Here is a 55004-nt window from a genome sequence, read left to right as displayed (position 1 = left end):
TACCCAATTGAACGACCGGTCTTCACGACCCAATCCCTGAGAATGTGACCATGAGCGATAACCCGAGCATCACGCTGCCCGCTGTCGACGCGATGCGCGCCTACTGGGCCGTGATCTCGCCACTCATAGGCGGAACCATGGCGATGCGGGCGGCGGGGAAGGTCCTGCTGCCGCAGTACCCAGCCGAAGACGACGAGGCCTACAAAGAGCGCCTGCGCCTCTCGACCCTGCTGCCGGCGTACTCCGAGACCGTGGGCAACATGACCTCCCGCGTGTTCGCCGAGCCGCTGCAGGTGGGTGACGATGTGCCAGAGGCCATTGTCGAGATGACCAAGGACATCGACCACGCCGGCAATGACCTGAACTCCTGGGCGGTCGGGTTCTTCACTGAGGGGCTGAGCCACGGCCTGTGCCATGCCTTCGTCGACCACCCGCCAGCGGGCGAGCTGAAGACCCAGGCAGACGAGCAGGCCGCTGGCGTGCGCCCCTATGTGGTGATGGTGAGGCCTGAGCAGGTACTGGGCTGGCGCTCCAAGGGCGGCGTGCTGACCATGGTCCGCTACATCGAGGTGGTCGAGGAGGAAGATGGCGAGTTCGGCGCGAAATGCGTCGAGCAGATTCGCGTGCTGGAGCCTGGCTCTTGGCGAACCTATCGCAGGTCGGCCAAGGCCGCACGGGGCAAGCAGGCCGCAGCCGGCGGTACCTGGGAGCTGCACGAGGAAGGCACCAACAGCCTGACCGCGATCCCATGGGTCACTTTCTACACGGGCCGGACCGGCTTCATGACGGCCAAGCCGCCGCTGATTGAGCTGGCGCACCTGAACGTGAAGCACTGGCAGAGCCAGAGCGACCAGGACAACATTCTTCACGTGATCCGCGTCCCGATCCTGGTTCGCATCGGCATCCAGACCCAGTACGACAACCAGGGGAAGGTGATCCCGCCAGAGTTCAAGGTTGGCACCGGCCAACTGACCGATCTGCCCAAGGACGGTGACCTCAAGTACGTTGAGCACACCGGCAAGGCCGTCGAGTCGGGCCGCACCGCGCTGCAGGACCTGATCAACGAGATGCGCATGGCCGGGGCCAAGCTGCTGACGCCGGACAAGACGGCCACCAAGACCGCGACACAGGCGGAGGAGGAGGCGGCACAGGAGCTGTCCCCACTGGCGCGCATGGCGAACCACTTCGCCGACTGCTTGGCGCAACTGCTCCAGTTCATGGCCGATTATCGCGGCCTGGGTGACGGCGGAACCGTCGAGATGCGCGGTAACTTCGATGTCGACTACATACCGGAGGTGTCGCTGCCGACGCTGGTCTCCATGGCTAATGCTGGCATGATCAGCAAGGAGACGCTGTTCACCGAGATGCAGCGCCGCGGTGTGATCAGCGACGAATATGATTGGGAAGAAGAACTGGCGAAGATTGAGGCCCAGGGCCCGGCCCTCGGAATGCTGTGATGAAGACGGCCAACGAGAAGCTGCTGAACGAGCTGATTGGGCATGAGGTCGACCTATCCAGGCTGAGCAACAGCCAGGTTGTGACGATCATCAAGATCCTCAACAGCAAGGACGCTGACCTGCGCGCCGCGCTGATCGAGGCCATCGACAATCTCGGCACCGACTTGTCGGCCGCAGCTGTCGATATCGCCCTGGCGGCGGTGCTGAGGATCAACCGGCAGACCCTCGTCGAGATCCGCCTAGCCATGGACCAGATGACCGATGAACTGGTCAGCTACGAGCTGGCGTTCCATCAGAGCACGCTTCGCGCCGTTCTCCCGGCCCTGGTACAGGAGGCATACCCAGTCGCTTCCCCTGCGTTCAGCGCGGTGAAGGCGATCGCCCAGGCCCGACCGTTCCAAGGGCGCCTGCTGAGGGAGTGGATGACTGGCATCGAATCCAGCCGCGCTGCCGCAGTGCGCGATGCCGTGCGCTCGGGCGTGGTCGAGGGGCGTACCACTGCCGAGATCGTCCGCACGGTCATGGGCAGCCGGGCTCAGCAATACGCCGACGGTGCCCTCCAGAAGGCCAGGCGCGACGTCGAGGCGGTAGTGCGGTCTGCGGTTTCCCATACCGCCGAAACGGCCAGCGATGCAGCGTATGAGGCGAACAGCGACATCATCAGCCACGTTGAGTGGCTCAGTACGCTGGACAACCACACGTCGAGCGACTGCCGGATCCGCGACCGGCTGCCCTACACCCTGGGCACCTACAAGCCCATTGGCCACACGATCCCGTGGCTGGCCGGGCCCGGGCGCATTCACTTCTGCTGCCGATCCTCGAAGGTTCCGGTGCTCAAGAGCGCCAAGGCCCTGGGATTTGGCGACGGTGCAACGCGGGCGAGCATGGACGGCCAGGTGCCGGAGTCGACCACCTACGCCGAATGGCTGAGCAAGCAGTCAGCAGCGCGCCAGGACGAGATCCTCGGGCTCGAACGTGGCCGGCTGATGCGTGAGGGTGGGCTGAAGCTCAGTGCGTTCTACAACGACAAGGGAAAGCTACTCACGCTTGCGCAACTGCAGGAGCGGCTCAAGTAACACCGCGCCACGAATCCATCACCTGCGATTTCGTGGCGCGCAACTTCAAGGCCTCGCCTCGTGCGGGGCTTTTTTCTGCCTGCGGTTCGGATGGACGGGGCGCAACTGGGGCCGGATGGCTCATCAACTGGCCGGATGGCCCAGAGAGACGAGATGAAACTCAAAACCGTTGAAGTGGATGGCAAGCAGTACGCCGTGATCGAGGATGGCAAGCCGGTCTACGTCGAGGACGATGGCAAGGAGGTCGCCTTCGATGCCGTGGGCACCCGCAACACCATCACCCGGCTGAATGCCGAGGCCAAGTCGCACCGTGAGCGCGCCGACGGCTTCGAGAAGACCGCAAAGGCGTTCGAAGGCATCGAGGATGCCGCAGCCGCCAAGAAAGCACTGGAAATCGTCGCCAACCTCGACGCCAAGAAGCTGGTGGATGCCGGCGAGATCGAGAAGGTGAAGGGCGAAATCAGCAAGGCCTTCCAAGCCCAGCTGGATGAAGCCAACGGCAAGGCGCAGACGCTCGAGCAGCAACTGTATGCCGAGAAGATCGGCGGCAGCTTCGCGCGCTCCCAGTTCATCGCCGAGAAGATGGCAGTTCCCGCTGACATGGTCCAGGCCGCCTTCGGCAGCAACTTCAAGATCGAGGAAGGCAAGGTCGTCGCCTACGACGCCCAGGGCCAGAAGATCTTCAGTCGTTCCCGCCCGGGTGAACTGGCCGACTTCAACGAAGCACTCGAAACCCTCGTCTCGCAGTACCCCCATCGCGACCACATCCTGAAGAGCTCCGGCGCCAATGGCGGCGGCGCCCCGAACGGCGGTGGCCAGCACAAAACCACGAAGGGCAACTTCGGTGGCACCAAGGCTGAGCGCCTGGAAGCCATCAAGGGCCTGACTGCAAGCGAATAAGGAGGCCCAATGGCCCTTTCGAACATGAAGGTGTTCAACGAATACCTCAAGCGCACCACCATCGAGACCCTGGCTCAGGATGTCGAGAAGTTCAACGCATCCTCGGCCGGCGCCATCCGCCTCACCACCCAAGGCATCGACGGCGACTTCCTGCAGGAATCGTTCTGGGCCGGCCTGCACGGTGCCCAACGTCGTGTCGACCGCTACGCTACCAACGGCACCCAGGCATCCACGCCGCTGGCCCAGAAGCAGTACGACTCGGTGAAGATCGCCGGCGGCTTCGGCCCGATCCTGTGGGAGCCTTCCCAGCTCTCCTGGATCCAGAAGAACCCGGAAGAAGCGCTGGAAGTGATCAGCCGCAACCTGTCCGAAGCCATCATGGCTGACCAGCTGAACACCGCCATCTCGGCCCTGGCCGGCGCCATCGGTAACCAGCCGAGCGCTACCAACGACGTTTCGGCGACCGCTGGCGTGACCTACGTCGCGATCAACAACGCTCACGCCCTGTTCGGTGACGCCTCGCAGCGCCTGGTGGCCCAGGTCATGACCGGCGCCATGTATCACAAGCTGGTCGGCCAGAACCTCGCCAACGCCGAGCGCCTGTTCCAGTTCTCCGGTGTGCAGGTGGTCGACATCCTTGGCAAGGCAGTGATCATCACCGACGCCCCGGCGCTGTACGAGGCCGGCACGCCGAACAAGCAGAAGGTGCTCAGCCTGGCCGACGGCGCCGCGGTGGTGATGGATGGCTCCGACCTGATCACCAACATCGAGACCTCCAATGGCAAGGAGCGCATTGAGACCACCATGCAGGCCGACTACACCTTCGGCCTGGGCCTCAAGGGGTTCACGTGGGATGTGGCGAACGGCGGGAAATCCCCAACCAATGCTGAGTTGTCGACTGGCACGAACTGGGGCCTCGTGGCAAATAGCATCAAGGCAAGCGCTGGTGTAATCACCATTGGCGATGCGACTAAGTAAGCATGTAAAATGACCCTGCCAGGACAGCCCATTGCAAGGGGTTTTCAGCGCCAACACGCTGGATTACTGGCACCTATTGAGGCCGTGTTGGAGGCTGCATGCTTACTCAAGAACAGCTGTTCGAGAATCTGCACTACAACCCTGAAACAGGGGTGTTCACGAGGCTGGTAACGACATCCAATCGGAGTGTTGCTGGCAGCATTGCTGGTGGATATGGAGCTAACGGATATTTCCGTGTTTCGCTTCTCGGTAAACGATACTTCGCGCACAGGCTGGCCTGGTTCTACATGACTGGAGAATGGCCTGACGAAATAGATCATGTGAATTGCATTAGGGATGACAATCGCTTCTGCAATCTGCGAGTAGCCAGCCGAAAGCAGAACAGCACGAACATGCTGTTGAAGCCAAGCAATACCAGCGGATTCAAGAATGTAAGCTTCGACAAAGCGAAAGGTAAGTGGATCGCTCGCGTGAGGCTCAATGGGAAAAGGAAGAACCTTGGCTTGTTCGAGAGTCCGGAGGACGCCTACCAGGCATGGCAAAGGTGCGCAGAGCCTCATGATCGAGAGTTCTTCAACCCTGGATGACAAGCAAATTACAAGAACCGGCTAAGGCCGGTTTTTTCATTTCTGGAGACCGATATGCCTGAGAAGATCGTTTACGAGCAACACCCGGTCAGCGCCGAGCGCAAAGCCGAACTGCGTCAGAAGGGCTACAAGATCATCGATGCCCGTTTCGCGCCCGATGGCTACGAGCACCCTGAGCCCCTGAAGGAGGCCAAGGGCTCGAAGACTGGTAAGTCCGCTGCCGAGAAGAAGGCCGCCGAAGAAGCCGAGCTGAAGGCAAAGCTGCAGGCCGCCTTGAACGAAAAGGGCGTGCAATTCAGCCCTGAAGCCAGCGCGGAAGATCTGCAGAAGCTGCTGGACGAGGCCAAGTAATGACCATCTACATCACCGTCGAGCAGGTAGACGCCCTGCTTGGGCCGACCTGGGCGCCCGACGACCAGAAGGCACGGGCGGTGCTGATGGCCAACACCTGGCTCACCAATCTCGGCCTGCCTGAGCTCGACCCGGTACCGGACGACATCATCCAGGCCGGCGCAGAGATCGCCCGAGAGGCTGCGACTGGCAACATCTATGGCCGCAAGGAGACCGGTGTGTTGGCCAAGTCGGTTAACGCTGACGGTGTATCCAGCAGTAAAACCTACTCGGAATCCTCTCGCACTATCAGCGCCGGCGAGTCCTTCGCTTTGGCGCTGCTCGCGCACTACCTACGTAAAAGCGGCCAGACCAAGGTCGTGAGGGGTTGAAATGGGACTTCGGGATGAACTGCAGGCCGACCTTGCCCTGGCCTTCGATACGGATCTGGCCGACGCGGTAGCCGCCGTTGATGGCAGCAGATCGGTGCCGGGGGCGTATGACCCCGAAAAGGGCGGGAGCACACCGGCGACAACGCTGTACTACACCGGGCGCGGTGTCTTCGGTCGGTACCAGGACCGTGAGATCGACGGCACGCGGATCCTGGCGTCCGACGTGCGCCTGAAGGTGCTGCAGAACGAACTGCACTTGAAGGATGGCGAAGCGGTCACGGAAGAACCTGTCGCGCCCGCGATCGATGACCGCATCAGCGGCTACCGGATCATGAACGTAGCGCAGGATCCGGCCAAAGCCGCCTGGACCATTCAGTTGAGGAAGTGACCATGGCTCGCGGCTCGCACATGACCAGCCGCTACGGCGGACTGGACGGCAGCTTTTCAGCGCAGCTTGAACAGTTCGCTGAAGCGGCCAAGGAGGCGATGGACCTGACCTTCAGAGAGGTCGTAATCATGGTTGGCCGGAGGCTGGTGACCATGTCGCCGGTTGGTAACCCTGACCTCTGGAAAGTGAACATCGAGGCTCAGGGCAGCGCAGCGGAGCAGATAGCGGCCTACAACGCGAAGGCGGCGGCCATCAATGCTGGCATTACCTCCGACCAGGCCAACTACACCAAGAGCGGAAGCCTGAAGGGAGGCCTGCGGCTTCGCAAGCCACTGACCAAGCGCGAGCAGCGTGAAAACTTCGGGTTTGGCGTTCGCAAGGTTGGCCAGGGCTACGTGGGTGGCCGATTCCGCAGCAACTGGCAGCTCACCACCGGCGTTCCCGCTGCTGGCGAAATCGAAGACATCGAGAGCGCCGGTGAGACGTTGGACAGGCTTTTTCTGGCTGCCAGTGATCTCTCCGCTGGAGAGGTCGCCTATATCGTCAACAACCTGCCGTATGCCATCCCCTTGGAGTACGGACACAGTTCACAGGCGCCAGGCGGCATGGTGCGCGTCACCGTAGCCGACTTCCAGCGCATCGTCGAAGAAGCCATCAGGATCCATCGATCATGAGCCAAGCACGTGCCCGACAGGCCATCGAGATCAAGCTGATGGCCTGGGCCACGGCGCGCCCTATTCGGGTCGCAAACTTCGAGCAAGGATTCGAGGCCGGGCCAGACGAAACCTATCTGCAAGCATTCCAACTGCCGGCGGGCACTACCTGCCGATACCTGGGCGGCGAAGCCTACGAGTACACCGGCGTCTACCAGGTGAGCATCGTCTGCCCGGCGGGCCAGCCTCTGGAAACCGCTGAAGCCCTGGTGCACGAGCTTTCGAGCCTCTTCCGCGTGGATTCGGTGCTCAGCCGCAACGGTTTCGAGGGCTTGGTCACCGAGCCAATTGACCAGGGCCCCACCATACCCGAGTCGGCGACTTACACGGTCCCGGCCAGCTTCACTTACCGCGGAGTCGCGGACCAACCGCCCGCTGGGGCATAACCAACCGCCGTCCGGCGGGCTTTCAAGAGGAACCACACCATGGCCGCACGCTTCCCGCTGCCGAACGGCGCTATCGTTGAGATCGCCGCGACCCTGGGGGCCGCCGTCCCCTTCACCGCAATCACCAACGCTGCGCCGCCAGTGCTGAGTGCAGTAGGCCACGACCTCACCGCGCAGGATATCGTGCTAATCGACTCCGGCTGGGCCAAGCTCACCGACCGCGCCGCGCGCGTGGTGAACCCCCTGACCGACAGCTTCGGCCTGGGCAGCATCAGCACCTCCAATGCCGAGATCTACACTCCAGGCGCTGGCCTGGGCTCGGTGATCCCGGTCACCGACTGGGTGCAGATCTCGAAAGTTACCGGCTTCACCCCCTCGGGCGGTGAGCAGCAGTTCGCCACCGTCGGCTACCTCGAGGACGATGACGACCGCCAATTCCCGACCAACCGCAACCCGCTGAGCCTGGCCATCGTGGTCGAGGACCAGCCGGCCGCTGCCTACGTGGGCGCTGTCGAAGGCTTCGACGAGTCCAAGGAGCTGACCGTGGTCCGCCTGAAGCTGCGCAACGGCGATCAGATCCTGTACCCGGGTTACGTCAGCATCACCACCACTCCGACCATGGAGCGGAACAACATCATGACCCGTACCATCAGCGTCGGCCTGTCCGGTCGTCCGCTGCGCTACCTGGCCGTGTAAGGAGCCACCATGCCGAAGATCAAGATCGCGCAGAACCCGACGTTCACCGCCGTGGTGCAGGTTCCGCGCATTGGCACCGAGCCGGCGCCGGTGGAGTTCCAGTTCCGCTACATGGATCGTGTGGCCCTGTCCGCAATGTTCGACCGTTGGAACAAAGCGCGCGACGCCTGGGCTGAGAAGGTCCAGAAGGGTGGGGCAACCTTGGAGGAGGTCACCACCGGTGAAATCGCCCTGCAGTCCGAACAGTTGGGCGAGATCGTCACGGGCTGGGATCTGGAGGACGAGTTCAGCGCCGAGGCCATCACCGACTTGGTGCGCACCTGCACCGGCGCTCCGAAGGCGGTGATCGATGCCTACCAGGCCGCCTACAGCCCGGCTCGCCTGGGAAACTGAGGGCGGCGGCCCGGGCCTGCTACGAGCGCGGCCCGTCCGCCGAGCAACTGGCGGCGCTGGGGCTGAACCTCGATGACATTGAGGAAGAGGTGGTAGAGGTCTGGTCAGATGCATGGCCAGCCTTCCGCCTGTTCGATGCCTTGGGCACACAGTGGCGGGTGGCTTCAGGCGGCCCGTCCGGCCTGGACTACACCGCCATCCCCGCAACTGCCTCAATGCTTGGCATCAATCGCCGCGACCTAACCGACATTTTCCCCGATCTCCGCGTCATGGAGGTTGAGGCCTTGGCCGTCATGGCCGAATCGATGGAGTAGATCATGACCACCATTGCCTCTCTCGGTCTACAGATCGACTCCGGTGATGCCGTCGAGGCCAAGGACAACCTCGACCAACTGACGGACGCCGGCAAGCGCAGCGAGGAATCGGCTGGGAAAACCGGGCGCGCCTGGGAGACTGCCCTGGGCAGCCTTCAGGGTGACACCCGGCAGATCGTGCAGGAGCTTCAGGCGCTCAACGCCAAGCAGACCGAGTTAGCACAACAGATGGCCACCGTGGGGCGCGCCGTCACCAACGCCTCCACTGCGTTCAGCAGCGCTGCAGCGAACATGGGGGCATTTCGGGCCGAGGCCGCACAGGCGGGCAAGGTGCAGGAGGCGCTCACCAGCGCCACGGATGCCGGCGCCCAGGCTGGTCGGCGAGCTGCCGAATCCGCCGACGAGCAGCAAGCAAGGATCCTGGCGGTGGCCAAGGCCTCGCTGGAGGCTAGCCAGTACGTGCAGTCGCTCAACCGGGCGACCGAGCACAGTGCCGAGGTCACCGCCCAGGCGAACGCCGTTCTATCGGACAGTGCTAGCCGCCAGGCATCCATCAACAGCCGTGCTCAAGCCCTCATCGCCACGGAAGAGCGACAGGCGGAGGCGGCGAAGAAGGCCGCCGGCGCTCACCGGGAAGAAGGCCAGGCGCTCGAAGAACTGCTGGGCAAGATCGACCCGACCATCGCGGCCATGAGCCGGCTGGACCAGATGGAGCAGAAGCTGAAGGGCTTCCGCACCAGCGGCGCGCTCGATGCGGAGACCTTCGGCGAGTACCAGGCGAAGATCGACCAGGCGCGTGCGGCCTTGGGCGGTGCCGATACCGCGCTAAACAAGACAGGCATGACGGCCAAGGCAACGGCTGCGGCATTGCGCGGCGTGCCGGCGCAGTTCACTGACATTGTGGTGTCCCTCCAGGGCGGCCAGGCACCGCTCACTGTGCTCTTGCAGCAGGGCGGGCAGCTCAAGGACATGTTCGGGGGCGTGGGCCCGGCCGTGAAGGCCCTGGGCGGCTACATCATGGGCCTGGTGAACCCGTTCACTGTCGCCGCAGCTGCCGTTGGCGTGCTGGGCTATGCCTACTACAAGGGCAGTGAAGAGGCAGTAGGCTTCCAGAAGGCCTTGATCACCACCGGCAACGTGGCAGGCACTACTGCTGACCGGTTGTCTGGGATGGCTGCTCAGGTATCGGCCACGGTGGGGACCACCGGCGCCGCTGCTGAGGTGCTGACTCAGCTGGCCGGTAGCGGAAAGGTTGCCGCCGGAAGCTTTGTCGAGATCACCGAGGCTGCGCTTGAATGGCGGGATGCTACAGGCCGCGCAGTGGAGGAGACCGTCGCAGAGTTTGTAAAGATCGGCAAGGACCCGGTCGCAGCGGCCAAGGAACTGAACGAGCAATACAACTTCCTCACTGCTTCCACCTACTCGCAGATCGTTGCGCTTAAGGAGCAGGGCGACACCATCGGGGCCGCCAAGCTGCTCACCGACACCTACGTCGATACCATCAAGAACCGCAGCAAAGAGGTCACCGAGAACCTGTCGATCTGGGAGCGTGGATGGAAGTCGCTGAAAGGCGAGGTAGCTGCCACTGTCGACGCCCTCAATGATGTTGGCCGGGATCAGGACATCGCGAGCCGGATCGTTGATATGCAGCGCCAGGTCGCCGCAGCGCAGAGCGCTGTGAATGCCGACGCTGACGACATCGATGCCCAGAAGAAGCTCACCAACGCCAGCCTTGAGCTGAAGGGGTTGATCCAGCAGCGCGACACTATGGCAGCAATTGCCAGTGCCCGCGCTTTGGATGCGCAACAGCAGCAGGCGGCAATTGTCGCGATGGGCAAAGTCGACGCGCTGGAAAAATCGGCATGGACGAACGCCGAGAAGCGTGCCGAAAAGATCAAGGAATACAGGAAGTCGCTCGATGACATCAGGGAAAAAAATCCCAATGATGAGCGGCTGAAGCCGGAGCGAATCGCGCGGGTCGAAGCCGACATCGCCAAGCAGTTCAAGGATCCGGCCGGCCGCACAGGGTCAGTTGACCTCTCCGGTTTCAACGACCAGAAGAACGCGCTGAGCGCTATTCTGGCTGAGTACAAGAACCACCAGAAGGAACTGGACGCGGCGCAGAAGGCTGGGCTGATATCCCAGGAGTCGTACGCAGCCCAACGGGCCGCAATCATCGAGCAGCAGAAGGCTGAAGTCGTAAATGCTTACGAGGCCGAGATCAAGGCGTTGGAGGAAGCCAAGGGTCGAAGCAGCACCAGCGCTCAGCAGCGAATCCAGCTCGACCAGAAGATCGCCGATGCCCGCGCTGCCATGGTCAAGGCTCAGAAGGACGCCGACACAGAACTGGCGGTGCTGGCGACCAACGAACAGGGTCGGCTGGCCAAGCAGGCCAGGGCAGTGCAGACCTACACCGACGCCCTTGACCAGCAGGTCCTGGCGCTGAGGTTGCAGGGCCAGCGCTCGGCCGATGGCCTTGGGCTCGGTGATCGGCAGCGCGGCCTGCAGGATCAGCAGAACGGCATCACCGACCGGATGAACCAGCAGCGCCTGGACCTGGCCAATCAGTACGGCGACGGCTCCCGCGGCATGACCCTCGATGAGTACAACCAGAAGCTGGCAGCCCTGAGCAAGACCGAGAAGGACCTGCAGGAAACCACCATCGCCAACTACGACCAAATGACGGTCGCGCAGGGCGATTGGCGCAAAGGTGCATCCTCCGCTTTCCAGAACTACCTGGACCAAGCCCGTGATGTCGCTGGGCAGACGAAGTCGCTATTCACCGGCGCCTTTACCAGCATGGAAGATGCGGTCGTGAACTTCGCTATGACCGGCAAGTTCTCGTTCTCGGACTTCACCAAGTCGATCCTTGCGGACATGGCGCGGATTGCCACTCGGCAGGCGGCCTCCGGTTTGCTATCCAGCATCGCCGGCACTGCGCTGGGTGCATGGTTCGGTGGTGGCGCGGGCGCTGCCTCGTCCGGAGCTTCGGGGGCGGCCAGCGCAGCGGGCTCGAGCGGTTTTGACTACGGCTTGGGCAGTGCGTCATCGGGCATGACCTACACCCCGACGTTCTCGGATGGCGGCTTCACAGGTGAGGGTGGCAAGTACGACCCTGCCGGTATCGTCCATGCGGGTGAGTTCGTGCTTCGTCGTGAGGTTGTGAGCCAGCCTGGCATGCTCGGCTATCTCGAAATGCTCAACACCCGAGGCTATGCCGACGGCGGCTTGGTCACACCGCTTGTAGTTCCTCGGCAGGTATCCGGTCAGGCTGCGAGTGGAGCATCCATCCAGGTCAGCGCGGCTGTCAGCGTCAGCACTCAGGATCAGAGCGGGCAGGGCATGGAGCTCGACCAGGCACTGCTTCAGCAGAACATGCATAAGCAGATTCAGGCTGCTGCTGAAAAGGCAGTGGCCGATTCCTGGCGCCCCGGAGGCCTGAGTTACCGCAACGTAAATAGGAGAGGCTGATGGCAATCGAAACGTTTCGTTGGGCCACCCAGCGGGGCGAGACGCCTGACATCTTGTACCGTGTGAGGGAGTCCCGTTTCGGCGACGGCTACCGCCAGGTGGTCGGTGATGGCCCCAACAACAAGGAAGACAGCTATCCGGTGACCATCACCGGCGGAAAGGCCAGGACCAAGGATGTCATGGACTTCTTCGACCGTCACGCCGGCGCAAAGGCGTTCCTCTGGACCACGCCACTGGGTGAGCTAGGCCTATTCACCTGCAAAGACCCGAAGCCAACCCCGTTGGGCGGCGACCAGTTCAAGGTCGCTGCCACCTTCGAGCGGGCTTTTCACCCGTAAGGAACATCCATGTCACTGACACACGATACCCAGTTGCTCGAGCCGGGAAGCGAAGTGCTGTTGTTCGAACTCGACGGCTCGGATTGGGGAGCCGACATCCTCCGGTTCCACGGGCACGCGATTCCGCACACGCCGGAAGAACTGGAGGCTGCTGGCGCAGATGCTGACCAGCTCCCTGCCAAGTCGATCTGGTGGCAGGGCCAAGAATATGGCGCCTGGCCGATGCAGATCGAGGGGATCAGTGCCAACTCGGACGGTACCGCGGTGCGTCCGAATCTCTCGGTAGGCAACGTTAACGGTCGTATTACCGCCTTGTGCCTCGCCTTCGATGACCTTCTGGAGTTCAAGCTGACCATTCGGCACACGCTGAAGCGGTACCTAGACGCAGAAAACTTCCCTCAAGGTAATCCTGAGGCCGATCCGACCGAGGAGAGCATCGAGGTCTGGTTTCTTGATCAGAAGGTCTCCGAGAACGGGGGCGTGGTGGCCTGGGAGTTGGCCAGCCCCGGCGACGTCGGTGGTGAGACCATTGGCCGGCAGATGACTCAGCTTTGCCACTGGGCCATGACCAACGGATACCGCGGCCCTGACTGTGGTTACACCGGGCCCTACTACGACATGGACGGCAACCCGACCGATGACCCCGCGAAGGACCAGTGCAACGGCTGTCTCGACAGCGGCTGTATCGTCCGCCATGGCACCGGTAACCCCATACCCTTCGGCGGCTTTCCTGCCGTGTCCCTGATTGCCAGGAGCTGATCATGCGGAAGCACATCCTTGCCGCCGTGCAGCAGCACGCCGCGGCAGAGTACCCGCGCGAGTGCTGTGGGCTGCTGCTGGCGGTCGGGCGCAAGCAGGTCTACTTCCCGTGCACCAACACGGCTACCGAGCCGACCGAGGAGTTCCGGATTGCCCCGGAGCAGTACGCCGAGGCGGAAGACCGGGGCCAGGTGATCGGCATCGTTCACTCGCACCCGGACGCGACCAGTCGGCCGTCGCCGCGCGACCTGGCCATGTGCGAGGCCACCGGTCTGCCTTGGCACATCCTGTCGTGGCCGGAGGGCGACCTGCGCACTATTACGCCGACTGGCGAGACAGCGCTGCTGGGGCGGCCATTCGTGCACGGCGCATGGGATTGCTGGCAGATCTGCGCAGACTGGTATGCGCGGGAATGGGGGCTGGAGTTCCCGGCCTACGCGCGGGAAGAGGGGTGGTGGGAGAGAGCGGAAGGCCCGAGCCTCTATGAGCAGGCTTACGAGACTGCCGGCTTCCATCAGGTCAACCAGCCGCAGCGCGGCGACCTGGTCGTCATGGCCGTGGGGCGCACCGCGCACCCGAACCATGCCGGTATCTACCTCGGTGCAGATCCGGCTCTGCCCGGCGAGCGGACCGAGGTGTTCGGTCTAGGACCTTTCCTGTTGCACCACCTGTACGGCAGGCCATCAGAAATCATCGTGTTCGGCGGGCCGTGGCTCGACCGGACGCGCCTTTTGTTGCGTCATCGAGACGCGAAATGAAGCGGCCAGGCCGCAGGGGGAGCTATGAGTACCAAAGGAAATAGTGAGAGCACACCTCATTCAATCGCTTATATTCGTTCTGCGAGTTGGAAGGCTGGCGCAAGCGGCTGGGAGCTAGCGCCAGATGGATCGATCACTATTAATGGTAACCCGATCAAGCAAGCCCGTTCTGTTTGAGCCATTCAACGGCTTGAGTTTGGTCGTTCGCCAGGAAGCGGAGAGGGCGCTCATACGCCTCCTTCGCCACTGCACCCTGTATGCTTGACGGTGCCTCGCGAATGAACTTCTCCGCCAGCGCTTTCAGGGCGTCGTTGTTGAAATTTGGAGAAGCTTTCAGCGCCAGTGCGATGGCATTCAATGCCATGAAAAGGCCAAGCTCCGCTGGCGTTGTTGTCACTTCAATGCTCACGTAGACCTCCTAGGTCATGATGCCCCAGTCCATGGGCTTTCCGGCAACGGACCGGGGCGGTTCGTTGGGAGGCACAACGCTACTACGTGCAGGACCATGCCATGTACTGGCTTTCCGTCCAGGGTGGATGGGTGGACAGGAAGTGGCTGTACTGGATGCTTTCACAGTCTACCTTTCCAAGCCTCGAGAGATATGCTGATGGCATATTGATCTGAATAGGCTTGGTCATGGATAGCTTCGACATCATTGATGGTAAGCGCGTGCCTGGTACGAAGATCACCTCTGATGAGGTGCTGCTGGGTTCTCACCATGGGAGCATTTCCGTCATCGGCTGCACGTTTGTGATCGCTGGTAGCCATCACGGCTCGTTATCTGTCTCGGGTAACGGCAGGGTGATCGTGGAGGGGCAGCACCATGGCTCAACTTCTCTGTCGGAGGGCAGCCGCCTTGAGGTGGTGGGCAGTAGCCACGGCTCAACAAGCATTGCTGCAGGGTCAATTCTGACTGTTGAGCCTTTCGGGAAGCTAGCTGGCTCTATGCACAACAACGGTCGACTGGTTATCCGTGGAGCATTTGGCGGGGCATACAGCGGGCGCGGAGAGCGCGTTGTCGAGGGTGATGGCTACATTAAGCAGCCTCGAATCGAAGGCGGTGTGCACTACTACGAGTGGTGAGGTGGACAGGCCAGCCCCGCGCTGGCCTTTTTACTTCTGGTGGGCAAGAAAAAGCCCGCAGAGGCGGGCTTCTCAAAACTCAAACTTACTTCTTCTGTTCTTCGCGCTCCTCGCGGAGAAGCCGAACCTGTTCAGCCAATTCACCGATGATGCGGAACATTTCCTTGGGCGCCGGCCCAGAGTACAAGGTCCTTTCGGTGCCATCCTCTGAGACCGAGATGCCATGCAGCGGCCTATCCACGTTTGTCAGCGGGCTGAAGCTAGCCTCCAGGCGAGCAACCAGCTCCGCGTTCACGGATCGTCGGTTTTCATCGGATGCCGCCTTCAGCTGCTCATAGAGCGGATACGGGAGGCGAAATTGGGAGCGGTATATATCGTCAGTCATGTCACTATGTTGACACTACGAAGGCTGGTTCGTATAGTGACGGTGAGTCACTAAGGAGGCACTATGGAGACACTATCTAGAACTCAAGTACGCTTTCCGGGAGATCTGATGGTTTGGGTCAAGCAGCAGGCAAAAGAGCAAGGTCGCTCCATGAATGCCCAGCTGGTCGAAATCATCAAACAAGCCAAAGGAGAGGTCAGACCCAATGAGCGCAAATGAAAAAGCCCCGATCGTTGCAGCGATCAGGGCTTCGAGAAACGAGATCAACTTCGGAGAAGAAATCGTCATGGGCGATAATAGCACAGCTGCATCCAGTGTCATCCCGTTCCGCTCGGCAAAGCTCCTGCTTATCGAGCAAGATGGGCAACCTCATGTCGCAATGAAGCCCGTAGTGGAAGGCATGGGGTTGGCCTGGGCCGCACAGACAGTAAAGCTCAACAGTAACAAGGGCCGTTGGGGTGTTTCGATCATCGAAATACCCTCTGCAAGCGGCATTCAGCAATACCTGTGCATCCCATTGAAGAAGCTTTTCGGATGGCTGATGACGCTGCACCCGAGCAAGGTTCGGGAAGACATTCGCAAGGAAATCCTGGCCTATCAAAACGAGTGCGACGAAGTGCTGTGGTCGTACTGGAATGACGGCGTTGCCGTTCGCCAACATGACCGCAATGCGATGACCGTCATCAACGAACTGATCGGCATGAGTGAGCTGAGCGTCATCAAGGGCCTCATCAGGGATAAGGCCAAAGCGATCGCAGCGGACAAGCGTCAAAGCTTCGCACTGACCATGCACAACCGTCTGCACACTCGTTTCAACGTGCCGCGCACCGAGTTGATTCCGGCCAGCCAGTTCGAAGCCGCCTGCAACTTCATCGCGGCTTACAACGTGCTGGAGGGTGATTTCATCGCAAAGGAGCCGCCGCAACTCCAACTGCCCTTGAGCATCCACTATCCAATTGAGGCCCTGGCAGCGATCCGCGAAGGAATGCTGACTGTCCGCAACGAAAAACAGGCTTGGCTGGATGTGACGCTCGACGATATCCGCGATACGCGAGATGGCACGACGCCGCTGGAGAGCCTGCTTTGGGATCTTGAAAAGGCTGGCTTCGACATTCGCGGCGCCTGGTGGGAACTTCGTACCTACCGCAATAAGCTGCGGGAGATCACCTCGTTTGTGAAAGGCCTTGGCCGGGTGATGGAAGAGCCTCAGCGTTACGCGGTGGATGCGCCGAAAGGGAGGGTTGCAGCATGAGCGCGCTGATGATCGCTGGAATCGAGATTCACCAAGATCAGGAGGGCCGTTTCAGTTTGAACGACTTCCATCGAGCCGCCGGCGGAGAGGATCGGCTCAGCCCTAACCGATGGACCCGTACCGATGGTTACTCCGGATTGATCAATGTGCTAACGCCAGAAATGGCGTTTGCTCCAACGCAGGTGAAGCGCGGCGGGTCCTCCCCGGGAACCTATGCTTGCAAGGAGCTGGTTTACAGCTATGCGATGTGGATCAGCCCAGAGTTCCATATTCGGGTTGTTCGTACGTTCGACTCTGTAGTCTCTCAGGCGTCGAACGACCCGGTGATTCCTATAGAGCGGCGCCTCCCGGCTGCTGCCGACAGTTTTGATGCCTCTTTGAGGATCATCCACAGCCTGGGCCTTGAGGGAAACCAGGCCAAGCTCGCAGCCAATCGGATGGTCAAGGAGACCATTGGCGTGGATGTGATGGAACTGGCCGGCGTGAAGCGCCTGGTCAACGAAGCCCAGGAACTGAACTACACGCCGACCGAGCTTGGCGCGAAGTTCGGCATGAGCGCGGCCAGCATGAACAAACTACTGGCGCAGTGCGGGCTCCAGCATCACGTCACCTACAAGCCAGGCAAGAAGCGCTGGGAGGTCACGCCGGATGGCAAGGAGTACGCCGTCATCACCGATACCGGCAAGCAACACAGCGACGGCAAACCGGTCCAGCAGATCCTGTGGAAGGAGTCGGTTGCTAAGCCGCTCAAGCGCCTGGCTGAGAAGCTTCAGGCTGAAATGCCGGAGGTCGTCGCGCACGGTCTGTCGCGGTAATCATCTGATCGAAGCCGAACCCTGCCTGCGCGGGGTTTTGGTGCTGGCACTGATGATGTTAGATTGCCCTCGCCTACATGGAGGGTTAAGGAATGCGTAATTCGTTGGCGGTCGGGTCAATTCTCGCAATGTCGTTAGTGTCGACGGTATCTTTTGCTGCGAGACCTTCGCAGGAGACGTTGGAGTTCTGTGGTGGAATATCTAAGCTGGCTAACTCGGTTATGACATCTCGTCAAAATGGTGTGGCGATGTCGAAACTGATGCAAGCTAAGTCTTCGGACGAAGCTACGAATGATTTGGGGGCCTTGATGATTGAGCAGGCGTACGACTCGCCCGCTTATGGCTCTCCTGAGTACAAGGAGAAGGCAGCTACAGATTTTGAGAACAGTTGGTTTTCCAACTGTTTGAAAGCCCGCAGCGCTGCCAAAAGCTAGGGGGTAGTTGCATGCCAACTTATGTGAAATCAGCAATTACTATTGTCGTTCTGACGCTGCTGGCGGGGTGTACGACTTCGCCTATTTCGGCAGGCAAGGCCAAAGCGGTGCCCAGTGACCGCATCACCTATCTATCGCCTGATAATGCGAGTTCCTCCATAACTGTCACCCGAGACACGGGGTGGATCGCCGGCGGTGGCTGCTATGTCGGAGTCTTGATTGATGGCAAGCTCGCCGCTCGACTCGCAACCGGTGAGACTGTGACCTTCCGAGTTACCGAGGGTCGGCACATTCTGGGCATGTCAGGCGACCCCATGGGAAAGGGCCTTTGTGGGCTGGAGATCGGCCAATCCATCAAGGAATCGTCTGCTGACCTTAAACAAGGAGAGGCGCAGAGGTTCAGGATATCCGGCGACACAAGTAGCGGTCTCGACCTACGACCCACGTCACTTTGAAGTAATCCATACCGCCTTAGGGCGGTTTTTTGTTTCTGGAGATTCTTAAATGTCAGCAGCGCTTGGAGTAATGCCAGCCCCAACGGTAATCGTTCTTTGTGGTTTTCTCAGGCGCTTGTTTGGGAAGGAGCACAGACTCTTCCTCGACAGGGGTTCCGTCCGTGAGGCCGTTAAGGCTATGGATGTTAACCATCCAGGTTTCGCAAGAGAGCTTGCGAGAGCAAATGAGCGAGGGTTACGGTTCGCCGTTTTCAAAAACGGTAGGAATATTGGCGAGGACGAGATCGACCGTAAAGGCGCAACTGAATTGCGGTTCGTGCCGATTGTACATGGCAGCAAGCGCGCCGGATTGCTACAGACAATCATCGGAGCTGTTCTGATCGTGCTGAGCCCTTTCACGAACGGTGCGACTTTGGCCCCAGGTATCGCCTTAACCGCAGGCGGCGTCATCCAGATGCTCAGCCCCCAAGCCAAGGGCCTCTCCCAAAGTGCCGCCCCGGAGAACCTGCCGAGCTACGCCTTCGGCAGCGCGAAGAACACCACCGCCAGTGGAAACCCGGTTCCGATCTGTATCGGCAAGCGCCGGTGGGGCGGGGCGATCATTTCGGCCTCCATCTACGCCGAAGACAAAACCTGACACGAATGCTCTGAACCAACCGCCTCCGGGCGGTTTTTTATTGCCTGGAGGAAACATGGGCGCAGCACTTTCCCCCGATATTACCGGCGCCAAAGGCGGCGAAAGCAAGCCGAAAACCCCGGTAGAGGCACCCGACAGCCTGCGGTCCACCAACATCGCCAAGATCCTGATTGCGGTGGGTGAGGGTGAGTTCGAGGGCACGCCGACGGACCGGGATATCTACCTGGACAACACCCCGATCATGGATGCCAGCGGCAACGTCAATTTCCCCGGGGTGAAGTGGGAGTGGCGTCGCGGATCCGTGGAGCAGGACTACATCCAGGGTATCCCTGCGATCGAAAGCGAGACGACCACCAACGTCGAACTGCGCAGCGACAACCCGTTCGTGCGCTCGCTGAGCAACACCCAGCTCTCCGCCGTGCGCCTGCGATTCTCTTGGCCGCGTCTTGCCAGCCAAGACAATGCCGGCAACACCAACGGTTACCGTATCGACTACGCGATTGACGTGGCCACCGACGGCGGTCCCTATGTTGAGGCCCAGCCTGGCGCTGTGGCCGGCAAGACCACCAACGGTTACCAGCGCTCTGTGCGTGTTGACCTGCCGGCGGCGACCTCGGGCTGGCTGCTTCGCGTTCGCCGCCTCACGCCGAACAGCGGCAGCGACCGCGTCGCAGACACGATGATGATCGCCGGCTACACCGAGATCATCGACCAGAAGCTGCGCTATCCGAACACGGCGCTGCTCTACATCGAGTTCGATGCCCAGCAGTTCCAGAACATCCCGTCCGTCACTGTCGATTGCAAAGCACGGCGCTGGCCGGTGCCGAGCAACTACGATCCTGAGACCCGGACCTACACGGGGATCTGGGACGGCACGTTCAAGCAGGCCTGGACCAATAATCCGGTATGGGCGACCTACGGGATCTGCGTAGAAGACCGTTTCGGCCTGGGCAAGCGCATCCAGTCTTGGATGGTGGACAAGTGGGAGATGTACCGCATCGCCCAGTATTGCGACCAGTTGGTGCCCGACGGCGTCGGCGGCATGGAGCCTCGCTACCTCTGCGATCTGAACCTGCAGGGCAAGGCCGAGGCCTGGACGCTGTTGCGCGACCTGTCCGCAATCTACCGCGGGATGGTGTACTGGGCCCAGGGCGCACTGTTCTTGCACGCTGACATGCCCCGGGCGCAGGACATCGACTATGTCTTCACGCGCGCGAACGTCATCGACGGTGACTTCGTGTACGGCGGCGCCGAGCGCGGCACGCACTACAGTCGTGCCCTGGTCAGCTACGACAACCCGGCGAACAACTACGACACCGACGTCATTCCTGTTACCGACCTGGCGCTGCAGCGCCGGTACCGGGATCGGCCAATCGAGCTATCCGCGATCGGCTGCACCCGGGCCAGCGAGGCCCAGCGCCGCGGGAAGTGGGCGCTGCTGAGCAACAACCAGGACCGCACCGTCACCTTCAAGACCGGGATGGAAGGCGCGAACGTGCTGCCGGGGTACGTCATTCCGGTTGCCGACGAGCTCGTCGCCGGAAGGCCGAACGGCGGCAGGATCTCGGCCGTCGCCGGGCGCACCGTGACGCTCGACCGCGATACGCCCATCAAGCCCGGCGACCGGCTGATCGTGAACCTGCCAAATGGCACGGCCCAGGGCCGCACCGTCGAGGCCGTGGCGGGTCGCGCCGTAACGGTGACTGTTGCATACGCGCTCCAGCCCGAGCCGCAGCTTCAGTGGGCGATCGACTACGAGGATCTGGCCGTCCAGCTGTTCCGTGTGTTGAAGCGCACCCGCACCACGGAAGGCGAGTACGAGTTCACTGCGCTGGAGTTCAACCCCAGCAAGTTCGCTGCTATCGACACCGGCGCGAAGCTGGACGAGCGCCCAATCAGCGTCATTCCAGTGACCACTGTGCCACCACCGGCGAGCGTGAGCCTGTCGTCCGGCTACGCGGTTGACCAGGGTATCGCTGTCAGCACCATGACGATCGCCTGGCCCGCGGTCGAGGGCGCCGTCGCGTACGACGTTGAGTGGCGCAAGGACAACGGGAACTGGATCCGCCTGCAGCGCACCGGCACCACCAGCGTGGACGTGGTCGGGATCTACGCAGGCGCATACCTGGCCCGAGTACGTTCTGTGAGCGGCTTCGACATCACTTCGACCTGGCGCAGCTCTGTTCTAACCGATCTCAAGGGCAAGGAAGGCCTGCCACCGGCAGTGGCGTTCCTGCAAACCACTCCTCTGGTCTATGGCACTCGCCTGGCCTGGGGCTTCCCCGCCGGCGCCGAGGACACGCAGCGGACAGAGATCTGGCAGAGCCAGACTACGAGCCGTGACGACGCGATCAAGCTGGGCGACTACGCATATCCGCAAGCTGAGCATGAGCTGCACGGCCTAGTTCCAGGCGCGTCCTTCTTCTACTGGGCGCGCTTGATCGACCGCTCCGGCAACATTGGCCCGTGGTATCCCGCCGGGGTTGGCGTCAACGGCCAGTCCAGTAGCAACCAAGCTGAATACGAGGAGTATTTCCGGGGCCAGATCGGCGCGAGCGCGCTGTACCAGTCGCTGCGCGAGGAGATCGAAAAGATCTCTGGCGACGGGCCTGGCTCGGTCAATGAACGCTTGGAGGAGGCGAAGCAAGAGCTCTACGAGCGAATCGACGAACTGACCGATGCGCTGGCGTACGACGAGTCCAAGGCCTACGCCATCGGCGACGTTGTGCGCGTTGGGCCGCGGCTGTTCCAGGCCCGTGCGGCGGTACCTGCCGGCGCCGCTCCGCCGGACCCTGCCTACTGGGTGGATGTTGGCTCTATCGCCGAGACGGTTGACGCCATGGCGCTGCAGATTCAAACCCACACCGCCGCTATCGAGGAACTCGACGGCCGGGTCACCGCATCAGCTAGCCAGTTGACTGCTCTACAGGCCGCATGGCGTGACGACACCGGGGAGGGCGACCTGAACGACGCACTCGACGGCTGGCAGAGCAAGGCTCGGTTCGCAGACGAAGTCCGCACGCGGGCGTCGCAGAACGAAGCTGTTGTCGCACGCCTGACGTCGCTCGATGCCGAGGTCGCCGGGAACAAGGCTGGCATCACCTCGCTCGAGCAAGTTGTTGCGACGAACGAGCAGGCGAGTGCAAGCCGTATCGATCAGTTGAAAACCGAGGTTGATGGCAACACGTCGCATATCCAGCAGGTCAGCGAGTCGCTTTCCAACACTGACAAAGCTGTTGCATCGCTCGCGACATCAGTCGAGGCAGTGTACACCGCTGGACGCGATGACAGCGGGGAGGGCGACTTGAACGGCGCACTCGACGCTTGGCAGACAAAAGCCAAATTCGCGACCGAGGTGCGCACGCTCGCCAGTGCAGACGAAGCCTTGGCGAGGAAGTCCGAGACCCTGGAAGCATCGCTCGGCGACACTCGATCGTCAGTGCAGCAGGTCAGTGAAGCCGTGGTCGGCTTGGATGGCCGGGTGCGCGCGCAGACAACCATCAAGGCGCAAACCATCGTTGGCGGTCGGAAGGTGATGGCTGGCTTGTCGGTCGGCGTCGATGGCGATACGTCTGAGATCCTGGCTTTCGCTCAGCGCTTCGCGATCGTCGATGAATCCAGTGGGCAGATGGTGTTGCCGTTCGTTGTGCAGGGCGGCCAGGTCTTCATCAACACAGCGATCATCAATACAGCGTTCATTCAGCAGATCGTGGCCGGCATGTCGATCGTGTCAGAGTCGAAGGATTCGCAAGGAATGCCGTTGCTTGAGTTGAACTTCAAAACCGGCAGGGTCGTGATACGGGGGCAGGATGCCAACGGCTCGACGTTGATCACCAACGGCCAAGTCAACACCTACTACAACAGCGGTAATCCGGCAACGAAGATGGGGATCGGTATATGAGTACCGGTTTTCTTGCTTTCGCGGAGAGCGGCCAGGTCGTGACCGACATGACGGTCCTGATCAGTCAGATGCAGGGAAGCATCGTGACCGCTGCGGCAAATGGAAGCGCCACGTTGCCGCCGGTACCGGCAGGCCGACAGCGGTTCTACATGGTCGTGCCGCTGGTCGATCTGAATCGGGAGAAAGGCAAGCGGCCAGGCGTAAGCATTTCGGGAAACACCATGTCATGGGCGTATTCCTACAGCACAAGTGGCTGGGGCTACTTTTCGGCTAACTGTCGCATCTACTACGGGTACTACTGATGCCTGGAAAGTTTGTTGCATATAGACAGCAGGACCAGCAGCTATTGTTTGATACGGATCTGATTTCATATGGGCTGAGAAAGAGCGGATACTTACAGTTCGTCGGCAATTGGCCGCAAAAGTATCTACGCAGTGCAAACCTCGACCCAAATAACGGTGCCAATTGGGCGGATGACACTGCTCCTCGGGAGCCCATATATGGAATCTCGCTAAGCAAGTGGTCTTCACCCATAGCGTTCCTTGTGGGGGACGGCAGTCCGTGCGGGGAGATGCTGGTTGATGGGCAAAAGACATTGCTTTTCGTTGGGGCTTCAACTTCAACGAAAGCGTATGTCTTCGACTTGATGTCTGATGACGGGCCAATCAATGGGTTGAAGTGCTTCAAGGAGAACCCATGGGAGCTCACGTTCAACTCCGCCCAGGCGCCGTTGAACATCATTGCCTCTGTAGAGGCTCCTCCGCCCGGCGCGATATTTGCCAACGATGTCAGATACACCGCATATGCCGGCGGCTACAACCAGATGATCGGAAATAACGGTGGCGCAACGTACAACCAGATGAAGTCGTGCGTAGATGTGCCGGTCACTGGTGGCGAGCTAGCGGCGTCGATCACATTCACCAGGTCTGCTTTATGCAACGGCTCCGCAGCTGGGTACGGCGGCTTAGAGTATGGGTGCCAAGAGGGTGCCGGCGGCTACGTAGGCGGGGTCCGATTTATCTTCACTGTTGCGGCGGCAACAACAAGAACATCGGTCGGTAGCTCACCGATAAACTATTGGCGCGCTGTTCCTGCGCTCCTTCCTCGCGCACTTGTTATCAGGACATCCGGTCTTCCCTTTCCATTGAACTAAGGAACTTCTATGCCTTGGTATAAAACAGGCACAGTTGCAATTGCTTCTGGCCAAACCACCGTAACTGGTACTAATACTAACTTCTCCGCGAATAGCCGAGTTGGCGACGCGTTCCTGGGGCCAGATGGCCGCTGGTATGAGGTTGTGAATATTGCCAGTGATTTGGTGCTTTCGATTCTGCCGGCCTACCAGGGAGCGACAGTCACGGCTGGAAGCTATGCGCTGGCCCCAATGGAGGGATACGTTAAAGAGTCCGCAGACCGGCTACGCCAGATCGTCGATCAATGGGGCGCGACGCTTGCCGGCCTTGGAGATGTTGCAAGCCAGGATATCGTCCCTGTTGCGATGGGGGGGACCGGCGGAGCAACGGCCGCCGCAGGTCGGGCAGGTCTCGGCCTCAAGAGCGCTGCCGTGGCTGATGTTATCGGTACAGTCGCCGCCGGCGCGATTATCGAGCGCGGAGAAAACTCCAGCGGCAGCTACACGAAGTATCTCGACGGCTCGCTGACGTGCTGGAGCACGCGGCGCGTACCGAAGACCATGAACGCCGCGTCCGGCTCGCTGTTCTTCAGTGCTATCGAAGCAGCGCTCCCTTACCCAGCGCCGTTCTCGGCAATACCCACGATCAGTATCACTGCAACCGGTGAGTTCGAGTGTTTTACTGTGCCTGCGGGCCTTTCAAATCAGTCGAGCTGGCCAGGCGTCTACATCGCAAGCCAGATCTCGAGGTCGACGACAGCGACAATCGATATTTGCTATGTGGCTCAAGGGAGGTGGAAATAATGCGCATCAAGTTCAGTCCTCAGCGGCGTGATGATCAGTTGAGCGTGACCCGAGCCGGCGACGCCCTGACCATCAACGGAGTGAAGTTCGACCTCGCCAATCTGCCGGCCGGCGCAACGCTGCCTGCAGGCGCCGCCGACTGCCCATGGATCTTCGGCGACATCGAAAAAACTGCTGAGGGCGTGCATGTGACGATACTCCTTCCACACGCCGCCGACGCTCCCGAGTCGGCTCGCTTCCCGCGTGACATCGTAAACCCGCCCGACGGCCAAATTCTTCTGCCCGGCACTACAGCTCAGGTGTACGCATCTTCGGTGCCGGGTGTGATTGACTGGTCGCGCATGGTCACCGCAGAGATGAAGGCAGAGGCAGAAGCTGCGCGCCACCTGGCCGCCATAGTCGCCGACAGCGCATCGCGCCGCGCGGCGGCAGACAGCGCGATCGCTCCGCTCCAGGACGCTGTTGATCTCGACGAAGCCACTGAGGCCGAAGCTGCGCTATTGAAAGAGTGGAAGCGCTACCGCGTCGCGCTCAACCGGCTGCCTGAACAGCCCGGGTACCCGGACAGCATCGACTGGCCCGTGCCGCCGGCCTGATCCGCACAGAACCCAACGACCGCCGCCTGGCGGTATTTTTTTGCCTGGAGAAAACCATGCGTACATCGCAACGCGGCTTGAACTTGATCAAGTCATTCGAGGGCCTGCGCCTGCAGGCGTACCAAGACTCGGTCGGCGTCTGGACGATCGGCTACGGCGCGACCCGGGGCGTGAAGCCCGGCATGACGATCACCAAGGACCAGGCCGAGCGGATGCTGCTGAACGACGTCCAGCGCTTCGAGCCGGAAGTGCAGCGCCTGGTCACTGCAAAACTGAACCAGAACCAGTGGGATGCCCTGGTCTGCTTCACCTACAACCTGGGTGCGGCAAACCTGGAGTCTTCGACGCTCCGGCGCCTGTTGAACGCGGGGGACTATGCAGGCGCGGCCGATCAGTTCCCGCGTTGGAACAAGGCTGGCGGCAAGGTTCTCGCGGGTCTGGTACGTCGCCGCGCCGCGGAGCGCGATCTGTTCCTGGGGGCGGCATGAGTGCTTGGGCGCTGCGCCTGACCGCCGCCGGCCTACTGATCCTTCTCGGCATGGCCGTCGGCAGCTGGGCCACAACCGGCCACTTCCGCCCGCTGCTCGACGCCGAGCAGGAGCAGGCGACCACTTGCAAATCTGCCCGGGACAACCTCGCCGGCCTGGCTGCGGAGCAGGGCAAGGCCCTGGGCGACCTGGCCCTGGCCGCAAACGAACGTCAGGCTGCCGCCGAACAGGCAGTGAGAGAAGCCAAGGTCAGTGCGGAACTCGACTACGCCGCGGCGAACCGGCTGCAGCAAGAGAGCATCGGGGGCGAGCAGTGTGCCGCCGCTTCCTCGATCATCGACAAGGAGCTGGGCTTATGAGGCTGGTCGGCAACTGGCGCTCCTGCAGGAGCGAAATGGGCGTCTTTCAGGCTGCAAGCCAGGTAATCCGTGGCCTTGCCTGTGGGAGCGGGATGGTGGGTGTCCTGGCTATAGCCGGGTGCGCAAGCCGCACTGAGCCGCAGGTGCAGTACGTGCGCGTCGAGGTGCCGGTACAGGTACCGTGTCGGGCGCCAGAGGTGGCGGTGCCGGTATGGGCTGCTGCCGGTTTACGCAAGGCCGACAACCTTGAGGTGAAGGTTAGGGCGCTGCTGGCGGAGCGCAGGCAGCGGATCGGCTACGAGAGGCAGCTGAAGGCGGCCGTCTCGGCATGCCGGTAGAAGCATAGCCCGCCGGGCGGTACTGGCGTCGCTCTGTGGTCGAATGGTGAAATACTGTACCCATATACAGTATTGGTGCGCCATGCAATTCCTCATTGTTCGTCGCCGCCATCTAGGCGCCGCGCTTTCCCCGGCCGAATTGAAAAGGGCCAAGCCTCTTCTCGCTGATGTGCATATACATGAGTGCCAAAGCCAGGCGCTTGGTCGCTGCAGCGTCGAGGCCTGGATTCATTGTTCATCGCCAGGGAATGACGAAATACCTCGCCTCCTGGATGCCAGGGTGAACGGCATGGCGCAGCTCGGGCTGAACATCAGCGGCCTGGAGGAAGTAGATGGCGTCCTATACGCGCAGTCATGGTGGTGCAGGCTGCCATGACCGAGCTTCCTGCTGCCTGGGTTGCAGAGCTGATGGACAGGTTTGAACTGATCACGGATCCGGACGGGCGAGCCGCGACACTTGCCGCAATGGCTATAGCCGCCCACCGACGGCGCGAGATCACGGACTGGCAGTTGGCGGATATGCTCGAACTTGCAGAGGCCGGGCGCCTGTGGGCGCTGGTGGAGCATGAAGAAGCTGAGTGGGTTGGGTTGTTCGATGGGAGAGGGTGAGGCCATCCAGGACGGATGGCTGATCGGCGGGATACCGAAAGGGGGGTGTGAAAATAATGTGTTGCACGTTTCGAAACATGTGACACAATGCGGCACGTTTTGAACAGGTGTGACGGTTGCGGGCGTCCTAACCTATTGATTTAGCTGGCTTTCAGGTTGACCAGCATGATTTAGGTTCCAGCGGCGCAAGCTGTAAGAGTTCGAGTCTCTTCGTCCGCACCATTCAAGCTTTTCCCGTCGCACGAAGCGGGAAGGCCGGCAACACGCGCTGAGAAGCGCATGCAATATGGTGGGCGTAGCTCAGTTGGTAGAGCGCAGGATTGTGATTCCTGTGGTCGAGGGTTCGATTCCCTTCGTCCACCCCATATTTTGAAAGGCGCCTGGTGAATAACCAGGCGCCTTTTTCGTTTTCATTCGGCGGGTTGTGTGTCTTGGATGCGATGTGCTAATGCCCTGCCGTTGAAGTCGTGTTCAGTGGGTGCTCGCGTTCAGTTCTGCTTGCTGGTGGGCGGGGTTGGTCGGTGTCGGTGAGGTGCTGTCGCAAGCGACATCGCTGATATCGCGTGAAAGCGAGCCTTTGAAGATCGGCGTTTCCTCATCATCCGGTCGGGCGCTGGCCAGGTCCTGAAGTGATGTTGCGGAACCCATGAAGCGAACAGTGCGCGTGACACAATTGAATTGACGTGCGGAGTAACTGGTTCCGCTGATGCCTGTACGCTGGGTGATCACCGAGAGTCTTTCCGGTGCGCCGCTGATTTCGACGATGGCGTACTGTGCGCCTGGGTCGAACGAGGCATGAAGAGGGATGGCGAGGGCTAGTGAGCAGTGAAAGGGCCAGGCGCTGACGATCAGGAGTTTTTTCAACACAGGTACGTCCTTGCAGTTTCGCTCTTCATGCCTGAGTGGCGTTAATGTAAATGAAACGCGTTGGCTAGGTGCGGGGCGCTAGGTTAGCGGTGCCGAACACAGCTTTGCAAACGAAGTTCCATGCCGCTCGTAGGATAATTCCTTTTTTGCTGACGGAATTGTTCGCAGCGGCTCAGTCAATATCAGACGCCGGATGGCTGGCAACGTTCCAGTGAAAGCTGATAAGTTTCAGTGGCTTGATCCGATGCCAGTGCCCTGGCGAACAGGTAATGAAAAATGATTGCTAAAGAATCCCGCCAGGCGGTTGCGCTGGAGCGTTTCGCCCAGGCCAACCCGCAGTTGCTGTCGGAAATTGCCGTGTTGAGCGATGTCGAGCAGCGGCAGCAGATCCAGTGGGCGTTCGAGGATGAGGCGCAGGAGCAGGGTATCGAACCCTGGGAGTTGACGCTGCGACTTGTCGCGGAGTCGCCCGAGGAGCTGCAGGTCATGCGCCTGGAGGTTCATCGCGAGGTGGCCGAGGCACTGGGCATGAGCTGGGAAGAGTACTGCGACTTCAACGAGATCGACGGTCTCTCCGGTTGATGGCGGATGGCTTGTCGATTGCTTTTTCGGGTGTGCGACGGCTCTGTCTCGCAGGTTGCAGTGCTGCGCTGGCGCCGCCCGGGCTTTTATGAAAAATATTGAGAGCCGATGCTGTCCGTCTCCGGGTCGAACAGGGTGACTTCTGGTGTTTGAGCTACTAGAATGCTTGCCCTTGATTCTGGAGTCGGGTATCGCCGGCTAACGTCTGTGCAACGAGGAATATTCATGCAAGTTTCTGTTGAAAATACTTCCGCTCTCGAGCGTCGTATGACCATCGCCGTTCCGGCAGAGCGCGTCGAGACCGAAGTCAACAAGCGTCTGCAACAGACTGCCCGTCGCGCCAAGGTTCCAGGCTTCCGTCCTGGCAAGGTGCCTATGAGCGTGATCCGTCAGCGTTACGAAGACGCTGCCCGTCAGGAAGCGTTCGGTGATCTGGTCCAGGCTTCCTTCTACGAAGCCGTCGTCGAGCAGAAGCTGAACCCGGCCGGCGCGCCTGCCGTCGAGCCAAAGTCGTTCGAAAAAGGCAAGGACCTGGAATACGTCGCCATCTTCGAAGTGTTCCCCGAGTTCACCGTTTCCGGTTTCGAATCGATCGCCGTCGAGCGCCTGAGCGCTGAAGTCAGCGACGCCGACCTGGATAACATGCTGGAAGTGCTGCGCAAGCAGAACACCCGTTTCGAGGTCGCTGATCGCGCTGCCCAGAACGAAGACCAGTTGAACATCGATTTCGTTGGCAAGATCGACGGCGAAGCCTTCGCTGGCGGTTCTGCCAAGGGCACCCAGCTGGTCCTGGGCTCCGGTCGCATGATCCCTGGCTTTGAAGAAGGCCTGGTCGGCGCCAAGGCGGGTGAAGAGCGTGTCCTGACCCTGACCTTCCCCGAGGACTACCAGAACCTGGACCTGGCCGGCAAGGCTGCCGAGTTCACCGTTACCGTCAACAGCGTTTCCGAGCCGAAACTGCCTGAGCTGAACGAAGAGTTCTTCGCCCAGTTCGGCATCAAGGAAACCGGCATTGACGGCTTCCGCACCGAAGTTCGCAAGAACATGGAGCGCGAGCTGCGCCAGGCGATCAAGACCAAGGTCAAGAACCAGGTAATGGACGGCCTGCTGGCTGCCAACCCGATCGAAGTGCCGAAAGCCCTGCTGGAAAACGAAGTGAACCGTCTGCGCGTCCAGGCCGTTCAGCAATTCGGCGGCAACATCAAGCCTGAGCAACTGCCGGCCGAGCTGTTCGAAGAGCAAGCCAAGCGCCGCGTCGTGCTGGGCCTGATCGTCGCCGAGGTGGTCAAGCAGAACGAGCTGAAGCCTGACGAAGCCCGTGTTCGCGAACTGATCCAGGAAATGGCTTCGGCCTACCAGGAACCAGAACAGGTCGTGGCCTGGTACTACAAGAACGACCAGCAACTGAACGAAGTTCGCTCGGTTGTGCTGGAAGAGCAAGTTGTAGATACTGTCCTGCAGAAAGCGACTGTGACCGACAAATCGGTCTCGTACGAAGAAGCCGTCAAACCAGCACAGGCACCTGCCGCCGCTGAGTGATTTCCTCTCTTCGTAGGAAAACCCCACAAGCCAGCCTTCGCGCTGGCTTGTGCGTATTCAAGCCATGACTATTTGGGAGTGAGTGCAGGACATGTCCCGCAATTCTTATATTCAGCAGAGCTCTGACATCCAGGCCGCCGGTGGCCTGGTCCCGATGGTTATCGAGCAGTCCGCCCGTGGCGAACGCGCCTACGACATCTACTCGCGCCTGTTGAAGGAGCGCGTGATCTTCCTGGTCGGGCCGGTAGAAGACTACATGGCCAACCTGGTAGTGGCGCAACTGCTGTTCCTTGAAGCGGAAAACCCGGACAAGGATATCCATCTGTACATCAACTCCCCGGGCGGTTCGGTAACTGCCGGCATGTCGATCTACGACACCATGCAGTTCATCAAGCCGGACGTTTCCACCATCTGCATCGGCCAGGCCTGCAGCATGGGTGCGTTCCTGCTCGCTGCCGGTGCCGCTGGCAAGCGTCACTGCCTGCCCAATTCGCGGGTGATGATTCACCAGCCGTTGGGCGGCTTCCAGGGCCAGGCAACCGATATCGAGATCCATGCCCAGGAGATCCTCAACATCAAGTCGCGCCTGAACGAGCTGCTGGCACACCATACTGGCCAGGATCTCGAAACCATCAAGCGCGATACCGAACGTGACAACTTCATGAGCGCCCAGCGCGCGGCCGAGTACGGCCTGATCGACTCGGTATACGACAAGCGGCAACTGGCGTCCTGATCCTGGGTGCCAGAGCGGGCAGACGCGGAAAGCGCCTGCCTGCGGACTTGAAAAAGCCCGCAATTGCCTTCATCTTGTGTTGCAAGCCTACCGGATTGGATCGATCGAATGACTGACACCCGTAACGGCGAGGACAACGGCAAATTGCTCTATTGCTCCTTCTGCGGCAAAAGCCAGCATGAAGTGCGCAAGTTGATTGCCGGCCCCTCGGTATTTATCTGCGACGAGTGCGTCGACCTGTGCAATGACATCATCCGTGAGGAGGTGCAGGAAGCCCAGGCCGAGAGCAGCGCGCATAAATTGCCTTCGCCGAAAGAAATCAGCGCCATCCTTGACCAATATGTCATTGGCCAGGAGCGCGCGAAAAAGGTTCTGGCCGTAGCGGTGTACAACCACTACAAGCGCCTGAATCAACGCGACAAGAAAGGCGACGAAGTCGAACTTGGCAAGAGCAACATCCTGCTGATCGGGCCTACCGGCTCGGGCAAGACGCTGCTCGCCGAAACCCTCGCTCGCCTGCTCAACGTACCGTTCACCATTGCCGACGCCACGACGTTGACCGAAGCCGGCTACGTGGGCGAAGACGTCGAGAACATCATTCAGAAGCTGCTGCAGAAGTGCGACTACGATGTCGAGAAGGCCCAGATGGGCATTGTCTACATCGACGAAATCGACAAGATTTCGCGCAAGTCGGACAACCCGTCGATCACTCGCGATGTTTCGGGCGAAGGCGTGCAGCAGGCGCTGTTGAAGCTGATCGAGGGCACCGTTGCCTCGGTACCGCCGCAAGGTGGCCGCAAGCATCCCCAGCAGGAGTTCCTGCAGGTCGATACACGCAACATCCTGTTCATCTGTGGCGGTGCGTTCTCCGGCCTGGAGAAAGTCATCCAGCAGCGTTCCACCCGCGGCGGCATCGGCTTTGGCGCCGAAGTCCGGAGCAAGGAGGAGGGCAAGAAGGTTGGCGAATCGCTGCGTGAGGTCGAGCCGGACGATCTGGTCAAGTTTGGCCTGATTCCCGAGTTCGTCGGGCGCCTGCCGGTTCTGGCGACCCTCGACGAACTGGATGAAGCTGCGTTGATGCAGATCCTCACCGAGCCGAAGAATGCCTTGACCAAGCAATATGGCAAGCTGTTCGAAATGGAAGGCGTGGACCTGGAGTTCCGCAGTGATGCGCTGAAGTCCGTGGCCCGCAAGGCCCTCGAGCGCAAGACTGGCGCCCGTGGCCTGCGTTCCATCCTCGAAGGCATCCTGCTCGACACCATGTATGAAATTCCTTCGCAGAAGGATGTCAGCAAGGTGGTGATCGACGAGAGCGTCATCGATGGCACTTCCCAGCCGCTGCTCATCTACGAGAACAGCGAGCCGCCAGCCAAGGCGGCACCAGACGCCTGAGTCTTGGGCAGCGAAACCAGCAAGGGGCCTACGGGCCCCTTTGCTTTTCCTGTCGCAGAGCTTGTTTTTTTCCGGGGCTGCCCCCACATTAAGTCCAAGCTCAAATTTCCATCGGATTACGGCCACAGGGCCGCTGTAGAGGCGAAATCATGAAGACAACCCTCGACTTGCCTCTTTTGCCATTGCGCGATGTCGTTGTTTACCCGCACATGGTCATCCCGCTGTTCGTGGGGCGTGAAAAGTCCATCGAAGCCCTCGAAGCTGCGATGACCGGTGAGAAGCAAATCCTTTTGCTGGCTCAGAAGAATCCCGCTGACGACGATCCAGGCGAAGACGCCCTGTATCGGGTCGGCACCATCGCTACCGTCCTCCAGTTGCTGAAATTGCCCGATGGCACCGTCAAGGTGCTGGTCGAAGGAGAGCAGCGCGGTGCGGTCGAGCGCTTCGTCGAGGTCGAAGGCCACATTCGGGCCGAAGTCGCCCTGATCGAGGAAACCGAAGCGGCTGATCGCGAGTCCGAAGTGTTCGTGCGCAGCCTGCTGTCCCAGTTCGAGCAATACGTGCAATTGGGCAAGAAGGTGCCTGCCGAGGTCCTGTCGTCCCTCAACAGCATCGATGAGCCTGGGCGCCTGGTGGATACCATGGCTGCGCACATGGCCCTGAAGATCGAGCAGAAGCAGGAAATCCTCGAGATCATCGATCTGGCCGCACGCGTCGAGCATGTACTGGCCCTGCTGGATGCGGAAATCGACCTGCTGCAGGTCGAGAAGCGCATTCGCGGACGGGTCAAGAAGCAGATGGAGCGCAGCCAGCGCGAGTACTACCTGAACGAGCAGATGAAGGCCATTCAGAAGGAGCTCGGCGATGGCGACGAGGGGCATAACGAAGTCGAGGAACTGAAAAAGCGTCTCGAGGCTGCCGGCCTGCCCAAGGATGCCTATGCCAAGGCCCAGGCCGAGCTGAACAAGCTCAAGCAGATGTCGCCGATGTCGGCGGAGGCCACCGTTGTGCGCTCGTACCTCGATTGGCTGGTGCAGGTACCGTGGAAGGCGCAGAGCAAGGTACGCCTCGACCTGGCCAAGGCCGAGGAAATCCTCGATGCCGACCACTATGGCCTGGAAGAGGTCAAGGAACGCATCCTCGAGTACCTCGCAGTGCAGAAGCGCGTCAAGAAGATCCGCGGCCCGGTACTGTGCCTGGTCGGCCCGCCTGGCGTGGGCAAGACGTCGCTGGCCGAGTCCATCGCCAGCGCCACCAATCGCAAGTTCGTGCGCATGGCGCTCGGCGGTGTGCGTGACGAGGCCGAGATCCGTGGCCACCGACGTACCTATATCGGTTCCATGCCCGGCCGCCTGATCCAGAAAATGACCAAGGTGGGCGTGCGCAACCCGCTGTTCCTGCTCGACGAGATCGACAAGATGGGCAGCGACATGCGCGGTGACCCGGCTTCGGCGCTGCTCGAGGTGCTGGATCCGGAGCAGAACCACAACTTCAATGATCACTACCTGGAGGTCGATTACGACCTGTCCGATGTGATGTTCCTCTGCACCTCCAACTCGATGAACATCCCGCCAGCGCTGCTGGACCGGATGGAAGTCATTCGTCTGCCGGGCTACACCGAGGACGAGAAGATCAATATCGCGGTCAAGTACCTGCTGCCGAAGCAGATCAAGGCCAATGGTCTGAAGAAGGGTGAGCTGGACGTTGAGGTCGCAACCATTCGCGACATCATCCGCTATTACACCCGTGAAGCCGGTGTGCGTGGCCTGGAGCGGCAGATCGCCAAGGTCTGCCGCAAGGTGGTCAAGGAGTACACGGGCCAGAAGCAGGCTCAGGTCAAGGTGGGTAGCGACCAGCTGGAGCATTTCCTCGGTGTGCGCAAATTCCGCTACGGCCTGGCCGAGCAGCAGGACCAGGTGGGTCAGGTCACTGGTCTGGCCTGGACCCAAGTGGGCGGCGAATTGCTGACCATCGAGGCGGCGGTCATTCCGGGCAAGGGGCAGTTGATCAAGACCGGTTCCCTCGGCGATGTCATGGTCGAATCCATTACAGCGGCGCAGACCGTGGTGCGCAGCCGTGCGCAAAGCCTTGGCATCCCGGCCGATTTCCATGAGAAGCGCGATACTCACATTCACATGCCGGAAGGGGCTACGCCCAAGGATGGTCCTAGTGCCGGTATCGGCATGTGCACCGCGCTGGTTTCTGCGTTGACGCAAATCCCGGTGCGTGCCGATGTGGCGATGACCGGCGAGATCACCCTGCGTGGGCAGGTGCTGGCGATCGGTGGCCTGAAGGAAAAATTGCTGGCCGCGCACCGTGGTGGAATCAAGACGGTGATCATTCCGGAAGAAAACGTGCGTGATCTGAAAGAGATTCCTGACAATATTAAGCAGGATCTTCAGATTAAGCCGGTTAAATGGATTGACGAAGTCCTCCAAATTGCGCTGCAATACGCCCCGGAGCCCTTGCCGGATGTGGCTCCCGAGATCGTTGCCAAGGATGAAAAACGCGACGTTGATTCCAAGGAACGAATCAGTACGCATTGAAAGTATTTAGCTGGGCGCCCCGTCCGACTGTTTTCCAGGTCCTTGCCATTAAAAGGCACTCAAGTGTCACGGGGCACTCGGCGTTGATTCAATTTACATAGTTAGAAATAAACTCAAATAGAAATAAGGGGACTTAGAGTGAACAAGTCGGAACTGATTGACGCTATCGCTGCAAATGCTGATATTCCAAAAGCTGCTGCCGGCCGTGCGCTGGACGCAGTCATCGAATCCATCACTGGTGCCCTGAAGGCCGGTGACTCCGTGGTTCTGGTAGGTTTCGGTACCTTCTCGGTCACCGACCGTCCTGCTCGTACAGGCCGCAACCCGCAAACTGGCAAGACGCTGGAAATCCCTGCCGCCAAGAAGCCTGGCTTCAAGGCTGGCAAGGCGCTGAAGGACGCGGTCAACTAAGTCGCCCTTTTCAGGCTTCAGCCTGGTCGGGCCGGTTCCCGCAACCGCGCCCGCCGGTGGGGCGGAAAGAATTACGAATTCGTCTGCTCCGCCCGTTACGAGAAGGCGCATCCCCGGATGCGCCTTTCTTCTATCAGGATTCTACCCACGCTCCGCGGTTGTGCAGCCGCCACAGCCGTTTCTGGGGGACGCATGCTGCAAAATATCAGGGACAATTCACAAGGTTGGATTGCCAAGACCATCATTGGTGTCATCGTGGTACTGATGGCACTGACCGGCTTCGATGCCATCTTCCAGGCAGTCAGCCACAACCAGGATGCTGCCAAGGTCAATGGCGATACCATCAGCCAGAACGAGTTGAGTCAGGCCGTCGACACGCAACGTCGACAACTGATGCAACGGCTGGGCAAGGACTTCGACCCCTCCCTGCTGGACGACAAGATGCTGCGCGAAGCAGCCTTGAAGGGCCTGATCGAGCGCCAACTGCTGCTGCAGGGCGCACGTGATGCCAAGTTCTCCTTCTCCGAGGCCGCTCTGGATCAGGTGATCCTACAGACGCCCGAGTTCCAGGTGGACGGCAAGTTCAGCGCCGAACGTTTCGACCAGGTCATTCGCCAGTTGGGCTATGGCCGTATGCAGTTCCGTGAAATGCTGGCCCAGGAAATGCTGATCGGCCAGCTGCGCGCCGGTCTGGCTGGCAGCGGTTTCGTCACCGATGCACAGGTTGACGCCTTCGCTCGCCTGGAAAAGCAGACCCGTGACTTCGCCTCGCTGACCTTCAAGGCGGACCCTGCGTCCGTCAATGTTACCGATGAACAGGTCAAGGCTCATTACGAGCAGCATGCCAAGGAGTTCATGAGCCCCGATCAGGTCGTGATCGACTACATCGAGCTCAAGAAGGCCGCGTTCTTCGATCAGGTCAAGGTCGACGAGGATGCACTGCAGGCGCTGTACCAGAAGGAAATCGCCAACCTCGCCGAGCAGCGCCATGCTGCGCATATCCTGGTCGAGGTCAACGACAAGCAGGACGAAGCCCAGGCCAAGGCCCGCATCGAGGAAATCCAGCAGCGTCTGGCCAAGGGTGAAGACTTTGCCGCGCTGGCCAAGGAGTTCTCCCAGGATCCGGGCTCGGCCAGCAATGGCGGTGACCTTGGTTTCGCCGGCAAGGGTGTTTATGACCAGGCCTTTGAAGACGCGCTGTATGCGCTGAACAAGGACCAGGTGTCCGCTCCTGTGCGCACCGAGTTCGGCTTCCACCTGATCAAGCTGCTGGGCGTGCAGGCGCCTGAGGTTCCCACGTTCGCCAGCCTGAAGGACAAGCTCACCCGTGAGCTGAAGACCCAGCAGGTCGAGCAGCGCTTCGTGGAAGCGACCAAGCAGCTGGAAGATTCGGCGTTCGAAGCGTCGGACCTGGCCCAGCCTGCCCAGGACCTCGGCCTGAAGGTGCAGACCTCCGCGCCGTTCGGTCGTGAAGGCGGTGATGGCATCACCGCCAACCGGCAGGTGATCCAGGCGGCGTTCAGCCCTGAAGTGCTGGACGAGGGATCCAACAGCTCGGCTATCGAGCTGGACCCGGAGACTGTAGTGGTTGTACGCGCCAAGGAGCATCGCAAGCCGGCGCAACTGCCTCTGGAAGCCGTTGCCGGTCCTATCCGCGACCACCTGGCCCAGGAACAGGCCACCGCTGCCGTGAAGAGCAAAACCGATGCACTGGTAGCCGGGCTGCGTGATGGCAAGGTCGCCTATGCACCCGTACAGGACGGCCAGGCCTGGAAGGTCCAGGAAGCCGTGACCCGTATGCAGGAAGGCATACATCCGACCGAGCTGCAGGCGCTGTTCCGCATGAGCAAGCCTGAAGCCAAGGACAAGCCGGTGTACTCCACGGTTACCCTGGCTGATGGCAGCGTCGTCGTCCTGCGCCTGAATGGTGTGAACGAGGGCAGCGCGGCCAGTGAGCAGGAGAAGGGCGAGTATCGCCGTTATCTGGCCTCCCGCGCCGGCCAGCAGGATTTCGCCGCCTACCGCAAGCAACTGGAAGCCAAGGCGGAGATCACTCGCTACTGAGTTCTCCCCTCTGTAATGAAGAAGGCCGCGCGAGCGGCCTTTTTCATTGCTCCTTGAACCAGCTTTGTCTGTACTGGCCTCATCGCTGGCAAGCCAGCTCCCACAGGTTCAGCACAAAGCTTGAGATCTGTGCAGTACCTGTGGGAGCTGGCTTGCCAGCGATGAGGCCCTCAAAAGCAACAACAAAAACACCAGGCAAAAGAAAAGGCCGCATCAGCGGCCTTTCCTCGTTTCCCGAAGACTTACTCCGAGATATCACCCATGGCGGTGGTATTGAAGCCACCGTCCACGTACATGATTTCACCGCTGACACCCGACGCCAGGTCGGAGCAGAGGAAGGCGCCGGCGTTGCCGACTTCTTCGATGGTGACGTTGCGGCGCAGCGGGGTCTGGGCTTCGTTGGCGGCGAGCATCTTGCGGAAGCTCTTGATGCCGGAAGCAGCCAGGGTGCGAATCGGACCGGCGGAGATGGCGTTGACGCGGGTGCCTTCCGGGCCGAGGCTGCCGGCCAGGTAGCGAACGCCGGCTTCCAGGCTGGCCTTGGCCATGCCCATGACGTTGTAGTTCGGCATGGTGCGCTCGGCGCCCAGGTAGGACAGGGTCAGCAGGCTGCCGTTGCGGCCTTTCATCATTTCACGGCCGGCCTTGGCCAGGGCCACGAAGCTGTAGGCGCTGATGTCGTGGGCGATGCGGAAACCTTCGCGGGTGGTCACTTCGGTGAAGTCGCCATCGAGCTGGTCGCCCGGGGCGAAGCCTACGGAGTGCACGATGCAGTCCAGGCCGTCCCACTTCTTACCCAGCGCCTCGAAGACCTTGGCGATGTCGTCATCGTTGGCAACGTCGCAAGGGAAGCACAGCTCAGGGTTGGAGCCCCAGCCAGCGGCGAATTCTTCGACGCGGCCCTTGAGCTTTTCGTTCTGGTAGGTGAAGGCAAGTTCTGCACCCTCGCGATGCATGGCGGCAGCGATGCCGGATGCGATGGACAGTTTGCTGGCGACACCGACGATCAGTACGCGCTTACCGGCGAGAAAACCCATGTGTTGTTCCTCTTCAGGTTATATCGACAGCCGTGGGAGCCAGGAAAGCGGCCTCCAGCAGCTGCTGTGTATACGAATGTTGTGGTGCGGCGAAAATCTGCGCGGCCGGACCTTGCTCGACCACCTGGCCTTGCTTGACCACCATCAACTGGTGACTCAGCGCCTTGACCACCGCCAGGTCATGGCTGATGAACAGGTAGGTCAGGTTGTACTTGGTCTGCAGCGCGCGCAGCAGTTCCACCACCTGGCGCTGAACGGTGCGGTCGAGCGCCGAAGTGGGCTCGTCCAGCAGGATCAGCGCCGGTTTCAATACCAGTGCCCGGGCAATGGCAATCCGTTGTCGTTGGCCTCCGGAAAACTCGTGAGGGTAGCGGTGCCGGGTTTCCGGGTCCAGACCTACTTCCCTGAGCGCCTCCATGATGGCTTGTTCCTGTTCCGCCTCCGTGCCTATCCGATGAATGCGCAGGCCCTCTCCGACGATGTCGCTCACGCACATGCGCGGGCTGAGGCTGCCGAAGGGGTCCTGGAACACCACCTGCATCTCGCGTCGCAGCGGTCGGACCTGCTGCTGGCTCATGCCGTCCAGTCGCTGGTTCTCGAAGCGGATTACGCCCTGGCTGCCAATCAGCCGCAGGATGGCCAGGCCCAGCGTTGACTTGCCCGAGCCACTTTCACCGACGATGCCCAGGGTCTGGCCCTGAGGCAGGCTGAAGTTGATGCCGTCCACCGCCTTGACATGGTCCACGGTGCGGCGCAGCAAGCCTTTCTTGATCGGGAACCACACCCGCAGGTCTTCGACTTCCAGCAACGGCGCGCCTTCCGGGTTGCCGGCCGGCCCGCCGCTGGGCTCGGCGCCGAGCAGCATTTTCGTGTACGGATGCTGCGGAGCGCGGAACAATTCTTCACACGACGCCTGTTCGACGATGCAACCGCGCTGCATGACACATACGCGGTGCGCAATTCTTTTCACCAGGTTCAGATCGTGACTGATCAGTAACAGCGCCATGCCCAGCCTGGCCTGCAGGTTCTTGAGCAATTCAAGGATCTTCAACTGGACGGTAACGTCCAGCGCGGTGGTCGGTTCGTCGGCGATCAGCAGCTCCGGCTCGTTGGCCAGGGCCATGGCGATCATCACTCGCTGCCGCTGGCCGCCCGAGAGCTCATGGGGCAGAGCCTTGAGGCGCTTGACCGGGTCGGGAATGCCCACCAGTTCCAGCAGCTCCAGGGTCCGTGCGGTGGCTTCCTTGCCGCGCAGGCCCTTGTGCAGCATCAGCACTTCGTTGATCTGCTTCTCGATGCTGTGCAGCGGGTTCAGCGACGTCATCGGCTCCTGGAAGATCATGGCGATGCGGTTGCCACGGATATGGCGCATCTTCTTCTCGTCCAGGTGCAGGAGGTCCTGGTTTTCGTAGCGGATGCTCCCGGCCGGGTGCTGCGCCAGCGGGTAGGGGAGCAGGCGCAGGATGGAGTGGGCGGTGACCGATTTGCCGGAGCCACTTTCACCGACCAGGGCCAGGGTCTCGCCGCGGCGTATATCGAAGCTGACGTTTTCGACCACACGCTGCTGTTGCGCACCGCTGACGAATTCGACGGCAAGGTCGCGCACTTCGATCAAGGTGTCCTTGTTCATCTCATTTCCTCGGGTCGAAGGCATCGCGGGCGGATTCGCCGATGAATACCAGCAGGCTCAGCATCAGGGCCAGCACGGCGAAGGCACTGATGCCCAGCCATGGCGCCTGCAGATTGGATTTGCCCTGGGCCACCAGTTCGCCCAGGGACGGAGCGCCCGGCGGCAGACCGAAGCCGAGGAAGTCCAGTGCGGTCAGGGTACCGATGGCGCCGGTGAGAATGAACGGCAGGAAGGTCATGGTCGAGACCATGGCGTTGGGCAGGATGTGCCGGTACATGATCGCGGCGTTCTGCATGCCGAGGGCGCGCGCGGCCCGCACGTATTCCAGGTTGCGCCCGCGCAGGAACTCCGCGCGCACCACATCCACCAGGCTCATCCAGGAGAACAGCAGCATGATCCCCAGCAGCCACCAGAAGTTGGGCTGGACGAAGCTGGCCAGGATGATCAGCAGATACAGCACCGGTAGGCCCGACCAGATCTCCAGGAAGCGCTGTCCGGCCAGATCGACCCAGCCGCCATAAAAGCCCTGCAGCGCACCGGCTATCACGCCGATGATGGAGCTGAGCACGGTCAGCGTCAGGGCGAACAGCACCGAGATACGGAAGCCGTAGATCACCCTTGCCAGCACATCCCGCCCCTGGTCATCGGTGCCCAGCCAGTTCTGCGCGGAAGGCGGCGCAGGGGCAGGGACCTTGAGGTCGTAGTTGATGCTCTGGTAGCTGAATGGAATCGGCGCCCAGACCACCCAGCTCTGCTTCTTCTCCAGCAGGTCGCGGATGTAAGGGCTCTTGTAGTTGGCCTCGAGCGGGAATTCGCCGCCGAAGGTGGTCTCTGGGTAGCGCTTGAACGCCGGGAAGTAGAACTCGCCGTCGTAGCGCACCACCAGTGGTTTGTCGTTGGCGATCAATTCCGCGCCAAGGCTCAGGCCGAACAGGATCACGAACAGCCATAGCGACCACCAGCCGCGGCGGTTGGCCTTGAAGCGCTCGAAGCGGCGGCGATTGAGAGGGGACAGTTTCATCTCAGTGCTCCCGGCTTTCGAAGTCGATGCGTGGATCGACCAGGGTGTAGGTCAGGTCGCCGATCAGTTTCACCACCAGCCCCAGCAGGGTGAAGATGAACAGCGTGCCGAAGACCACCGGGTAATCGCGGTTGATCGCAGCCTCGAAACTCATCAGGCCGAGGCCGTCGAGGGAGAAGATCACCTCGACCAGCAGCGAGCCGGTGAAGAATATGCCGATGAAGGCCGAAGGGAAGCCGGCGATCACCAGCAGCATCGCATTGCGGAACACATGGCCGTAGAGCACGCGGTTCGGCGTCAGGCCCTTGGCCTTGGCCGTGACCACGTATTGCTTGTTGATCTCGTCGAGGAAGCTGTTCTTGGTCAACAGGGTCATGGTGGCGAAGTTGCCGATGACCAGGGCGGTGATCGGCAGGGCCAAGTGCCAGAAGTAGTCGGTGATCTTGCCCCAGGTGCTCAGTTCATCGAAGTTGCTCGACGTCAGTCCGCGCAACGGGAACCAGTCCAGGTAGCTGCCGCCGGCGAAGACCACGATGAGCAGGATGGCGAAGAGGAAGGCGGGGATCGCATAACCGACGATGATCGCCGAGCTGGTCCAGACATCGAAGTGGCTGCCGTGCCGGGTGGCCTTGGCGATCCCCAGGGGAATCGATACCAGGTACATGATCAGGGTGCTCCACAGCCCGAGGGAGATGGACACCGGCAGTTTTTCCGCGATCAGGTCGACGACCTTGGCATCGCGGAAGAAGCTGTCGCCGAAGTCCAGGCGGGCATAGTTCTTGACCATGATCCACAGGCGTTCCGGCGCCGACTTGTCGAAGCCGTACATGCGCTCGATCTCCTTGACCAGCGCCGGATCCAGGCCTTGCGCACCGCGATAGTTGGAGCCGGCCACCGAGACTTCGGCGCCTCCGCCGGCAATCCGGCTGGTGGCGCCCTCGAAGCCTTCGAGCTTGGCGATCATCTGTTCCACCGGGCCGCCGGGAGCGGCCTGGATAATGACGAAGTTGATGATCAGGATGCCGAACAGGGTCGGGATGATCAGCAGCAGGCGCCGCAGGATGTAGGCCAGCATCTTACTGTTCCCCGTCGGCTGCGGTGTCCTGCGGCGTCACCGGGGTGGCCGGCTTGACCTCGGGCTTGATCCACCAGGTATTGATGCCGATATCGTACTTGGGCGGAGTGTCCGGGTGGCCGATATGGTTCCAGTAGGCCACGCGCCAGGTCTTGATATGCCAGTTCGGCACTACGTAGTAACCCCAGAGCAATACGCGGTCGAGCGCGCGGGTATGGGCAATCAGGCTCTGCCGCGAGTCGGCGTTGATCAGCGATTCCACCAGGCTATCGACGGCCGGGTCCTTGAGGCCCATGTAGTTGCGGCTGCCCGGGTTCTCGGCGCTGCTGCTCTGCCAGAACTCGCGCTGTTCGTTACCCGGGGAATTCGATTGCGGGAAACCGCCCACGATCATGTCGAAGTCCCGGGAGCGCAGGCGGTTGATGTATTCGGCGACATCGACGCGGCGGATATTCAGGGTGATGCCGAGATCGGCAAGGTTGCGCTTGTAAGGCAGGAGGATGCGTTCGAACTCGGTCTGTGCGAGCAGGAACTCGATGGTCAGTGGCTTGCCCTGGGCATTCACCATCCGGTCGTTCTCAATGCGCCAGCCGGCATCCTGGAGCAGTTTGTAGGCCTGGCGCTGCTGTTCGCGGATCATGCCGCTGGCGTCGGTGACCGGGTTCTTGAATTCCTCGCTGAAGACCTGCTCGGGAATCCTGCCGCGCAGCGGTTCCAGGAGCTTTAGCTCATCGGGGCCAGGCAGGCCCCGGGCGGCCATCTCCGAGTTTTCGAAATAGCTTCCGGTGCGGGTGTAGGCCCCGTTGAACAACTGTTTGTTGGTCCATTCGAAGTCCAGCAGCAGGCTCAGCGCCTGGCGCACCCGCACGTCCTGGAACACCGGGCGACGCAGGTTGAAGACGAAGCCCTGCATGCCGGTGGGCGTGCCATTGGGGATCTCCTCGCGGATCAGGCGTTTTTCCCGAACGGCGGGGATGTTGTAGGCGGTGGCCCAGTTCTTCGCGCTGGTCTCGAACCAGTAGTCGAACTGCCCGGCCTTGAGCGCTTCGAGGGCTACGGTGTTGTCGCGGTAATAGTCGACGGTGATGGTGTCGAAGTTGTAGAAGCCGCGGTTGATGGGCAGGTCCTTGCCCCAGTAGTTCTTGTCGCGCACCAGGCGGATCGAGCGTCCTGGCTTGACCTCTGCGACCTTGTACGGCCCGCTGCCCACCGGGATTTCCAGGCTGCCCTTGGTGAAGTCGCGGCTTTCCCAGAAGTGTTTCGGCAGCACGGCGAGCTGCCCGAGGATCAGCGGAAGCTCACGGTTGTTGCTGTGCTTGAACTTGAACAGGACCTTGAGCGGGTCTTCGGCGACGACCTCGGCGACGTCCGCGTAATAACCGCGGAACATCGGGGCGCCGCTTTTCATCAGGGTATTGAAGGTGAACACCACGTCTTCCGCGCGCACCGGTGTACCGTCATGAAAACGCGCTTCCGGGCGCAGGTAGAAACGCACCCAACTGTTGTCCGGGGCTTTCTCGATCTGCTTGGCCAGCAGGCCGTACTCGGTGAAGGGCTCGTCCAGGCTGGCGCGGGCCAGCGTGTCGTATACCAGGTCTATGTTGTCTGCCGGCACGCCCTTGCTGATGAACGGGTTGAGGCTGTCGAAGCTGCCGAAACCATTCTCGCGGAAGGTGCCGCCCTTTGGCGCGTCGGGATTCACATAGTCGAAATGCTTGAAGTCCGCCGGGTACTTCGGCGCTTCGTTGTAAAGGGTCACGGCATGCTGCGGCGCAGCCAGACCCGGCAGGCTCAGGCCGGCCAGAAGCAGGCCGCCGAGCATCAGGCGCAGATGGGGCATCGGCATCATTGGGCGTTCTCCGAAGGCTTGAGCCACCATGTATTCAGCCCCAGGGTATAGGGCGGGGTGGTGACGAAGGCGAACCGGTTGCGGTAGGCCAGGCGGTGATAGTCGAGATACCAGTTGGGAATCATGTAGTACTGCCACGACAGCACCCGATCCAGGGCGCGGGCGGCGGCTACCTGGTCATCGCGGGTCTGTGAGGCGAGAAGGGCGTCGAGCAGGTGGTCGACCACCGGGCTGTCGACTCCGGCGTAGTTCTTGCTGCCCTTGGTGCTGGCCTGGCTGGAATGGAAATACTGCCATTGTTCCAGCCCGGGGCTGAGGGTCTGGGTCAGGGTCATCAGGATCATGTCGAAATCGAACTGGTCCAGGCGCTGCTTGTACTGGGCCCGGTCGACAGTTCGCAGGCGCGCGTCGATGCCGATGCTGGCGAGGTTCTCCACGTAGGGCTGGAGAATGCGTTCCAGGTTCGGATTGACCAGCAGGATCTCCAGCCTGAGCGGCTGGCCGTTGCTGTTCAGCAGGCGCTGCCCGTCGAGCTTCCAGCCGGCCTTGCCGAGCAGTGCCAGGGCCTGGCGCAACTGGTCGCGGCCGATTCCGCGGCCGTCGGTCTGGCTGACGGCGAAGGGTTTGGTGAACATCGCGGCGGGCAATTGGTCACGATATGGCGCCAGCAGTAGCCACTCCTTGCCAACCGGCAAGCCTTCGGCGCTGAATTCGCTATTGGGATAGAAGCTGGTGGCACGCCGGTAGGCGCTGCTGAACAGTGCCCGGTTGGTCCACTCGAAGTCGAACATCAGGCCCAGCGCCTGGCGCACGTGGCGATCGGCAAAGGCTGCGCGCCGGCTGTTCATGAACAGCCCTTGGGTCTGGGTCGGGATCTGGTGCTTGATCTGTGCCTTTATTACCTGGCCACGACGCACCGCCGGAAAGTTGTAGCCATTGGCCCAGTTTTTCGCCTGGTGCTCGATATAGATGTCGAACTCGCCGGCCTTGAAGGCTTCGAATGCCACGTCGCTGTCGCGATAGAACTCGTACTCGACGCGATCGAAGTTGTACTTGCCCCGATTGACCGGCAGGTCCTTGCCCCACCAGTCCTTGACTCGCTCGAACACCAGGCGCCGGCCCGGCTGCACCTCGCTGATGCGATACGGGCCACTACCCAGTGGTGGCTCGAAGGTGGTGGCCTTGAAGTCGCGCCCTTGCCAGTAATGCTGTGGCAGCACGGGCATTTCACCGAGACGCAGGATCAGCAGGGGATTGCCGGCACGCTTGAAGACGAAGCGAATACGCTGGGGGTTGAGCACATCGACCCGTTCGACCTCCTGGAGGTTGGTGCGGTAGATCGGGTGGCCTTCCTTGAGCAGGGTGCGGTAGGAAAATGCGACATCCGCCGCGGTGATCGGCCGGCCATCATGGAAACGCGCCTCCGGACGCAGGTTGAATACTACCCAACTGCGGTCTTCCGCATACTCGACCGAACGGGCGATCAGCCCGTAGCTCGACGTCGCCTCGTCTCCGGACGGGTCGTACTGGCCGGTGCCGACCATCAGCGTTTCATTGAGCTCGTTGACCCCGTATTGCAGGAAGTTCGGCGTGGTAACCGGGCTGCTGCCCTTGAAGGTATAGGGATTGAGGGTGTCAAAGGTGCCGAATGCCATGGCATGCAAGGTGCCGCCTTTTGGCGCTTGCGGGTTGACCCAATCGAAGTGGGTAAATTTGGCTGGGTACTTGAGCGTGCCGAACTGGGCGTAACCGTGACTTTCGGTGATCGTTGCGCCCGCGGGAAAGCTCAAGGCCAGGCTGAATGACAGCAGGAGGGGACGTATCAAGTCGGCGATCCGATCCAGGCGGCTTGGGCTTTGTTTCCCTACAGTAACAGCTTGTATCGGCAGGAAAAAGAGCGCATCCGTGGCGTCTGGCGCCGCAGTCGGGCGGCGCCTTCCTTTATCAATGAGGCAGGTAGACGGTGAGTGTCTGGCCTGGCTTCAAAGCCTGGCCGCTGCGCGGATTCCAGCGCTTGAGATGTTGCATCTCGACATTGAAGCGTTTGGCTACCAGGTACAGCGAATCACCCTTGCGCACCTTGTACTGGGTGGCGCGCTGCTTGTTGCCGGCAGCAGGTGCCGACTTCGTGGTCGAGGCCAGCTTGATGGCCGGCTGGCTGCTGTTCATCACCAGGGTCTGGCCTGCGCTCAGGCGGTTGCCCTTGAGCTTGTTCCAGCGTTGCAGGTCCTTGACGCTGACCCGGTTGGCCTTGGCGATGCTGCCCAGGCTGTCGCCACGCTTGACCTTGTAGCGCACGCTACGTGCAGGCGGGGTTTCAGCTTCGGCGAGGGCGGCCTTGAACACTGCGGCCTGGGGTTGCAGGGCGAGCAGTTCCTCGGGCTTCATGCTCGACAGGCTGCTGGTCAGCAGTTGTGCCTTGGCAGTGGGCACCAGCAACTGCTGGGGGCCATCCACGGTCATGCGTTTCTTGAAGGCAGGATTGAGCTGGAACAGCTCGTCCTCGTCGATCTCGGCCAGGGCGGCGACCCGCGACAGGTCGAGGCGGTCCTTGATGGCAACGGCCTCGAAGTAGGGTTCGTTGGCGATCGGATTGAGGTTGACCCCGTAGGCCTCCGGAGTCAGCACCACCTGGGACAGGGCCAGCAGCTTCGGCACGTAGTCGCGGGTTTCCTGGGGCAGCGGCAGGTTCCAGTAGTCGGTCGGCAGGCCAAGCCGTTCGTTGCGCTCGATGGCCCGGCTGACCGTGCCTTCGCCGGCGTTGTAGGCGGCCAGGGCCAGCAACCAGTCGCCGTTGAACATGTCGTGCAGGCGGGTCAGGTAGTCCAGCGCGGCGTTGGTCGACGCGGTGATGTCGCGGCGGCCATCGTAGAAACGGGTCTGGCGCAGGTTGTAGTGACGCCCCGTGGAAGGAATGAACTGCCACAGTCCGACCGCGTGGGCACGGGAATAGGCCAGCGGGTTGTAGGCGCTCTCGATTGCCGGCAACAGGGCCAGCTCCAGTGGCATTTCGCGTTCTTCGAGGCGCTCGACGATGTAGTGGATATAGAGACTGCTGCGGTCGCCAGCGGTCTCGAGGAAACTCGGGTTGCTGGCAAACCACAGGCGCTGCTGTTCGATACGCGGGTTGACGCCGATATCGTCCTGCAACTGGAAGCCCTGGCGAATGCGCTCCCAGACGTCCTGCGGCGCCTGCTCGGCGGGCTTGGCCTGGACGAACACAGGCTTGTGCTTCACGCGGGGCTGGACGTGCATGCGAACGGCTTCGTTGTCGCCCATTTGACTGGTGCTCTGGCAGCCCACGAGGGTGGCTGTCAGGCCGAGCGCGACGGCCTGTGCAAGGCGCGTCATGGCGACGGTCGTGAAGGTTCTGCGGCGATTGGACGACATTGGCTGGGACAGAGTTCCGGGCGAAAATGTCGGGCGATTCTAGAAAGCGCCCCCAGGCGGGTCAACCTTTCAGAACCAGCCGGTCATCAAGCGGCAATCATCAGAACTTATCCTTCCATGCCCTCAGCCCAGCAAAAACAGCACTTGGCGTAGGGTTTAAGGCTCCCGCCCGTTCGTCTGCTTTTTCTTTAACGGATGTTTCTTCCACCCGCAAAAAAGGGTTGGTCAGACGTTCCAGGGCGATGGTCGAGGGCAAGGTGATGCGATTTTCCGCACGCAAGCGGGAAACTTCTTCGAACCGTGCTAGAACCTGCTGGTTGGCCGGCTCGACGGCGCAGGCAAAACGCAGGTTGCTCAGAGTGTATTCATGTGCGCAGTACACCAGCGTCGTTCCCGGCAAGGCAGCCAGGCGTTGCAGTGAGTCGTGCATCTGCTGCGGCGTGCCTTCGAACAACCTGCCGCAGCCGGCGGCGAACAGGGTGTCGCCGCTGAAGAGCAAGGGCGTGGCAGGCTGGTCGCTGAAGTAGGCGATGTGCCCGAGGGTGTGGCCGGGAACCGTGAAGACCCGGAAGTCGGTATCCAGGACCCGTACCACCGCGTTGTCTTCAAGGGCCAGGTCGCGTCCGGGAATGGCTTCACTGGCCGGCCCGCAGACCCGCGCGCCGGTGGCCGCCTTCAGGGTTTCGACACCGCCGGTATGGTCATGGTGATGATGGGTCACGAGGATATCCTCCAGGCGCCATCCGGGATGCTGCCCGAGCCACTCCAGCACCGGTGCCGGATCGCCCGGATCGACTACTGCGCAGCGGCGGCTTTCGGCGTCCTGCAACAACCAGATGTAGTTGTCATTGAAAGCGGGCAAGGCTTCTATCTGTATCATCGAGCGATTCGCCAAACGTGGGACAAGGGTGCATCTTAGTAGCTATGTGTTCCATCGAGAACCTTCAAGGGAGGATGCAATGACCGATCAAGCCTTCGCCCACGCCGATCCGCAATGGCTCGAACTGATCACCCTGGCCCGCGACTGGTTCGCCGGGCCCTTGGGGCAACTGATGCTCGCCGAGGAGCAGCGCCTGCTCGAGGACGAACTGGGCCGTTATTTTGGTGGCTATCTGGTCCATTACGGACCTGGCGCCGAGCCACCCCCCACGGCCCCCCAGGTGCAGCGCAACGTGCGGCTCGGTGCGCCACTGCCGGGAGTCGAAATCGTTTGCGAGGAGCAGGCCTGGCCGCTCAGCGAACATGCGGCCGACGTTGTGGTGCTGCAACATGGCCTGGACTTTTCCCTGTCGCCCCACGGCCTGCTCCGCGAAGCGGCCAGCAGTGTGCGCCCCGGGGGGCACCTGCTGATCGTCGGCATCAACCCCTGGAGCAGTTGGGGCATTCGTCGTGTATTCGCCCACGATGCCTTGCGCAAGGCTCGCTGCATCTCGCCGTCGCGGGTTGGCGACTGGCTCAACCTGCTGGGGTTCGCGCTGGAGAAACGCCGGTTCGGGTGCTATCGTCCGCCGCTTGCCTCGCCGGCCTGGCAAGCCCGGTTGGCGGGGTGGGAGCGTCTTGCCGGGCGCTGGCAGGGCTCCGGTGGCGGGGTCTACCTGCTTGTCGCGCGCAAGATGGTGGTCGGCCTGCGACCGTTGCGCCAGGAGCGCCGCGAGCCGATGGGCAAGCTGCTGCCGCTGCCGCTGGCCAAGGTCAATCGCCAGGCGCCCCACCCGGAAGGCAGACCTTTCAACGATGAAAAAGGCTGTACATGAGCGATAGCGTCGAGATCTACACCGATGGTGCCTGCAAGGGCAATCCCGGCCCAGGCGGGTGGGGCGTCCTGATGATCTACAAGGGGGTCGAGAAGGAGCTCTGGGGTGGCGAGCGGGAAACCACCAACAACCGCATGGAACTGATGGCGGCCATCAAGGGCCTGGAGGCGCTGCGTCGCGAGTGCGAGGTGCTCCTGGTGACCGACTCCCAGTACGTGATGAAAGGCATCACCGAGTGGATGACCAACTGGAAGAAACGGGGCTGGAAGACGGCCGCCAAGGAACCGGTGAAGAACGCCGATCTCTGGCAGTTGCTCGACGAGCAGGTCAACCGGCACAAGGTCAAGTGGCAATGGGTACGCGGCCATATCGGCCATCACGGCAACGAACGTGCCGACCAGTTGGCCAATCGCGGAGTCGACGAGGTCCGCGGCATGCGCTGAGGCGCGTGCCGATGAATCTCCGGGACGCCATGGCGAAGCTGGGTTAAGATTCGCCGTTTTCAGCAACACGGCAGGAGATCACCGGCGTGGATTTGCAAAACAACAGGTCGGTAGTCCTCGATACCGAAACCACCGGTATGCCGGTGACCGATGGCCACCGGGTCATCGAGATCGGTTGTGTCGAACTGATCGGTCGGCGTTTGAGCGGGCGTCACTTCCACGTCTATCTGCAGCCGGATCGTCCAAGCGACGAGGCTGCCATCGGCGTTCACGGCATCACCGACGCCTTCCTTGTGGGCAAGCCGCGTTTCGCTGAAGTCGCCGACGAGTTCTTCGAGTTCATCCAGGGCGCGCGCCTGGTCATCCACAACGCATCGTTCGACGTTGGCTTCCTCAACAATGAATTCGCCCTGATCGGCCAGCAGGATCGCGCCGACCTGTCGCAGCATTGCGAGATTCTCGACACCCTGATGATGGCCCGTGAGCGCCATCCGGGGCAGCGCAACAGCCTCGATGCCTTGTGCAAACGCTACGGCATCGACAACTCCGGTCGTGAATTGCACGGCGCCTTGCTCGACTCCGAGCTGCTCGCCGATGTCTTCCTGGCGATGACCGGTGGCCAGACCAGCCTGTCGCTGGCTGGCACCGAGGGCGAGGGTGAGGGTGCGGCGAACCAGGGCAGCGAGATCCGCCGTCTGCCCGCAAGCCGGCAGGCCGGACGTATCATCCGCGCCACGCCCGAGGAACTCGAAGCCCACCTTGCCCGCCTCGAAGCGGTGGCCAAGTCCGCCGGTGCCCCGGCCCTGTGGCAGCAACTGGCGCAGGGCAACTGAGGCATTTCCCGCGCGCCATCGCGGCGACCTTCTACCCTGAGATGAACGGCCCACGAGGCCTGTCGCAGGAAGAAGGTAACGCCGCTCATGTACAAGGACCTCAAGTTTCCCGTTCTCATCGTTCACCGTGACATCAAGTCCGACACCGTGGCCGGTGATCGCGTCCGTGGCATCGCCCAGGAACTGGCCCAGGACGGTTTCACCATCCTCAGCGCCATCGACTACGCCGAAGGTCGCCTGGTCGCCGCCACCCATCACGGCCTCGCCTGCATGCTGATCGCCGCAGAGGGCGCCGGCGAGAACACCCATCTGTTGCAGAACATGGTCGAGCTGATTCGCCTGGCCCGCTCCCGTGCGCCCCATTTGCCGATCTTCGCCCTGGGCGAGCAGGTCACCCTGGAAAACGCCCCCGCCGATGCGATGAGCGAGCTGAACCAGTTGCGCGGCATCCTGTACCTGTTCGAAGACACCGTGCCTTTTCTCGCTCGCCAGGTTGCCCGCGCTGCGCACAATTACCTCGACGGCCTGCTGCCGCCATTTTTCAAGGCGCTGGTGCAGCACACCGCGCAATCCAATTACTCGTGGCATACCCCGGGCCACGGTGGCGGCGTAGCCTATCGCAAGAGTCCGGTAGGGCAGGCGTTTCACCAGTTTTTCGGGGAGAACACCCTGCGCTCCGACCTCTCGGTTTCCGTGCCGGAACTGGGCTCGTTGCTGGACCACACGGGCCCCTTGGCAGAGGCCGAAGCCCGCGCCGCGCGCAATTTCGGCGCCGACCACACGTTCTTCGTGATCAACGGTACTTCGACGGCCAACAAGATCGTCTGGCATTCGATGGTGGGCCGCGATGACCTCGTGCTGGTGGATCGCAACTGCCACAAGTCGGTGCTCCACGCGATCATCATGACCGGCGCGATCCCCCTGTACCTGTGTCCGGAGCGCAACGAACTGGGCATCATCGGCCCGATCCCGCTCAGCGAGTTCAGCGCCGAGTCGATCCAGGCCAAGATCCTCGCCAATCCGCTCGCCAGGGGGCGTGAGGCGCGGGTCAAGATGGCGGTGGTGACCAACTCCACCTATGACGGCTTGTGCTACAACGCCGAGATGATCAAGCAGACCCTTGGCAACAGCGTCGAGGTCCTGCATTTCGACGAGGCCTGGTACGCCTATGCGGCCTTCCACGAATTTTTTGCCGGACGCTACGCCATGGGCACCTCGCGCAGCGCCGAAAGCCCGCTGGTGTTCAGTACCCACTCCACCCACAAGCTGCTTGCCGCCTTCAGCCAGGCATCGATGATCCATGTGCAGGATGGCGGTCGTCGACAGTTGGACCGCGACCGTTTCAATGAAGCGTTCATGATGCACATCTCTACCTCGCCGCAATACAGCATCCTGGCCTCTCTGGATGTGTCCTCGGCGATGATGGAAGGGCCGGCGGGGCGCTCGCTGCTTCAGGAAATGTTCGACGAGGCCCTGAGTTTCCGGCGCGCCCTGGCCAACCTGCGCGAACACCTCGGTGCCGACGACTGGTGGTTCAGCGTCTGGCAACCGCCGCGGGTCGAGGGTATCCATCGTGTCGCCACGGAAGACTGGCTGCTCGAGCCCCAGGCGCAGTGGCACGGCTTCGGTGATCTCGGCGGGGATTACGTGCTGCTCGACCCGATCAAGGTAACCCTGGTCATGCCCGGCCTGGATGCGGCGGGAAGCCTGGATCGCAATGGCATTCCCGCGGCGGTGGTCAGCAAATTCCTCTGGGAACGCGGCCTGGTGGTGGAAAAGACCGGGCTCTACTCCTTCCTGGTGCTGTTTTCGATGGGAATCACCAAGGGCAAATGGAGCACGTTGCTCACCGAACTGCTGGAGTTCAAGCGTAGCTACGATGCCAATACCGAGCTGGCCCACTGCCTGCCGTGCGTCGCCAGCCTGGATCCGCAGCGTTATCGCGGCATGGGGTTGCGTGATCTGTGCGATCAGTTGCACGCCTGTTATCGCAGCAATGCCACTGCCAAGCAGCTCAAGCGCCTCTACACCCGATTGCCGGAAGTGGTGATGAAACCGTCCATGGCCTACGACAAGCTCGTTCGCGGTGAAGTGGAGGCGGTTCCTATCGAGCAATTGCTGGGCCGTGTCGCTGCGGTGATGCTGGTCCCGTATCCACCGGGCATTCCGCTGATCATGCCAGGTGAACGCTTCACCGAGGCGACCCGGTCGATCATCGATTACCTCGCTTTCGCGCGGGCTTTCGACACGGGTTTTCCCGGATTCGTCGCCGATGTGCATGGCTTGCAACATCAGGAAACAGATGCTGGGCGGGTGTACACCGTGGACTGCGTCAAGGAGTAGCGGACCGGAAGTGTGGCCGGGTGATAGAATCCGCCGCTTGAATTCAGGAGGTAAGCGCGTGCGCAAAGTGGCGGTGGTAATGGCAGTGCTGGCCCTGGCCGGCTGTGACAACGATGCCGAGCGGGTGCACAAGCAGGTTGCCGAGCACCTGCAGAATCCGAAGACGGCCAAGTTCGCCAACGTGCGGTTCAATACCAAGGGCGATATCTGTGGCCAGTTCCGCGGCAAGGACGACAACGGCAACTACCTGCCATACCGCAGCTACGTAGCGATCAAGAACGGCGCGGATTACAACATCATCATCGACGAAACCGGCAACGACTTGCGTATCCGGGAAGTCTGCGGTGGTGCTGACCTGCAGCGTCGTGCCGATGCCCTCGCCAACGACCCGGCACCGCAGGGGTGGGATGTGGAAATCGTCCAGGGGCCGAACATGGGGGCGTTGAGCGATATCACCGCGCGCCTGATCGAGAAGGGCATCCCGTCCTCGGTGGTCTACCGTGACGGCAAGCCTGTGGTCCTTCTCGGGCCGTTCATGGAAAAGGCCGAGGCCGTGGCCAGCAAAGACGATGTAATGGCACGCCTGGGCACCGACTCGGTGGTCATCCAGCACGACGCCCCGCGATAATCCTTTGTGTAATGTCCTCTGGAACGGTATTGGCGCATTGTCGGTCTATGCTCATTGATAGAGGTGTTTCAATGAGTGCGGCAACGGTGAGGAGGGGGCCATGTCCACGCTGGAGCGAGCCATTACGGTTGCAGCCCGTGCCCATGAAGGGCACCGGGACAAAGGCGGCGCTGCGTACATCCTGCATCCATTGCGGGTGATGCTGCGGGTTTCGACTACCGAGCAGCGCATCGTCGCAGTGCTGCACGAGGTGCTTCAGGATTCACCCATGACCCTGTCCGATCTGGCGCGCGAAGGCTTCGCCCTGAAGATCCTTGCTGCGGTGCAGGCGTTGAGTCCACGCTGCGATGAAAGCGACGAGGAATTCGTCGCCAGGATCGGCAATGACCCGCTGGCCCGGGCAGTCAAGCTGGCGGACCTGGCCGATGAAAGCGATCCGGGCCGCATCCAGGTTGCAGGCCCTGCCGACATTGCCCGACTGCAGCGTTGCCAGCAGGCCAGTGCCTATCTACAGACGCTGGCCTAACTTCAACTACAGGCCTTGAGATCAACCGGGCCGACGAACTCGTTGCCGTGGCCCATTACGCACGCTACGCGCTGGTTGCGTTGGCGCTCCCAGGCCTGTGCCGGATAGGTCTTGTTCCAGGCTTCGTACAACTGGCGGTCCTGCCTGGACAAGCGCAGGTCATATTGTTTGCTCATGTAGAAGTAGGTGCGCGCGATCATTCCTCGAATGGAAGGGCGCGGCATGACCTTTTTCGCCTTGAAATCCACCTGGGTCAGGCACGAACCATATTGCCCGTGTTGCTCGGGCAGCCAGCCGAAAGCGAAGTTGCTGCGATCACCATTCACCTCGCCGATGCTCGGCACCAGGTTGTGCAGGTCGGCTTCTGCACGCTGGTACAGGGTATCGTTGCGCGAACAGTTCTTGCGTCCACCGCTTTGCCAGCATTGGCGCTGATGACCGATCTGCCATGCCGGTACTATGTGCTCCCACTCGATCCGCGAGGCGCGGTTGGCATTCTTGCGCGGGACGTAGCCGCAGCCAGCAAGGTCCACCTTGTTTCCGGCGTACTTGCAACCGCAATAGAACTCCGTCGATTGCGGGGCGTACAAGCGCCAGGCGATCTTCTTCGCTTCGCTGAAAGTCCGGGGTGCGTCTGCGTGGGCGGTGAGGCTGAACAACAGGCAGCTGGCTGCCAAAAACGTGAATCTCATCCGCGTCAGTCTTCCTTCGGCACCGTCCAGAAAATCTGCACGCCCCCATCGTCGCGATGGGCGAGGGTGACGTTGTCGTTCTCTGCTATTTCCTCGAGCAGGGTTTCCCAGTCGTCCGGAGACTCCTGTTCTAGGCGAAAGATCAGCGCCGCCTTCGAGCGCTGGGCGGTCGGGGAATTGATGATTTTCTGGATGCGCACGCCGAGTTGCTCATAACTGCTGGCTGGCGTGGTAGCGGAGGGAGTGGCCACGAAAGTGTTCCTTGTTTTTGCTGTATGCGCATACAGTATTTAACTGTAGGATTTTTCGCAACAGCTAGTCGGTTCAAAGAGGCTCTATGACTGCTTCGCCGCAGTTTTGCTGCATGGACGGCAAACAATTTTCAATGCGGGTTCGCACAGCTCATGTAGGACCCCGCGAAAGCT

61 protein-coding genes and 2 tRNA genes (1 of these 63 running past the window's edge) are annotated in these 55004 nt (G+C 61.2%); 50 read left to right on the top strand and 13 right to left on the bottom strand.

Going from position 1 to position 55004, the window contains the following annotated elements:
• From N7650_RS21500 to N7650_RS21415, 18 genes are all read left to right on the top strand, one after another.
• On the top strand, positions 1-48 hold the end of the coding sequence (locus N7650_RS21500) for a terminase family protein (RefSeq protein ID WP_279899929.1). Its footprint begins 1251 nt before the window's first position; only the last 48 of its 1299 coding nucleotides appear in the window; its start codon lies beyond the left edge, outside the window; the stop codon is at positions 46-48.
• 2 nt (positions 49-50) lie between these two features.
• Positions 51-1457, top strand: coding sequence for a DUF4055 domain-containing protein (locus N7650_RS21495; RefSeq protein ID WP_279899927.1), 1407 nt, complete (start codon positions 51-53; stop codon positions 1455-1457).
• Complete coding sequence (locus tag N7650_RS21490) at positions 1457-2533, top strand: hypothetical protein (protein WP_279899926.1); 1077 nt, start codon at positions 1457-1459, stop codon at positions 2531-2533. Before N7650_RS21495 ends, N7650_RS21490 begins: the two co-directional genes overlap by 1 nt.
• Before the next feature lie 153 nt (positions 2534-2686).
• On the top strand, positions 2687-3433 hold the full coding sequence (locus N7650_RS21485; protein WP_279899925.1) for a DUF6651 domain-containing protein: 747 nt from the start codon (positions 2687-2689) through the stop codon (positions 3431-3433).
• A 9-nt stretch (positions 3434-3442) separates the two neighbouring features.
• Positions 3443-4411 carry a major capsid protein gene (locus N7650_RS21480; RefSeq protein WP_279899923.1) on the top strand — a complete coding sequence of 323 codons (969 nt, stop codon included), beginning with the start codon at positions 3443-3445 and terminating at the stop codon, positions 4409-4411.
• Between the two features lie 98 nt (positions 4412-4509).
• Entirely contained in the window at positions 4510-4998 is a 489-nt protein-coding gene (locus N7650_RS21475; protein ID WP_279899921.1) for an HNH endonuclease, read from the top strand.
• A 54-nt stretch (positions 4999-5052) separates the two neighbouring features.
• Positions 5053-5349 carry a hypothetical protein gene (locus tag N7650_RS21470; protein WP_279899920.1) on the top strand — a complete coding sequence of 99 codons (297 nt, stop codon included), beginning with the start codon at positions 5053-5055 and terminating at the stop codon, positions 5347-5349.
• Complete coding sequence (locus tag N7650_RS21465; protein ID WP_279899918.1) at positions 5349-5720, top strand: hypothetical protein; 372 nt, start codon at positions 5349-5351, stop codon at positions 5718-5720. Before N7650_RS21470 ends, N7650_RS21465 begins: the two co-directional genes overlap by 1 nt.
• 1 nt (position 5721) lies before the next feature.
• Positions 5722-6108, top strand: a complete 387-nt coding sequence (locus N7650_RS21460; protein ID WP_279899917.1) for a hypothetical protein — start codon at positions 5722-5724, stop codon at positions 6106-6108.
• A 2-nt stretch (positions 6109-6110) separates the two neighbouring features.
• Complete coding sequence (locus tag N7650_RS21455) at positions 6111-6782, top strand: hypothetical protein (RefSeq protein WP_279899916.1); 672 nt, start codon at positions 6111-6113, stop codon at positions 6780-6782.
• Positions 6779-7207 (top strand): phage tail terminator-like protein, encoded by a 429-nt coding sequence (locus tag N7650_RS21450; protein WP_279899915.1) that lies wholly within the window; start codon positions 6779-6781, stop codon positions 7205-7207. Before N7650_RS21455 ends, N7650_RS21450 begins: the two co-directional genes overlap by 4 nt.
• Before the next feature lie 39 nt (positions 7208-7246).
• A complete protein-coding gene (locus N7650_RS21445; protein WP_279899914.1) occupies positions 7247-7903 on the top strand; it encodes a phage tail protein in 657 nt (218 codons plus the stop codon).
• Between the two features lie 9 nt (positions 7904-7912).
• A complete protein-coding gene (locus tag N7650_RS21440) occupies positions 7913-8296 on the top strand; it encodes a phage tail assembly chaperone (protein ID WP_279899913.1) in 384 nt (127 codons plus the stop codon).
• A gap of 62 nt (positions 8297-8358) precedes the next feature.
• Positions 8359-8610, top strand: coding sequence for a DUF1799 domain-containing protein (locus tag N7650_RS21435; RefSeq protein ID WP_279899952.1), 252 nt, complete (start codon positions 8359-8361; stop codon positions 8608-8610).
• A 3-nt stretch (positions 8611-8613) separates the two neighbouring features.
• Positions 8614-12081 (top strand): phage tail tape measure protein, encoded by a 3468-nt coding sequence (locus N7650_RS21430; protein ID WP_279899911.1) that lies wholly within the window; start codon positions 8614-8616, stop codon positions 12079-12081.
• Positions 12081-12419, top strand: coding sequence for a phage tail protein (locus N7650_RS21425; protein ID WP_009403696.1), 339 nt, complete (start codon positions 12081-12083; stop codon positions 12417-12419). Before N7650_RS21430 ends, N7650_RS21425 begins: the two co-directional genes overlap by 1 nt.
• Positions 12420-12428: 9 nt before the next feature.
• A complete protein-coding gene (locus N7650_RS21420) occupies positions 12429-13178 on the top strand; it encodes a phage minor tail protein L (protein ID WP_009403695.1) in 750 nt (249 codons plus the stop codon).
• 2 nt (positions 13179-13180) lie between these two features.
• The gene (locus tag N7650_RS21415) at positions 13181-13936 is read left to right on the top strand and encodes a C40 family peptidase (RefSeq protein WP_009403694.1); all 756 of its coding nucleotides are present in this window, start codon (positions 13181-13183) and stop codon (positions 13934-13936) included.
• A gap of 154 nt (positions 13937-14090) precedes the next feature.
• Here the strand turns inward: N7650_RS21415 and N7650_RS21410 are convergent, their stop codons facing one another.
• A complete protein-coding gene (locus tag N7650_RS21410) occupies positions 14091-14345 on the bottom strand; it encodes a hypothetical protein (protein WP_009403692.1) in 255 nt (84 codons plus the stop codon).
• 227 nt (positions 14346-14572) lie between these two features.
• Here N7650_RS21410 and N7650_RS21405 point away from each other — a divergent pair, with 227 nt between their 5' ends.
• A complete protein-coding gene (locus N7650_RS21405; RefSeq protein WP_279899910.1) occupies positions 14573-15019 on the top strand; it encodes a hypothetical protein in 447 nt (148 codons plus the stop codon).
• An 85-nt stretch (positions 15020-15104) separates the two neighbouring features.
• On the opposite strand, the gene N7650_RS21400 is transcribed toward N7650_RS21405, so the two are convergent.
• Positions 15105-15404 (bottom strand): Arc family DNA-binding protein, encoded by a 300-nt coding sequence (locus tag N7650_RS21400; protein WP_274293252.1) that lies wholly within the window; start codon positions 15402-15404, stop codon positions 15105-15107.
• 63 nt (positions 15405-15467) lie between these two features.
• On the opposite strand from N7650_RS21400, the gene N7650_RS21395 reads away from it, so the two are divergent.
• The 18 genes from N7650_RS21395 to N7650_RS21310 all read left to right on the top strand — a co-directional run bounded on the left by N7650_RS21395 (position 15468) and on the right by N7650_RS21310 (position 27589).
• Positions 15468-15623, top strand: coding sequence for an Arc family DNA-binding protein (locus tag N7650_RS21395; RefSeq protein WP_279899909.1), 156 nt, complete (start codon positions 15468-15470; stop codon positions 15621-15623).
• The gene (locus N7650_RS21390; protein ID WP_279899908.1) at positions 15610-16656 is read left to right on the top strand and encodes a phage antirepressor N-terminal domain-containing protein; all 1047 of its coding nucleotides are present in this window, start codon (positions 15610-15612) and stop codon (positions 16654-16656) included. Before N7650_RS21395 ends, N7650_RS21390 begins: the two co-directional genes overlap by 14 nt.
• The gene (locus tag N7650_RS21385) at positions 16653-17471 is read left to right on the top strand and encodes a KilA-N domain-containing protein (RefSeq protein WP_279899906.1); all 819 of its coding nucleotides are present in this window, start codon (positions 16653-16655) and stop codon (positions 17469-17471) included. The genes N7650_RS21390 and N7650_RS21385 overlap by 4 nt, the downstream gene beginning before the upstream one ends.
• Positions 17472-17563: 92 nt before the next feature.
• Positions 17564-17905 (top strand): hypothetical protein, encoded by a 342-nt coding sequence (locus N7650_RS21380; RefSeq protein WP_279899904.1) that lies wholly within the window; start codon positions 17564-17566, stop codon positions 17903-17905.
• 11 nt (positions 17906-17916) lie between these two features.
• Entirely contained in the window at positions 17917-18360 is a 444-nt protein-coding gene (locus N7650_RS21375; RefSeq protein ID WP_279899903.1) for a hypothetical protein, read from the top strand.
• 49 nt (positions 18361-18409) lie between these two features.
• Positions 18410-18997 carry a tail assembly protein gene (locus tag N7650_RS21370; RefSeq protein ID WP_279899901.1) on the top strand — a complete coding sequence of 196 codons (588 nt, stop codon included), beginning with the start codon at positions 18410-18412 and terminating at the stop codon, positions 18995-18997.
• Positions 18998-19052: 55 nt separating this feature from the next.
• Positions 19053-22898 (top strand): phage tail protein, encoded by a 3846-nt coding sequence (locus N7650_RS21365; protein WP_279899900.1) that lies wholly within the window; start codon positions 19053-19055, stop codon positions 22896-22898.
• The gene (locus N7650_RS21360; protein WP_009394022.1) at positions 22895-23200 is read left to right on the top strand and encodes a hypothetical protein; all 306 of its coding nucleotides are present in this window, start codon (positions 22895-22897) and stop codon (positions 23198-23200) included. The genes N7650_RS21365 and N7650_RS21360 overlap by 4 nt, the downstream gene beginning before the upstream one ends.
• Positions 23200-24051 (top strand): hypothetical protein, encoded by an 852-nt coding sequence (locus N7650_RS21355; RefSeq protein WP_009394020.1) that lies wholly within the window; start codon positions 23200-23202, stop codon positions 24049-24051. The genes N7650_RS21360 and N7650_RS21355 overlap by 1 nt, the downstream gene beginning before the upstream one ends.
• Positions 24052-24060: 9 nt before the next feature.
• Entirely contained in the window at positions 24061-24834 is a 774-nt protein-coding gene (locus N7650_RS21350) for a phage tail protein (RefSeq protein ID WP_279899899.1), read from the top strand.
• Positions 24834-25430 (top strand): tail fiber assembly protein, encoded by a 597-nt coding sequence (locus tag N7650_RS21345; RefSeq protein ID WP_279899898.1) that lies wholly within the window; start codon positions 24834-24836, stop codon positions 25428-25430. The genes N7650_RS21350 and N7650_RS21345 overlap by 1 nt, the downstream gene beginning before the upstream one ends.
• Before the next feature lie 56 nt (positions 25431-25486).
• Positions 25487-25918: a lysozyme gene (locus tag N7650_RS21340; RefSeq protein WP_279899897.1), complete on the top strand. Its 432-nt coding sequence runs from the start codon at positions 25487-25489 to the stop codon at positions 25916-25918.
• Positions 25915-26277 (top strand): hypothetical protein, encoded by a 363-nt coding sequence (locus N7650_RS21335; RefSeq protein ID WP_279899896.1) that lies wholly within the window; start codon positions 25915-25917, stop codon positions 26275-26277. Before N7650_RS21340 ends, N7650_RS21335 begins: the two co-directional genes overlap by 4 nt.
• A complete protein-coding gene (locus N7650_RS21330; protein ID WP_279899895.1) occupies positions 26274-26615 on the top strand; it encodes a hypothetical protein in 342 nt (113 codons plus the stop codon). The genes N7650_RS21335 and N7650_RS21330 overlap by 4 nt, the downstream gene beginning before the upstream one ends.
• Positions 26616-26697: 82 nt before the next feature.
• A complete protein-coding gene (locus N7650_RS21325) occupies positions 26698-26991 on the top strand; it encodes a hypothetical protein (RefSeq protein ID WP_080604724.1) in 294 nt (97 codons plus the stop codon).
• On the top strand, positions 26988-27224 hold the full coding sequence (locus N7650_RS21320; RefSeq protein WP_279899894.1) for a hypothetical protein: 237 nt from the start codon (positions 26988-26990) through the stop codon (positions 27222-27224). Before N7650_RS21325 ends, N7650_RS21320 begins: the two co-directional genes overlap by 4 nt.
• Before the next feature lie 118 nt (positions 27225-27342).
• A tRNA-Leu gene (locus N7650_RS21315) sits at positions 27343-27446 on the top strand.
• A gap of 67 nt (positions 27447-27513) precedes the next feature.
• Positions 27514-27589, top strand: a tRNA-His gene (locus N7650_RS21310).
• Between the two features lie 106 nt (positions 27590-27695).
• Here the strand turns inward: N7650_RS21310 and N7650_RS21305 are convergent.
• Positions 27696-28088 carry a hypothetical protein gene (locus N7650_RS21305; protein ID WP_279899892.1) on the bottom strand — a complete coding sequence of 131 codons (393 nt, stop codon included), beginning with the start codon at positions 28086-28088 and terminating at the stop codon, positions 27696-27698.
• Positions 28089-28367: 279 nt separating this feature from the next.
• On the opposite strand from N7650_RS21305, the gene N7650_RS21300 reads away from it, so the two are divergent.
• From N7650_RS21300 to N7650_RS21270, 7 genes are all read left to right on the top strand, one after another.
• The gene (locus N7650_RS21300) at positions 28368-28673 is read left to right on the top strand and encodes a DUF6388 family protein (protein WP_279899890.1); all 306 of its coding nucleotides are present in this window, start codon (positions 28368-28370) and stop codon (positions 28671-28673) included.
• A 225-nt stretch (positions 28674-28898) separates the two neighbouring features.
• Complete coding sequence (gene tig / locus N7650_RS21295; protein WP_037060524.1) at positions 28899-30212, top strand: trigger factor; 1314 nt, start codon at positions 28899-28901, stop codon at positions 30210-30212.
• A gap of 91 nt (positions 30213-30303) precedes the next feature.
• A complete protein-coding gene (clpP, locus tag N7650_RS21290; protein ID WP_009400269.1) occupies positions 30304-30945 on the top strand; it encodes an ATP-dependent Clp endopeptidase proteolytic subunit ClpP in 642 nt (213 codons plus the stop codon).
• 108 nt (positions 30946-31053) lie between these two features.
• Positions 31054-32337 (top strand): ATP-dependent Clp protease ATP-binding subunit ClpX, encoded by a 1284-nt coding sequence (gene clpX / locus N7650_RS21285; RefSeq protein ID WP_009400267.1) that lies wholly within the window; start codon positions 31054-31056, stop codon positions 32335-32337.
• Positions 32338-32486: 149 nt separating this feature from the next.
• Entirely contained in the window at positions 32487-34883 is a 2397-nt protein-coding gene (lon, locus tag N7650_RS21280; RefSeq protein ID WP_009400265.1) for an endopeptidase La, read from the top strand.
• Positions 34884-35021: 138 nt separating this feature from the next.
• Complete coding sequence (locus N7650_RS21275; protein WP_009400264.1) at positions 35022-35294, top strand: HU family DNA-binding protein; 273 nt, start codon at positions 35022-35024, stop codon at positions 35292-35294.
• A gap of 192 nt (positions 35295-35486) precedes the next feature.
• Entirely contained in the window at positions 35487-37358 is a 1872-nt protein-coding gene (locus N7650_RS21270; protein ID WP_279899885.1) for a SurA N-terminal domain-containing protein, read from the top strand.
• Between the two features lie 242 nt (positions 37359-37600).
• Here the strand turns inward: N7650_RS21270 and fabI are convergent, their stop codons facing one another.
• The 8 genes from fabI to gloB all read right to left on the bottom strand — a co-directional run bounded on the left by fabI (position 37601) and on the right by gloB (position 48240).
• Positions 37601-38395 (bottom strand): enoyl-ACP reductase FabI, encoded by a 795-nt coding sequence (gene fabI, locus N7650_RS21265; RefSeq protein WP_009400262.1) that lies wholly within the window; start codon positions 38393-38395, stop codon positions 37601-37603.
• Between the two features lie 13 nt (positions 38396-38408).
• A complete protein-coding gene (locus N7650_RS21260) occupies positions 38409-40025 on the bottom strand; it encodes an ABC transporter ATP-binding protein (RefSeq protein ID WP_009400261.1) in 1617 nt (538 codons plus the stop codon).
• A gap of 1 nt (position 40026) precedes the next feature.
• The gene (locus N7650_RS21255) at positions 40027-41046 is read right to left on the bottom strand and encodes an ABC transporter permease (protein WP_064301776.1); all 1020 of its coding nucleotides are present in this window, start codon (positions 41044-41046) and stop codon (positions 40027-40029) included.
• A 1-nt stretch (position 41047) separates the two neighbouring features.
• On the bottom strand, positions 41048-42121 hold the full coding sequence (locus tag N7650_RS21250) for a microcin C ABC transporter permease YejB (RefSeq protein WP_009400259.1): 1074 nt from the start codon (positions 42119-42121) through the stop codon (positions 41048-41050).
• Position 42122: 1 nt separating this feature from the next.
• Complete coding sequence (locus N7650_RS21245; RefSeq protein ID WP_009400256.1) at positions 42123-43970, bottom strand: extracellular solute-binding protein; 1848 nt, start codon at positions 43968-43970, stop codon at positions 42123-42125.
• Complete coding sequence (locus N7650_RS21240) at positions 43967-45796, bottom strand: extracellular solute-binding protein (protein ID WP_279899881.1); 1830 nt, start codon at positions 45794-45796, stop codon at positions 43967-43969. Before N7650_RS21240 ends, N7650_RS21245 begins: the two co-directional genes overlap by 4 nt.
• A 118-nt stretch (positions 45797-45914) precedes the next feature.
• Positions 45915-47360, bottom strand: a complete 1446-nt coding sequence (locus N7650_RS21235) for a lytic transglycosylase domain-containing protein (RefSeq protein WP_009400252.1) — start codon at positions 47358-47360, stop codon at positions 45915-45917.
• Positions 47361-47460: 100 nt separating this feature from the next.
• Positions 47461-48240 carry a hydroxyacylglutathione hydrolase gene (gloB, locus tag N7650_RS21230; RefSeq protein WP_279899878.1) on the bottom strand — a complete coding sequence of 260 codons (780 nt, stop codon included), beginning with the start codon at positions 48238-48240 and terminating at the stop codon, positions 47461-47463.
• Positions 48241-48319: 79 nt separating this feature from the next.
• Here gloB and N7650_RS21225 point away from each other — a divergent pair, with 79 nt between their 5' ends.
• From N7650_RS21225 to N7650_RS21200, 6 genes are all read left to right on the top strand, one after another.
• Positions 48320-49114, top strand: coding sequence for a methyltransferase domain-containing protein (locus N7650_RS21225; RefSeq protein WP_009400249.1), 795 nt, complete (start codon positions 48320-48322; stop codon positions 49112-49114).
• The gene (rnhA, locus tag N7650_RS21220; RefSeq protein WP_009400248.1) at positions 49111-49557 is read left to right on the top strand and encodes a ribonuclease HI; all 447 of its coding nucleotides are present in this window, start codon (positions 49111-49113) and stop codon (positions 49555-49557) included. Before N7650_RS21225 ends, rnhA begins: the two co-directional genes overlap by 4 nt.
• 86 nt (positions 49558-49643) lie before the next feature.
• Positions 49644-50390 carry a DNA polymerase III subunit epsilon gene (gene dnaQ, locus N7650_RS21215; RefSeq protein ID WP_009400247.1) on the top strand — a complete coding sequence of 249 codons (747 nt, stop codon included), beginning with the start codon at positions 49644-49646 and terminating at the stop codon, positions 50388-50390.
• An 87-nt stretch (positions 50391-50477) separates the two neighbouring features.
• A complete protein-coding gene (locus N7650_RS21210) occupies positions 50478-52733 on the top strand; it encodes an Orn/Lys/Arg decarboxylase N-terminal domain-containing protein (protein WP_279899875.1) in 2256 nt (751 codons plus the stop codon).
• Between the two features lie 58 nt (positions 52734-52791).
• On the top strand, positions 52792-53361 hold the full coding sequence (locus tag N7650_RS21205; protein ID WP_009400245.1) for an SPOR domain-containing protein: 570 nt from the start codon (positions 52792-52794) through the stop codon (positions 53359-53361).
• 100 nt (positions 53362-53461) lie between these two features.
• Positions 53462-53887, top strand: a complete 426-nt coding sequence (locus N7650_RS21200) for a hypothetical protein (protein ID WP_009400243.1) — start codon at positions 53462-53464, stop codon at positions 53885-53887.
• A 2-nt stretch (positions 53888-53889) separates the two neighbouring features.
• Here N7650_RS21200 and N7650_RS21195 read toward each other — a convergent pair whose 3' ends face one another.
• Both N7650_RS21195 and N7650_RS21190 read right to left on the bottom strand, forming a co-directional pair.
• Entirely contained in the window at positions 53890-54579 is a 690-nt protein-coding gene (locus tag N7650_RS21195) for an endonuclease I family protein (protein ID WP_279899874.1), read from the bottom strand.
• A 5-nt stretch (positions 54580-54584) separates the two neighbouring features.
• The gene (locus N7650_RS21190; protein ID WP_009400239.1) at positions 54585-54830 is read right to left on the bottom strand and encodes a DUF1654 domain-containing protein; all 246 of its coding nucleotides are present in this window, start codon (positions 54828-54830) and stop codon (positions 54585-54587) included.
• Between the last annotated feature and the right edge of the window lie 174 nt (positions 54831-55004).

Source organism: Pseudomonas sp. GD04058, assembly GCF_029836855.1.
Lineage (GTDB): Bacteria > Pseudomonadota > Gammaproteobacteria > Pseudomonadales > Pseudomonadaceae > Aquipseudomonas > Aquipseudomonas bharatica.
Note: the sequence above shows the minus strand (reverse complement) of the source record. Positions and strands in the feature narration are given on the sequence as shown.

What these genes read in the sequence shown, in the direction of transcription:
- N7650_RS21495 (WP_279899927.1), top strand. Translation starts at nt 51, where the DNA reads ATGAGCGATAACCCGAGCATCACGCTGCCCGCTGTCGACGCGATGCGC.
- N7650_RS21490 (WP_279899926.1), top strand. Translation starts at nt 1,457, where the DNA reads ATGAAGACGGCCAACGAGAAGCTGCTGAACGAGCTGATTGGGCATGAG.
- N7650_RS21485 (WP_279899925.1), top strand. Translation starts at nt 2,687, where the DNA reads ATGAAACTCAAAACCGTTGAAGTGGATGGCAAGCAGTACGCCGTGATC.
- N7650_RS21480 (WP_279899923.1), top strand. Translation starts at nt 3,443, where the DNA reads ATGGCCCTTTCGAACATGAAGGTGTTCAACGAATACCTCAAGCGCACC.
- N7650_RS21475 (WP_279899921.1), top strand. Translation starts at nt 4,510, where the DNA reads ATGCTTACTCAAGAACAGCTGTTCGAGAATCTGCACTACAACCCTGAA.
- N7650_RS21470 (WP_279899920.1), top strand. Translation starts at nt 5,053, where the DNA reads ATGCCTGAGAAGATCGTTTACGAGCAACACCCGGTCAGCGCCGAGCGC.
- N7650_RS21465 (WP_279899918.1), top strand. Translation starts at nt 5,349, where the DNA reads ATGACCATCTACATCACCGTCGAGCAGGTAGACGCCCTGCTTGGGCCG.
- N7650_RS21460 (WP_279899917.1), top strand. Translation starts at nt 5,722, where the DNA reads ATGGGACTTCGGGATGAACTGCAGGCCGACCTTGCCCTGGCCTTCGAT.
- N7650_RS21455 (WP_279899916.1), top strand. Translation starts at nt 6,111, where the DNA reads ATGGCTCGCGGCTCGCACATGACCAGCCGCTACGGCGGACTGGACGGC.
- N7650_RS21450 (WP_279899915.1), top strand. Translation starts at nt 6,779, where the DNA reads ATGAGCCAAGCACGTGCCCGACAGGCCATCGAGATCAAGCTGATGGCC.
- N7650_RS21445 (WP_279899914.1), top strand. Translation starts at nt 7,247, where the DNA reads ATGGCCGCACGCTTCCCGCTGCCGAACGGCGCTATCGTTGAGATCGCC.
- N7650_RS21440 (WP_279899913.1), top strand. Translation starts at nt 7,913, where the DNA reads ATGCCGAAGATCAAGATCGCGCAGAACCCGACGTTCACCGCCGTGGTG.
- N7650_RS21430 (WP_279899911.1), top strand. Translation starts at nt 8,614, where the DNA reads ATGACCACCATTGCCTCTCTCGGTCTACAGATCGACTCCGGTGATGCC.
- N7650_RS21425 (WP_009403696.1), top strand. Translation starts at nt 12,081, where the DNA reads ATGGCAATCGAAACGTTTCGTTGGGCCACCCAGCGGGGCGAGACGCCT.
- N7650_RS21420 (WP_009403695.1), top strand. Translation starts at nt 12,429, where the DNA reads ATGTCACTGACACACGATACCCAGTTGCTCGAGCCGGGAAGCGAAGTG.
- N7650_RS21415 (WP_009403694.1), top strand. Translation starts at nt 13,181, where the DNA reads ATGCGGAAGCACATCCTTGCCGCCGTGCAGCAGCACGCCGCGGCAGAG.
- N7650_RS21405 (WP_279899910.1), top strand. Translation starts at nt 14,573, where the DNA reads ATGGATAGCTTCGACATCATTGATGGTAAGCGCGTGCCTGGTACGAAG.
- N7650_RS21400 (WP_274293252.1), bottom strand. Translation starts at nt 15,404, where the DNA reads ATGACTGACGATATATACCGCTCCCAATTTCGCCTCCCGTATCCGCTC.
- N7650_RS21395 (WP_279899909.1), top strand. Translation starts at nt 15,468, where the DNA reads ATGGAGACACTATCTAGAACTCAAGTACGCTTTCCGGGAGATCTGATG.
- N7650_RS21390 (WP_279899908.1), top strand. Translation starts at nt 15,610, where the DNA reads ATGAGCGCAAATGAAAAAGCCCCGATCGTTGCAGCGATCAGGGCTTCG.
- N7650_RS21385 (WP_279899906.1), top strand. Translation starts at nt 16,653, where the DNA reads ATGAGCGCGCTGATGATCGCTGGAATCGAGATTCACCAAGATCAGGAG.
- N7650_RS21380 (WP_279899904.1), top strand. Translation starts at nt 17,564, where the DNA reads ATGCGTAATTCGTTGGCGGTCGGGTCAATTCTCGCAATGTCGTTAGTG.
- N7650_RS21375 (WP_279899903.1), top strand. Translation starts at nt 17,917, where the DNA reads ATGCCAACTTATGTGAAATCAGCAATTACTATTGTCGTTCTGACGCTG.
- N7650_RS21370 (WP_279899901.1), top strand. Translation starts at nt 18,410, where the DNA reads ATGTCAGCAGCGCTTGGAGTAATGCCAGCCCCAACGGTAATCGTTCTT.
- N7650_RS21365 (WP_279899900.1), top strand. Translation starts at nt 19,053, where the DNA reads ATGGGCGCAGCACTTTCCCCCGATATTACCGGCGCCAAAGGCGGCGAA.
- N7650_RS21360 (WP_009394022.1), top strand. Translation starts at nt 22,895, where the DNA reads ATGAGTACCGGTTTTCTTGCTTTCGCGGAGAGCGGCCAGGTCGTGACC.
- N7650_RS21355 (WP_009394020.1), top strand. Translation starts at nt 23,200, where the DNA reads ATGCCTGGAAAGTTTGTTGCATATAGACAGCAGGACCAGCAGCTATTG.
- N7650_RS21350 (WP_279899899.1), top strand. Translation starts at nt 24,061, where the DNA reads ATGCCTTGGTATAAAACAGGCACAGTTGCAATTGCTTCTGGCCAAACC.
- N7650_RS21345 (WP_279899898.1), top strand. Translation starts at nt 24,834, where the DNA reads ATGCGCATCAAGTTCAGTCCTCAGCGGCGTGATGATCAGTTGAGCGTG.
- N7650_RS21340 (WP_279899897.1), top strand. Translation starts at nt 25,487, where the DNA reads ATGCGTACATCGCAACGCGGCTTGAACTTGATCAAGTCATTCGAGGGC.
- N7650_RS21335 (WP_279899896.1), top strand. Translation starts at nt 25,915, where the DNA reads ATGAGTGCTTGGGCGCTGCGCCTGACCGCCGCCGGCCTACTGATCCTT.
- N7650_RS21330 (WP_279899895.1), top strand. Translation starts at nt 26,274, where the DNA reads ATGAGGCTGGTCGGCAACTGGCGCTCCTGCAGGAGCGAAATGGGCGTC.
- N7650_RS21325 (WP_080604724.1), top strand. Translation starts at nt 26,698, where the DNA reads ATGCAATTCCTCATTGTTCGTCGCCGCCATCTAGGCGCCGCGCTTTCC.
- N7650_RS21320 (WP_279899894.1), top strand. Translation starts at nt 26,988, where the DNA reads ATGACCGAGCTTCCTGCTGCCTGGGTTGCAGAGCTGATGGACAGGTTT.
- N7650_RS21300 (WP_279899890.1), top strand. Translation starts at nt 28,368, where the DNA reads ATGATTGCTAAAGAATCCCGCCAGGCGGTTGCGCTGGAGCGTTTCGCC.
- tig (WP_037060524.1), top strand. Translation starts at nt 28,899, where the DNA reads ATGCAAGTTTCTGTTGAAAATACTTCCGCTCTCGAGCGTCGTATGACC.
- clpP (WP_009400269.1), top strand. Translation starts at nt 30,304, where the DNA reads ATGTCCCGCAATTCTTATATTCAGCAGAGCTCTGACATCCAGGCCGCC.
- clpX (WP_009400267.1), top strand. Translation starts at nt 31,054, where the DNA reads ATGACTGACACCCGTAACGGCGAGGACAACGGCAAATTGCTCTATTGC.
- lon (WP_009400265.1), top strand. Translation starts at nt 32,487, where the DNA reads ATGAAGACAACCCTCGACTTGCCTCTTTTGCCATTGCGCGATGTCGTT.
- N7650_RS21270 (WP_279899885.1), top strand. Translation starts at nt 35,487, where the DNA reads ATGCTGCAAAATATCAGGGACAATTCACAAGGTTGGATTGCCAAGACC.
- fabI (WP_009400262.1), bottom strand. Translation starts at nt 38,395, where the DNA reads ATGGGTTTTCTCGCCGGTAAGCGCGTACTGATCGTCGGTGTCGCCAGC.
- N7650_RS21260 (WP_009400261.1), bottom strand. Translation starts at nt 40,025, where the DNA reads ATGAACAAGGACACCTTGATCGAAGTGCGCGACCTTGCCGTCGAATTC.
- N7650_RS21255 (WP_064301776.1), bottom strand. Translation starts at nt 41,046, where the DNA reads ATGAAACTGTCCCCTCTCAATCGCCGCCGCTTCGAGCGCTTCAAGGCC.
- N7650_RS21250 (WP_009400259.1), bottom strand. Translation starts at nt 42,121, where the DNA reads ATGCTGGCCTACATCCTGCGGCGCCTGCTGCTGATCATCCCGACCCTG.
- N7650_RS21245 (WP_009400256.1), bottom strand. Translation starts at nt 43,970, where the DNA reads ATGATGCCGATGCCCCATCTGCGCCTGATGCTCGGCGGCCTGCTTCTG.
- N7650_RS21235 (WP_009400252.1), bottom strand. Translation starts at nt 47,360, where the DNA reads ATGTCGTCCAATCGCCGCAGAACCTTCACGACCGTCGCCATGACGCGC.
- gloB (WP_279899878.1), bottom strand. Translation starts at nt 48,240, where the DNA reads ATGATACAGATAGAAGCCTTGCCCGCTTTCAATGACAACTACATCTGG.
- N7650_RS21225 (WP_009400249.1), top strand. Translation starts at nt 48,320, where the DNA reads ATGACCGATCAAGCCTTCGCCCACGCCGATCCGCAATGGCTCGAACTG.
- rnhA (WP_009400248.1), top strand. Translation starts at nt 49,111, where the DNA reads ATGAGCGATAGCGTCGAGATCTACACCGATGGTGCCTGCAAGGGCAAT.
- N7650_RS21210 (WP_279899875.1), top strand. Translation starts at nt 50,478, where the DNA reads ATGTACAAGGACCTCAAGTTTCCCGTTCTCATCGTTCACCGTGACATC.
- N7650_RS21200 (WP_009400243.1), top strand. Translation starts at nt 53,462, where the DNA reads ATGTCCACGCTGGAGCGAGCCATTACGGTTGCAGCCCGTGCCCATGAA.
- N7650_RS21195 (WP_279899874.1), bottom strand. Translation starts at nt 54,579, where the DNA reads ATGAGATTCACGTTTTTGGCAGCCAGCTGCCTGTTGTTCAGCCTCACC.